52 protein-coding genes (2 of these 52 running past the window's edge) are annotated in these 57,671 nt (G+C 57.3%); 31 read left to right on the forward strand and 21 right to left on the reverse strand.

The window, feature by feature from the left end; genetic code table 11:
* Both pdxR and AC0L8N_RS11145 read right to left on the reverse strand, forming a co-directional pair.
* A protein-coding gene (gene pdxR, locus AC0L8N_RS11140; RefSeq protein ID WP_473667726.1) for a MocR-like pyridoxine biosynthesis transcription factor PdxR crosses the window boundary here: on the reverse strand, positions 1-532 show its 5' end (the start). Its footprint begins 932 nt before the window's first position; only the first 532 of its 1,464 coding nucleotides appear in the window; its start codon is at positions 530-532; the stop codon falls past the left edge of the window.
* Between the two features lie 260 nt (positions 533-792).
* Positions 793-1,383, reverse strand: a complete 591-nt coding sequence (locus AC0L8N_RS11145) for a hypothetical protein (RefSeq protein ID WP_473667727.1) — start codon at positions 1,381-1,383, stop codon at positions 793-795.
* 225 nt (positions 1,384-1,608) lie between these two features.
* Between AC0L8N_RS11145 and AC0L8N_RS11150 the strand changes: the two genes are divergently transcribed.
* From AC0L8N_RS11150 to AC0L8N_RS11165, 4 genes are read left to right on the forward strand one after another with little or no spacing between them, the layout of a single operon-like run.
* Positions 1,609-2,271, forward strand: a complete 663-nt coding sequence (locus AC0L8N_RS11150) for a hypothetical protein (protein ID WP_473667728.1) — start codon at positions 1,609-1,611, stop codon at positions 2,269-2,271.
* A 35-nt stretch (positions 2,272-2,306) separates the two neighbouring features.
* Entirely contained in the window at positions 2,307-3,239 is a 933-nt protein-coding gene (locus tag AC0L8N_RS11155) for an ABC transporter ATP-binding protein (protein ID WP_473667729.1), read from the forward strand.
* Positions 3,236-4,009 carry an ABC transporter permease gene (locus tag AC0L8N_RS11160; RefSeq protein WP_473667730.1) on the forward strand — a complete coding sequence of 258 codons (774 nt, stop codon included), beginning with the start codon at positions 3,236-3,238 and terminating at the stop codon, positions 4,007-4,009. The genes AC0L8N_RS11155 and AC0L8N_RS11160 overlap by 4 nt, the downstream gene beginning before the upstream one ends.
* Positions 4,010-4,012: 3 nt before the next feature.
* Positions 4,013-4,687: an SOS response-associated peptidase gene (locus AC0L8N_RS11165; protein WP_473667731.1), complete on the forward strand. Its 675-nt coding sequence runs from the start codon at positions 4,013-4,015 to the stop codon at positions 4,685-4,687.
* Here the strand turns inward: AC0L8N_RS11165 and AC0L8N_RS11170 are convergent.
* Genes AC0L8N_RS11170 through AC0L8N_RS11190 form a run of 5 tightly spaced genes read right to left on the reverse strand, consistent with a single transcriptional unit; the run spans position 4,653 to position 11,032 of the window.
* The gene (locus AC0L8N_RS11170; protein ID WP_473667732.1) at positions 4,653-6,527 is read right to left on the reverse strand and encodes a DegV family protein; all 1,875 of its coding nucleotides are present in this window, start codon (positions 6,525-6,527) and stop codon (positions 4,653-4,655) included. The genes AC0L8N_RS11165 and AC0L8N_RS11170 overlap by 35 nt on opposite strands.
* 24 nt (positions 6,528-6,551) lie before the next feature.
* The gene (locus AC0L8N_RS11175; protein WP_473667733.1) at positions 6,552-7,220 is read right to left on the reverse strand and encodes a general secretion pathway protein GspB; all 669 of its coding nucleotides are present in this window, start codon (positions 7,218-7,220) and stop codon (positions 6,552-6,554) included.
* A 34-nt stretch (positions 7,221-7,254) separates the two neighbouring features.
* Complete coding sequence (locus AC0L8N_RS11180; RefSeq protein WP_473667734.1) at positions 7,255-8,922, reverse strand: ExeA family protein; 1,668 nt, start codon at positions 8,920-8,922, stop codon at positions 7,255-7,257.
* A gap of 41 nt (positions 8,923-8,963) precedes the next feature.
* Complete coding sequence (gene dinB / locus AC0L8N_RS11185) at positions 8,964-10,145, reverse strand: DNA polymerase IV (RefSeq protein ID WP_473667735.1); 1,182 nt, start codon at positions 10,143-10,145, stop codon at positions 8,964-8,966.
* On the reverse strand, positions 10,142-11,032 hold the full coding sequence (locus AC0L8N_RS11190; RefSeq protein ID WP_473667736.1) for a polyprenyl synthetase family protein: 891 nt from the start codon (positions 11,030-11,032) through the stop codon (positions 10,142-10,144). Before AC0L8N_RS11190 ends, dinB begins: the two co-directional genes overlap by 4 nt.
* 158 nt (positions 11,033-11,190) lie before the next feature.
* Here AC0L8N_RS11190 and mvaD point away from each other — a divergent pair, with 158 nt between their 5' ends.
* The 4 genes from mvaD to idi are packed head-to-tail and all read left to right on the forward strand — an operon-like array spanning position 11,191 to position 16,012.
* The gene (gene mvaD, locus AC0L8N_RS11195; protein WP_473667737.1) at positions 11,191-12,144 is read left to right on the forward strand and encodes a diphosphomevalonate decarboxylase; all 954 of its coding nucleotides are present in this window, start codon (positions 11,191-11,193) and stop codon (positions 12,142-12,144) included.
* Positions 12,144-13,154: a mevalonate kinase family protein gene (locus AC0L8N_RS11200; RefSeq protein ID WP_473667738.1), complete on the forward strand. Its 1,011-nt coding sequence runs from the start codon at positions 12,144-12,146 to the stop codon at positions 13,152-13,154. Before mvaD ends, AC0L8N_RS11200 begins: the two co-directional genes overlap by 1 nt.
* 5 nt (positions 13,155-13,159) lie before the next feature.
* The gene (locus AC0L8N_RS11205) at positions 13,160-15,406 is read left to right on the forward strand and encodes a hydroxymethylglutaryl-CoA reductase, degradative (protein WP_473667739.1); all 2,247 of its coding nucleotides are present in this window, start codon (positions 13,160-13,162) and stop codon (positions 15,404-15,406) included.
* A gap of 24 nt (positions 15,407-15,430) precedes the next feature.
* Positions 15,431-16,012: an isopentenyl-diphosphate Delta-isomerase gene (idi, locus tag AC0L8N_RS11210; protein WP_473667740.1), complete on the forward strand. Its 582-nt coding sequence runs from the start codon at positions 15,431-15,433 to the stop codon at positions 16,010-16,012.
* A gap of 15 nt (positions 16,013-16,027) precedes the next feature.
* On the opposite strand, the gene AC0L8N_RS11215 is transcribed toward idi, so the two are convergent.
* The 6 genes from AC0L8N_RS11215 to AC0L8N_RS11240 form a co-directional block, all read right to left on the reverse strand.
* Positions 16,028-17,500, reverse strand: coding sequence for a hydroxymethylglutaryl-CoA synthase (locus tag AC0L8N_RS11215; RefSeq protein ID WP_473667741.1), 1,473 nt, complete (start codon positions 17,498-17,500; stop codon positions 16,028-16,030).
* Between the two features lie 88 nt (positions 17,501-17,588).
* Complete coding sequence (locus AC0L8N_RS11220) at positions 17,589-18,128, reverse strand: DUF4399 domain-containing protein (protein WP_473667742.1); 540 nt, start codon at positions 18,126-18,128, stop codon at positions 17,589-17,591.
* A gap of 102 nt (positions 18,129-18,230) precedes the next feature.
* Positions 18,231-20,762 carry an acyl-CoA dehydrogenase gene (locus AC0L8N_RS11225; RefSeq protein WP_473670127.1) on the reverse strand — a complete coding sequence of 844 codons (2,532 nt, stop codon included), beginning with the start codon at positions 20,760-20,762 and terminating at the stop codon, positions 18,231-18,233.
* A gap of 257 nt (positions 20,763-21,019) precedes the next feature.
* Complete coding sequence (locus AC0L8N_RS11230) at positions 21,020-22,000, reverse strand: malate dehydrogenase (protein WP_473667743.1); 981 nt, start codon at positions 21,998-22,000, stop codon at positions 21,020-21,022.
* Between the two features lie 149 nt (positions 22,001-22,149).
* Complete coding sequence (locus AC0L8N_RS11235) at positions 22,150-22,899, reverse strand: hypothetical protein (protein WP_473667744.1); 750 nt, start codon at positions 22,897-22,899, stop codon at positions 22,150-22,152.
* Positions 22,900-22,923: 24 nt separating this feature from the next.
* Entirely contained in the window at positions 22,924-23,493 is a 570-nt protein-coding gene (locus AC0L8N_RS11240) for an RNA polymerase sigma factor (RefSeq protein WP_473667745.1), read from the reverse strand.
* 306 nt (positions 23,494-23,799) lie between these two features.
* Here AC0L8N_RS11240 and AC0L8N_RS11245 point away from each other — a divergent pair, with 306 nt between their 5' ends.
* The 4 genes from AC0L8N_RS11245 to AC0L8N_RS11260 all read left to right on the forward strand — a co-directional run bounded on the left by AC0L8N_RS11245 (position 23,800) and on the right by AC0L8N_RS11260 (position 26,365).
* Positions 23,800-24,048, forward strand: a complete 249-nt coding sequence (locus tag AC0L8N_RS11245) for a hypothetical protein (RefSeq protein WP_473667746.1) — start codon at positions 23,800-23,802, stop codon at positions 24,046-24,048.
* A gap of 157 nt (positions 24,049-24,205) precedes the next feature.
* Complete coding sequence (locus tag AC0L8N_RS11250; protein ID WP_473667747.1) at positions 24,206-24,595, forward strand: GntR family transcriptional regulator; 390 nt, start codon at positions 24,206-24,208, stop codon at positions 24,593-24,595.
* The gene (locus AC0L8N_RS11255; protein ID WP_473667748.1) at positions 24,588-25,445 is read left to right on the forward strand and encodes an ABC transporter ATP-binding protein; all 858 of its coding nucleotides are present in this window, start codon (positions 24,588-24,590) and stop codon (positions 25,443-25,445) included. The genes AC0L8N_RS11250 and AC0L8N_RS11255 overlap by 8 nt, the downstream gene beginning before the upstream one ends.
* On the forward strand, positions 25,442-26,365 hold the full coding sequence (locus tag AC0L8N_RS11260; protein WP_473667749.1) for a hypothetical protein: 924 nt from the start codon (positions 25,442-25,444) through the stop codon (positions 26,363-26,365). The genes AC0L8N_RS11255 and AC0L8N_RS11260 overlap by 4 nt, the downstream gene beginning before the upstream one ends.
* Positions 26,366-26,375: 10 nt before the next feature.
* Here AC0L8N_RS11260 and pspF read toward each other — a convergent pair whose 3' ends face one another.
* Positions 26,376-27,398 carry a phage shock protein operon transcriptional activator gene (pspF, locus tag AC0L8N_RS11265; RefSeq protein ID WP_473667750.1) on the reverse strand — a complete coding sequence of 341 codons (1,023 nt, stop codon included), beginning with the start codon at positions 27,396-27,398 and terminating at the stop codon, positions 26,376-26,378.
* 187 nt (positions 27,399-27,585) lie between these two features.
* On the opposite strand from pspF, the gene pspA reads away from it, so the two are divergent.
* From pspA to AC0L8N_RS11295, 6 genes are read left to right on the forward strand one after another with little or no spacing between them, the layout of a single operon-like run.
* Positions 27,586-28,266, forward strand: coding sequence for a phage shock protein PspA (pspA, locus tag AC0L8N_RS11270; protein WP_473667751.1), 681 nt, complete (start codon positions 27,586-27,588; stop codon positions 28,264-28,266).
* Positions 28,266-28,505, forward strand: a complete 240-nt coding sequence (gene pspB, locus AC0L8N_RS11275; protein ID WP_473667752.1) for an envelope stress response membrane protein PspB — start codon at positions 28,266-28,268, stop codon at positions 28,503-28,505. The genes pspA and pspB overlap by 1 nt, the downstream gene beginning before the upstream one ends.
* The gene (locus tag AC0L8N_RS11280) at positions 28,502-28,807 is read left to right on the forward strand and encodes a PspC domain-containing protein (protein WP_473667753.1); all 306 of its coding nucleotides are present in this window, start codon (positions 28,502-28,504) and stop codon (positions 28,805-28,807) included. Before pspB ends, AC0L8N_RS11280 begins: the two co-directional genes overlap by 4 nt.
* Positions 28,765-29,190 (forward strand): envelope stress response membrane protein PspC, encoded by a 426-nt coding sequence (gene pspC / locus AC0L8N_RS11285; protein ID WP_473667754.1) that lies wholly within the window; start codon positions 28,765-28,767, stop codon positions 29,188-29,190. Before AC0L8N_RS11280 ends, pspC begins: the two co-directional genes overlap by 43 nt.
* A 42-nt stretch (positions 29,191-29,232) precedes the next feature.
* Positions 29,233-29,457, forward strand: coding sequence for a hypothetical protein (locus AC0L8N_RS11290; RefSeq protein WP_473667755.1), 225 nt, complete (start codon positions 29,233-29,235; stop codon positions 29,455-29,457).
* 23 nt (positions 29,458-29,480) lie between these two features.
* Positions 29,481-29,945 (forward strand): DUF6231 family protein, encoded by a 465-nt coding sequence (locus tag AC0L8N_RS11295; protein WP_473667756.1) that lies wholly within the window; start codon positions 29,481-29,483, stop codon positions 29,943-29,945.
* Between the two features lie 2 nt (positions 29,946-29,947).
* Here AC0L8N_RS11295 and AC0L8N_RS11300 read toward each other — a convergent pair whose 3' ends face one another.
* From AC0L8N_RS11300 to AC0L8N_RS11310, 3 genes are all read right to left on the reverse strand, one after another.
* On the reverse strand, positions 29,948-30,304 hold the full coding sequence (locus tag AC0L8N_RS11300; protein ID WP_473667757.1) for a hypothetical protein: 357 nt from the start codon (positions 30,302-30,304) through the stop codon (positions 29,948-29,950).
* A 178-nt stretch (positions 30,305-30,482) separates the two neighbouring features.
* Complete coding sequence (locus AC0L8N_RS11305; RefSeq protein ID WP_473667758.1) at positions 30,483-32,933, reverse strand: putative bifunctional diguanylate cyclase/phosphodiesterase; 2,451 nt, start codon at positions 32,931-32,933, stop codon at positions 30,483-30,485.
* Positions 32,934-33,193: 260 nt separating this feature from the next.
* Positions 33,194-33,592 carry a bactofilin family protein gene (locus AC0L8N_RS11310; RefSeq protein WP_473667759.1) on the reverse strand — a complete coding sequence of 133 codons (399 nt, stop codon included), beginning with the start codon at positions 33,590-33,592 and terminating at the stop codon, positions 33,194-33,196.
* 152 nt (positions 33,593-33,744) lie between these two features.
* On the opposite strand from AC0L8N_RS11310, the gene gshA reads away from it, so the two are divergent.
* The 3 genes from gshA (at position 33,745) to AC0L8N_RS11325 (ending at position 36,766) form a co-directional block, all read left to right on the forward strand.
* Complete coding sequence (gene gshA / locus AC0L8N_RS11315) at positions 33,745-35,328, forward strand: glutamate--cysteine ligase (RefSeq protein ID WP_473667760.1); 1,584 nt, start codon at positions 33,745-33,747, stop codon at positions 35,326-35,328.
* Between the two features lie 185 nt (positions 35,329-35,513).
* Positions 35,514-36,089 carry a hypothetical protein gene (locus AC0L8N_RS11320; RefSeq protein WP_473667761.1) on the forward strand — a complete coding sequence of 192 codons (576 nt, stop codon included), beginning with the start codon at positions 35,514-35,516 and terminating at the stop codon, positions 36,087-36,089.
* A complete protein-coding gene (locus tag AC0L8N_RS11325) occupies positions 36,086-36,766 on the forward strand; it encodes a hypothetical protein (protein WP_473667762.1) in 681 nt (226 codons plus the stop codon). Before AC0L8N_RS11320 ends, AC0L8N_RS11325 begins: the two co-directional genes overlap by 4 nt.
* A gap of 41 nt (positions 36,767-36,807) precedes the next feature.
* Here the strand turns inward: AC0L8N_RS11325 and AC0L8N_RS11330 are convergent, their stop codons facing one another.
* Positions 36,808-37,587 (reverse strand): glucose 1-dehydrogenase, encoded by a 780-nt coding sequence (locus tag AC0L8N_RS11330; protein ID WP_473667763.1) that lies wholly within the window; start codon positions 37,585-37,587, stop codon positions 36,808-36,810.
* A 127-nt stretch (positions 37,588-37,714) separates the two neighbouring features.
* Between AC0L8N_RS11330 and AC0L8N_RS11335 the strand changes: the two genes are divergently transcribed.
* Positions 37,715-38,689, forward strand: coding sequence for a quinone oxidoreductase family protein (locus AC0L8N_RS11335; protein WP_473667764.1), 975 nt, complete (start codon positions 37,715-37,717; stop codon positions 38,687-38,689).
* Positions 38,690-38,741: 52 nt separating this feature from the next.
* Here the strand turns inward: AC0L8N_RS11335 and AC0L8N_RS11340 are convergent, their stop codons facing one another.
* Positions 38,742-41,099 (reverse strand): SLC13 family permease, encoded by a 2,358-nt coding sequence (locus tag AC0L8N_RS11340; RefSeq protein WP_473667765.1) that lies wholly within the window; start codon positions 41,097-41,099, stop codon positions 38,742-38,744.
* A 151-nt stretch (positions 41,100-41,250) separates the two neighbouring features.
* Between AC0L8N_RS11340 and AC0L8N_RS11345 the strand changes: the two genes are divergently transcribed.
* From AC0L8N_RS11345 to AC0L8N_RS11365, 5 genes are all read left to right on the forward strand, one after another.
* On the forward strand, positions 41,251-42,141 hold the full coding sequence (locus AC0L8N_RS11345; protein WP_473667766.1) for an alpha/beta fold hydrolase: 891 nt from the start codon (positions 41,251-41,253) through the stop codon (positions 42,139-42,141).
* 58 nt (positions 42,142-42,199) lie between these two features.
* Positions 42,200-44,302 carry an ATP-dependent helicase gene (locus AC0L8N_RS11350; protein ID WP_473667767.1) on the forward strand — a complete coding sequence of 701 codons (2,103 nt, stop codon included), beginning with the start codon at positions 42,200-42,202 and terminating at the stop codon, positions 44,300-44,302.
* A gap of 292 nt (positions 44,303-44,594) precedes the next feature.
* Complete coding sequence (locus tag AC0L8N_RS11355; protein WP_473667768.1) at positions 44,595-45,233, forward strand: hypothetical protein; 639 nt, start codon at positions 44,595-44,597, stop codon at positions 45,231-45,233.
* A gap of 6 nt (positions 45,234-45,239) precedes the next feature.
* A complete protein-coding gene (locus AC0L8N_RS11360; RefSeq protein ID WP_473667769.1) occupies positions 45,240-45,896 on the forward strand; it encodes a hypothetical protein in 657 nt (218 codons plus the stop codon).
* A 514-nt stretch (positions 45,897-46,410) separates the two neighbouring features.
* On the forward strand, positions 46,411-47,178 hold the full coding sequence (locus AC0L8N_RS11365) for a class II aldolase/adducin family protein (protein WP_473667770.1): 768 nt from the start codon (positions 46,411-46,413) through the stop codon (positions 47,176-47,178).
* A gap of 13 nt (positions 47,179-47,191) precedes the next feature.
* Here AC0L8N_RS11365 and ilvA read toward each other — a convergent pair whose 3' ends face one another.
* On the reverse strand, positions 47,192-48,709 hold the full coding sequence (ilvA, locus tag AC0L8N_RS11370; protein WP_473667771.1) for a threonine ammonia-lyase, biosynthetic: 1,518 nt from the start codon (positions 48,707-48,709) through the stop codon (positions 47,192-47,194).
* Positions 48,710-48,866: 157 nt separating this feature from the next.
* On the reverse strand, positions 48,867-51,605 hold the full coding sequence (locus AC0L8N_RS11375) for a M16 family metallopeptidase (RefSeq protein WP_473667772.1): 2,739 nt from the start codon (positions 51,603-51,605) through the stop codon (positions 48,867-48,869).
* Between the two features lie 143 nt (positions 51,606-51,748).
* Between AC0L8N_RS11375 and pip the strand changes: the two genes are divergently transcribed.
* The 4 genes from pip to AC0L8N_RS11395 form a co-directional block, all read left to right on the forward strand.
* Entirely contained in the window at positions 51,749-52,720 is a 972-nt protein-coding gene (gene pip / locus AC0L8N_RS11380; RefSeq protein WP_473667773.1) for a prolyl aminopeptidase, read from the forward strand.
* 9 nt (positions 52,721-52,729) lie between these two features.
* Complete coding sequence (locus AC0L8N_RS11385; protein ID WP_473667774.1) at positions 52,730-54,070, forward strand: dihydroorotase; 1,341 nt, start codon at positions 52,730-52,732, stop codon at positions 54,068-54,070.
* 139 nt (positions 54,071-54,209) lie between these two features.
* Positions 54,210-56,018, forward strand: coding sequence for an FAD-dependent oxidoreductase (locus AC0L8N_RS11390; protein WP_473667775.1), 1,809 nt, complete (start codon positions 54,210-54,212; stop codon positions 56,016-56,018).
* Positions 56,019-56,092: 74 nt separating this feature from the next.
* Positions 56,093-57,671: the 5' portion of a 2-oxoacid:acceptor oxidoreductase subunit alpha gene (locus tag AC0L8N_RS11395; protein ID WP_473667776.1), read on the forward strand. The gene runs 224 nt beyond the window's last position; 1,579 of the gene's 1,803 nt are visible here — the first part of the coding sequence; its start codon is at positions 56,093-56,095; its stop codon lies beyond the right edge, outside the window.

A 57,671-nucleotide genomic window follows, 5' to 3' on the forward strand; every position in this document is an offset into this window, starting at 1 on the left:
GCAGTATCTGCTTGTGAATCTGGTCTATAAGTACTGAGTCATCGCTGTCGACGTGATCGTTGGCCCAATCGCGTATTGCACCGACGCTGACAGCATCGCGACAACACTCTCGCCAGTGATTGGTCGGAAACAGGCTGTGGTCCACCTGACCGTAAATAAATGGGTACTTGTAATGCTGCCAATCCCGCGGCTTTCTGATGTTGCGCTGTTCGGAAAGGCTGATCTTCAGGCGGCCGTCCCAGTCCGGAGTCTGGGCGGTCTCGGTCAGTTCTGCGACTGACCGGTTCACGGGGATCTGATTCAGGAACTCAGGGTTGACGAAATAACCGCTGCGTTCCCGTGACAACAGGTAGCCGTCTTCCTTCAGGCGCTGGTAGGCCAGTGTCACCGTATTGCGGGCAACGCCGAGTTGGCTGGCAAGAATGCGGCTGGGCGGTAGCGGTGTATCGGCCGTGATGTGACCCTGCGCGATAGCGGCGACGATCTGTTCAACAATCTGTTTCTGCAGACTAGCGCCGCTCTTGGCCTTCAAATGAAAAAGTTGATAAATACGTACAACTCCGCAGCGGGCAGATCAGACTGGTCGCATTGTAACTACAAGTCGATGCGCCACTGCAATGCCATGTTGGTCTGGCATCTGCATCTACAAGCAATTGCGCCGCCGTTGCATGCCGTATTGGCAAGTAACATGGTGTATTCGTTCCCATGGCCGACAACCACGGGATGGTGTTGGTACAAACGGTATCGCGAGCATTGGTTCGGCCGCGTTTGAATTGCGCCCGATTGTTCGAGTTACACCGATATTGCTGTCGCGTGTTTCCTGCAACGGCGCTGCCGGGTGATCTCACAGCTGGGACAAGTGTGGTGATCAAGTGCGTAAGCGTCCTGCACGTAGCGGCTGTTGCAGTCTGTACAGGTTGATAGCACAAGCTCGTCGTTCTTGGAGATGTTCTGCAGAAGGTTCCAGGTCCATTCGAAACTCAGTTGCGGGCGGCGGTGCAGCAGCTGGTAGGTCTCGAACGCCCGGCACAAGCGGTGGCCGTACTCTACGTCAGGGCGGGGCCAGCAGGGGTGTATTGCATTTTCTTGGTCGATGCGCAGCAGCAGATTTGCGCAAAACAGTGCGACAAGGGTGCTTGCTTCCAGTTGATAGAACGGGTTCTTGACGAACAACGTGACCTGTTGCGGCGATTTGCCGCGACGCCGGCGAATCTCCGTGCCGTGTTGATCGCGGAAGTAGGTCGCGTATACCTTGCGAATCCGGTCGTCACTCAGACCGGTGCAGTCACGTATGGTCCGGGTGCGGGCCTCATGACGAATCATGCGCAGGGCCAGCTCGAAACGGCAGCGCTCTGAAGCGTAACGGTCATCAGTCAGTCGCATTTCTCTCCCCTTATGCTAGTTATAGCCCATATACAGTGATATAAAACCCTATACGATCTATACATGGTCGTACAAGACAAATTAGAGTAACTGCAAAAAATGACCGTAAAGGCTCGCCAGGCCCGCTGAGAGCCCGTTACCAGCCGTCAAAGAACGGTGTCGACGGGCTCGGAAGGGGGGAGCGCTGGCGCAAATCGGCGCACCGCCGGCATGAGGGAGTAGGGGATGGACTATCTGGGGCCGCAGCACGCGGATTACACCAATGTCAGGGCCCTCAATCGGGCTTTTCTGGACCTGCTTGCGGATTCGCAGCGAGCGCAGGTGCTTTGCCATGGCCTGACAGCGGACTTGTTCGATCGCCTCCAGGCACAGCGCAGCCTGCAGCGGGAGCGGCTGGCAAGTGCGCCGTTCCTGTTGTTCTCGCTGCGGGAAGCCGATGGAGAATTCTGGGACGGCTTGATCGTCGCGTGTCGCGAGCGCGATTTGTTTGCCAGTGCGCCGTCCGATCAGGCGGTGAACCGCCTGGTCATGGCCAGCGTTGCCTACCTCTGGCAGCTCGCCCGGCAAAACGCCTACGCCGCGAGAGTAATCTGTGGCGCGAGCCTGCATTGGTGTGAGCAGGTAGCTGAGCAGCCACTGATGGACATTGTGCACGCCGCCGCCTGCGCTGATGTCCTGCGCTTACGCTCACCGGCGGATAGTACGATGTGGCACAAACTCCTGGATGACGCTACAAGCGCTGAACGTGCCGTCCGTGATGCGGCCTGCATAACCGCCCTGCAACGGGTGCTGACCGATGGTGCCGGGCAACGAGTGCAGCGGCCTGCACTCGCAGCGCGTTCTTTCCATACGCAGGCATTCAAGGTTGCCGACAACAGTGATCGCTGACCGCGAGGTGCGGGACGTATACAATACGCGGCGCCATGCATGCACTATCAATAAAGAACCTCCAAAAAACCTACCCTAACGGCAACCAGGCGCTTAAAGGCATCGACTTTGACGTGGAGTCGGGTGACTTCTACGCGCTGCTTGGGCCCAACGGCGCCGGCAAAACGACGGCCATCGGCATTATTTGTTCGTTGGTGCAAAAGTCGGCCGGCAGCGTCGAGATCTTTGGCCACAGCATTGACCGCGATCTCGAAGCCGCGAAAGCCTGCCTCGGCCTGGTGCCACAGGAAGTGAACCTCAATCTGTTCGACACTGTGCAGAACATCGTTATGAATCAGGCCGGTTACTACGGGCTGAACCGCAAGCTTGCGCACGAGCGGGCGGAAAAATACCTGACGGAACTGCGGCTGTGGGATCGGCGGAACGACGCTGCACGCAGTCTGTCAGGCGGCATGAAGCGCCGATTGATGATTGCACGCGCCTTGATCCATGAACCGAAGCTGCTGATCCTCGATGAACCGACCGCCGGCGTCGATATCGAGATACGACGCTCGATGTGGGAGTTTTTGCGAAAGATTAATGAGGCTGGAACGACCATCATCCTGACGACGCATTACCTCGAGGAAGCCGAAAGCTTGTGCCGGCATGTCGCCATTATTGATGGCGGGCAGATCATCGAGAACGCCCGAATGAGCACGATCCTGCGCAAATTGCAGCGCGAAGTGTTTGTGCTGAGTCTGCGTGATCCGCTGTCAACGGTTCCCCGGTTGGACGGCTTCGAGGTAACGCGCCTGGGCGATACTGAGATTGAAGTCGCAATCGAAGCGGGTCGGGATCTGAATGCATTGTTTGCTGCGCTGAGTGCCCAGGGCCTGTCAGTGCAGAGTCTGCGCAACAAGGCAAATCGACTGGAGGAACTGTTTCTTGGTCTGGTCGATAACAAGAAACAGGCTGGTACAGGACCATGAATATCGCGCTGAACTGGGTGGGCCTGAAGACCATCGTTACCAAGGAAGTGATCCGGGTATTGCGTATATGGATCCAGACGATTGTTCCGCCCGCGATAACGATGACGCTGTACTTCGTGATTTTTGGCAACCTGATAGGCAGCCGGATCGGTCTGATCGAAGGCGTTCCTTACATGCAGTACATCGCGCCCGGTCTGATCATGATGGCTGTTATTACCAATTCTTACGGCAATGTTGTGTCGTCGTTTTTTGGCGCGAAGTTTGGACGGCATATCGAGGAGATGCTGGTTTCACCGATGTCGAATGCCACGATAATCCTCGGGCATGTCGCGGGCGGCGTCATCCGCGGCCTTTTGGTCGGTGGCCTTGTGACGCTGATCGCGCTGGGTTTCACGCGCCTGAACGTTGAGCATCCTTTCATTACCCTGTCCATGGTCGTGCTCTCGTCGGTTGTGTTTGCTCTGGCAGGGTTCATCAATGCCATGTTTGCCCGCAAATTCGATGACATTGCCATAGTGCCGACGTTCGTTTTGACGCCGCTGACCTATCTCGGCGGTGTTTTCTATTCAATCTCGATGTTGCCGGAGTTTTGGCAATCTGTTTCAAAGCTGAATCCGATTTTGTACATGGTCAATGCGTTCAGATACGGAATTCTGGGCACTTCGGATATCGGAATCGTCTACGCCTACGTGATCGTTTGTACCTTCGTTGTCGTCTTGTTTAGCGTCTGCCTCGTACTGATGAATCGTGGCGTTGGGATTCGCGAGTAGGCTGTGTGCGGGCGCTTCGCTTTCTATTCACCCAGTGAAGCCACCGCGGCGCTGTTCGCTGTCAATGATGCGCTACCGGTAGAAGCCCGCTACAACATAGCCCCGACGCAATACGTCGCCGCGATCCGCAATGACGGCGAAACCGGCAGGCAACTGCTCATGTTGCGTTGGGGTCTCGTCCCTTTCTGGGCAAAAGACCCCTCGATCGGCAACCGGATGATCAACGCACGGGCCGAAACTGTCGCGGAGAAGCCCTCGTTTCGCGCGGCATACAAACAACGACGCAGTCTCATCCTCGCCGATGGCTTTTACGAATGGCGGAAGGAGGGCGACGGCAAGACCCCCTACTTCATATCGAAAGCGAACGCCGAGCCGCTCGCGTTTGCCGGCTTGTGGGAGTCGTGGCACAACAAAGAAACCGACGAAACCCTGCAATCGACAACCATCGTGACCACCGCTGCCAATGATTTCATGCAGCGGCTGCATGCGCGTATGCCGGTTATCGTTGAGCCGCAGCTCGCCGATGCCTGGCTACAGTGTGACGAGCAAGCCTTACCCGCCGCAATTGCGGCAATGCCACGGATGCAGGCCTGGCCGGTGTCGCGGGCGGTGAACAACGCACGCAATGAAGGCGAGCAGCTGCTCAGCCCCGCGGGTGAGGCACTTCGACAGGAGTAAGGTCGCGATCGACAAACTCGTCCGCTTGCCGGTGCCGTTGCACGGCGATAACGATCGCCCCGGGACCGCCATGTGCGCCGAGCGCAGAACCGAGATCAGTAATGCATGAACGACTGACGTTCGGTAGCTGTTCGCGTACGAGTCGGTCAAGGTCCTGAGCTTCCTGCAGACACATCGCATGCCCTATTGCGACACGCCAACCGGCTTTTCGGTCCAGGCGTTTTGCGATGAAACGCGCGAATTTTGGCAGCAGGTTTTGGCGACCCAGCAACAGGCCGCTTGCGGATATCCGGCCATCCGGTTCGGAACGCAATACCGGAGTGATGTGCAGCAAGTCGGCGAGCAATTTTCGCGACGCGGGCACCCGGCCGCCCCGGACGGCGTAGCGCAAATCCTTCACCAGCGCGAACGTAAACGTTTCGTTAATCGCCGTGTCCACGGCGCGCAGTGCTTCGTCGATACTAAGCCCCGCATCGGCGCATTCGGCCGCAAAAACCGCAATCAGTCCCTGGCCCAGCGACGCGTTCAATGAGTTGACCACGTGTACACGACCACTTGCATTGGTGCGTTCGGCCGCTGCCTGGGCAGCCTGCAAGGTTCCGCTGACCCGGCCTGTCAGGTTAATCGAAAGTACGTCCTGATAGTGGCTGGCAAGAAACTGAAACTGACGTCGAAAGTCACCCGGTGATGGTTGCGACGTGGTCGGGTGGATCGGATTCGACTGCAGCTCGCGATAAAACTCTTCCGCCGAAATGCTGACCTTGTCGAGATAGCCACGTTTACCAAACTGCACTCGCAGTGGCACTGTATGAATGTCGAGACGTTCCATATCTTTGTCATCGATGTCTGCGGCAGAGTCAGTGATAACAGCAAATTTGGCCTTGTTATCATGCGAGCTCTTTTGTTGCTGGTGCATGTCATCGGCCTTCTCGCCACTCAGCGTGCCGCACGACCGGGCAAGCTCGAAGACTTTCTCAGGCTCGTTGACATGAATATGTATCTTCGCTTTGCGTTTGGTACCGGCAAGAACGAGCGAATCTCCAAGTGCGGAGAGCGCCTCACGCAATCGGCGGCGGTCGATATCGGTTCCTGTAACTATGCACTCGGTGCAGTAACGCTGCTCTGGCATTTCATCCGAGAGTTGCGGCATTTCGGCGACCAGGCGCTCAACGCTGGTGTGTTCCGGCAGTGGTGTGGGTTTGCCGTGCGCAATGTGGTCACACATGCCTTCGATCAACGCAACAAACCCCTTGGCACCCGCATCCACGACGCCTGCCTTTCTTAGCTCGTCCAGTTGCGATTGCGTGCGGGACAGTGCTTTGCGGCACTCAGGCAACGCAGTGCTCAGCAGCGTGGCGAAATCCTGTACCGTTTCAGTGGCTGTTTGGCGTTGCAGGCTCGATGAAAAAACTGCGATAACAGATAGAATTGTGCCTTCTTGCGGGTTGGACAACGCGTCGCGTGCGTATTCATTGCCACGCTCGACAGCCTTGGCAAACGTATGGGTCGTGAAGCGGGTCAGTTGTTCTGCGGTATCACTGATACCCTGAAAAAACTGCGCAACGATTGCGCCCGAATTGCCGCGAGCGCTGTCGAGCAGCACATCGGCAATTGTGGCAAGTAAGGTGCTGACGTGCTTTCCGGGTGGCTTCTGCAGGGTATGCAGTGCGGCGCTCAACGACAGGCTGAGATTGGTGCCGGTATCGCCGTCCGCCACCGGAAATACATTGATTGAATTCAGGTTGTCCTGTTCTGAGATGACCCGGTGAATGCCCGAGCGCAGTGCCTGCGCAAAGCGGTCAGTGCTCAGGAATTGGCTACTGGAAGTGTGTTCAGTCACAGCAACATACCGGCAGGCATGGTGCTATTCCCGGGGCAACAAGAACTCGCGACCGCGATGTTCAAGAACGACACCGTCGGTACGAATTTCTTTGACCAGTGGGCCTTCTGCCAGTCGGGCCTGCTCGCGGTACTTACTCATGTTGATGAAGACGAAACGCTCGTCCGCCGCCTGGCTGTAAACGTGAATATCCAGATGCAGCTCGGGCAGTTGCAGGTCGCCATTGATCTGCAATTCCATCATTGTTGGTATTGACGATGATGCTGTCGTGGCGCTGCTTGCGCGCGTGGACGCAATGCTCGGCGGTACTTCGGCAAGAGGTCGGACATTCGTTGTCGTGCTGTTTGCTGCAGGCGGTGTGCTGCTCGTGGACGCAGTACTGCGAGGCGGTGTGACCGGCTCCGGCGGCACCTGCTCGCGTGCTTCGTTGACCAGATCCCTGAAAGCGGGTTGTGCGTCGCTGGCGGCTGTCGGTACCTGAAATTCGAGCTGTTGCACGCCCGCCCTGGGTTCGCGATCCACCAGCAAGAATGCCAGCACCACGATGTTGACTAGCAGCAAGGCTAACAGCAGCCAAATCCACACCGGTGTTGATCGGCTTTGGGTTGCACGCGGAATATCGGCAAACCCGGGCAGGTGTTGTTGTTGCCGCTCGGATTCTGATTTTTTCAGTGCATCGAGGATGTACGACATTAGTGGTCTCGCCCGTTGCTCGCGCCACAGATTATCATTGTCGACCGCTGATTAGCTGCGGGGTATTCTCGTCGGCAAGCAGAGAATTGATCAGAATCTGGGTTTGTTGCCCGGCCAGCCCGTCCACCCTGAGTCGATTCCGGCGCTGGAACTCCATCAGTGCTTGCTCAAGGCTGGCGTCGAAGACGTTCGAGGGAGTGGCGCTGGTGGCAAGGTCCTTGTCGATCGCGGCCAGACTCTCACGTAACCACAGTACATTCGGGCCACTGGAGCCAGGTCGCAACGCTGCCGTATCCCCATTGGGCGGGCGCCACAGCAGCATGAACTCGCCAAACCAATATTCGCCAAGCTCGGTGACCGGCACCCATACACGTTCCTCGCCGAGAGCCAGCTCGGCATTGTCGCCGTCAATCGCCGTCAGTACCGGCTGGTGGGCAGCGCCCGTTGAATCCATGAGCGTCAGCATCGCCGGACGATTGAGTTGCTGAACCACGTTCCATGAGCCGCGCTGAAACAGGCAGCTCAGCCCGTGCGCTTCTGCTTGCGCGCAACCGGTACCAGCACCCGTTGCGAAGTTCAGCCCCCACAAATCGAACAAGGTGCGCATGGCAGTATCGACATTGCCGGAATAATTGCGCAGCCGTTCATCGAGTACCGGCGCTGGTGGCGCATCCACAGTGACCGGCTGTTCGATGTTGCCTGTTGCCTGCTGTGCCAGTGGCTCTGGCATTGTGACGTTGCTGTCAGGGCTTGCGGCGGCCGGTGTCCGGGCAACTACGGCGTCGGCAATGCTGTTATCGGAATTTGCAAGCATGGGCGGGACAAACAGGACCGCGGCCACTATCGCTGCAGCGCCCAGCACCGGGAGCAGCCATCGCCAGTGGCCAGTGGCTGCAATACCGGATACTTCAGTCGCTGCTCGTCTAACGATTGAACGATTGACCGTACGTGTTTCAGCGCTGTAGGCGCCCAGCAAAGCGCGGTCACAAATAACGTTCATGATCCGCGGTATACCGCCCGACAATCGGTACACGGCTTTCTTTGCGCCCGCATCAAACACCTCACCAAGAGCGCCAGCTACTTTCAGACGATGATCGATGTACTGACTCGCTTCGTCCTGCGACAGGGGTTCGAGGTGATAACGACCAGTCACTCGTTGTGCCAGCTGGCGGAGACTGTTCTTCGCGAGCAGATCGCGCAATTCGGGTTGGCCAATCAAAATGATCTGCAACAGTTTCTGTTTGGCAGTTTCGAGATTGGTCAGCAGTCGCACTTGTTCGAGCACGTCTTCGGAAAGGTTCTGGGCTTCGTCGACCAACAGAATAATCCGTCTGCCACGTGCATGCGCTTGCAGCAAGTGGCGGTTCAAGGCGTCAACCAGGGCTTTGGTGCTGTCCGTGTTGCCGGGCAGGTCAACACCCAGTTCTTCACAAATCGATAGTAGAAACTCGAGCGCCGTCACTTGCGGGTTCAGGATCAGTGCGAGATCGACCTCGGTCGGCAGTTGGCCCAGCAAGCTGCGCACCAGTGTGGTCTTGCCGGTGCCGACTTCACCGGTTAACTGAATGAAGCCACCGCCTTCCGTTACCCCGTAAATGAGGTGGGCAAGCCCCTCACCATGCCGCTCGCTCATAAACAAATAGCGTGGGTCCGGTGTAATCGCGAACGGCTTTTCGTTGAGTCCGAAGAATCTTGTGTACATGGTTCAGGAGTGAATCCGGTACAGGCGCGAGATCGCCGATTCTACCCGATTTGGTCGTTGTTAAAGGTGCGGGCTCTGCCGAGCGGCACAGAATCGAATTTTTGCCGGATTTCATCCACCGTTCTATCAAGTTTGGAGGCGTTTACCGCCGGCTGCTCGTCGAACAGATCGCCCTGTGTTGCACGGGCCAGCTCGCTGCCGCCGACCCCCAGCAGCCGGATATGCGCGCCGGGGTGTTCCCGCAGCCAGATTTGCAGCAGTTTCAGTGCCGCCTCGTAGAGGGCGGCCGTGCCGTTGGTAGGTGGGTGCAGGGCGTGTTGTCGAGTAAAGGTGGTGAAATCCGCCTGACGAACTTTGATCTGCAGGGTACCGGCCAGCACCTCTTTGGCCCGCAATCGCGTGCCGGTTCGTTCGCACAGGCGCAGCAATTCGCGCTGCATTTCTTTGAGGGATTGCAGGTCCTTATCGAAGGTTTCTTCTGCGCTGATCGACTTTTCCGCGCGTGAACTGACAACCGGACGATCATCTATCCCGCTGGCACGGTCGCGCGTGCGTGCAGCGTAACGACCGAACAAGGCTTCCAGTTCCCGCGTCGGCGCGCAGCGCAGGTCCTGAATGGTCTTGATGTGAATTGCATGCAGGCGCGTCAGCATTTGTCGACCGATGCCGGGGATCACGCCCACTGGCAACGGATCGAGTATGTCGCGCAGGTTGCTGTCGGTAACGACAACCAGGCCATCCGGTTTGTCGAGGTCTGACGCTATTTTGGCGACGAGCTTGTTCGGTGCTACGCCAACCGATGCCGTCAGTTCTGTGGTTTCGTGAATGCGGCGCTTAATTTCTGCAGCGATTTTCTCAGCACTGCCGAACAGCGTCAGGCTGTCAGTAACATCCAGGAAGGCTTCGTCGAGCGACAGTCCCTCGACCAGCGGCGTGAACTCCTGAAACACCTCGAAGATCTGCGTGGACACCGACTTATAGAGTGCCATGCGCGGCGCGACCCGTAGTAATTGGGGACAGCGGCGCATGGCTTCCCGGATCGGCATAGCCGAACGCACTCCAAAAGTACGCGCTTCGTAGCTTGCCGCAGCGACCACGCCGCGATTGCTGCCGCCGCCTACGACCAGTGGTTTGCCACGCAGCTCGGGGTTGTCACGTTGTTCAACGGATGCGTAGAACGCATCCATATCAACGTGCAAGACCTGGCGCGTGGCCGGGTTCATTGCGTCCGGTCGACGATATAGTGCGCAAGCCAGCGCAATGGCTCAGCGCGCTCACCGAAACATTCCAGCCCGTCGATACTGTGCTGCAGTAGTTCGTCGCAACGTTCGCGCGCGGGCTCAAGTCCGAATAACGCGGGCCAGGTCGCCTTGTCCTGCCGTATGTCAGAGCCTGCCGGTTTGCCGATAACAACGGTTTCGCCCTCGATATCGAGGATGTCGTCCCGAATCTGGAATGCAATACCGATGGAATCGGCGTACTGCTGCAGTCCGCGGCGGTCCGTATCCGTAAGTTCGTCCGCGACACAGGCAGCGCTCATTATGGCGGCGTGAATCAATGCGCCGGTTTTAAGCGCGTACATCTGTTCCAGCTCTGCCGCGCTGAGCAATTTGCCCTCGGACGAGAGGTCGATGGACTGCCCGCCGGTCATGCCACGTGAACCGCAGGCGTGAGCGATCAGGCGAATAAGACAAGCGGACTGTTCGGGCGTGGTTGCCGGGCATTCCGCTACGGCGGCAAATGCCAGTGGTTGCAGAGCATCGGCCGCCAATATCGCCGTTGCTTCGTCGAACTTGCGGTGCACGGTCGGTTTGCCGCGGCGCAGGTCGTCGTCATCCATTGCCGGCAGGTCGTCGTGTACCAGGGAGAAGGCGTGAATCAGCTCGATCGCCGTTGCTGCACTGTCGATGCGTTGCGGGTTGATGTTCAGGCATTCCGCGCTGGCGTAAGCAAGCAATGGCCGGATGCGCTTGCCGCCATTGAGAACTGAATAGCGCATGGCGGCATGGAGTCTTGCGGGTAGCACGTCCTCTGCGGGCAATATGCGTTCCAGACAATCACTGATGCGAGCGGTGTATTCCTGTAGTCGAGCGGCGAACGGTGTGGGCAAAATCGGGCTCCCGGGCTGGGTTTGGCTGGAACTGGGCGCTAAAGACTACACGGAATTTTGCGTCAATGCGCCGGACTCCGGTACGGGGAATCCGGGCGGCACTGGGCTATAATCGCCGACCCCACCCGGTAGCAAGCAAGCCATTTCGGACCACGATCATGCGGGCAATCAGCCAGGCGCAACCCAACATCGCCCTCGTAAAGTACTGGGGCAAGCGGGATGTTGAAAACAACCTGCCGGCAACCGGTTCATTGTCGATTACGCTCGAGGCGTTGTGGACCAGGATGAGCGTGGAGTTCGATGATCAACCTGGCCCCGACACACTGCTGGTTAACGGCATGGAGCAGCCGCAGATGTTGCCACGTGTACGGCGCTGCCTCGACGACATCGCGGGTTCCGAGCGCCCAGCGGCGCGCGTCGAAAGTGAATGCAATTTCCCGATTGCCGCCGGACTTGCATCATCGGCGTCCGCTTTTGCCGCGTTGGCGACAGCGGCGAGCAAAGCCAATGGGCGTCGCAGTGATCGCCTGAACCTGGCTCGTGCAGCGGGTCGGGCCTCGGGTTCGGCGGCACGCTCGCTGTACCCCGGCTTCGTTGAGCTGAAAGTCGGGTCGGACAATATAGACCTCGCTACTCTCGCCATGCCTGAGCAATGGCCGTTAACGGTGACCGTCGCGGTAACGGAAGCGGGTTCCAAGCCGGTCAGCTCAAGTGCGGCGATGATCATCAGCCGGCAAACATCGCCGTTCTATGACGCCTGGGTTGAACGCCAGCCCGAGGACCTGACCGCAGCGCGTGTAGCCGTCGCGGCACGCGATTTCGCCGCACTGGCGGCGGTCGCCGAGCACAATTGCCTGAAAATGCACTCGGTAATGTGGACATCGCGGCCATCAGTTGTCTACTGGAACAGCGCGACATTGGCGGCGCTGGAAACGGTGCGGCGCTTGCAGGACCGAGGTGAAGCGGTGTTCTTCACTATCGATGCGGGGCCCCAGGTAAAAGTGGTTTCGCTGCCGGAGATTGCGGCGGAGGTTGCGGACGAATTGCGCAAGACCGAAGGGGTTATTGATGTCCTGCAGAGCGGTCTTGGCGACGGCGCACGGGTTCTGTAATGCAGTCAGGCAGCTACGTGGCAACAGCGCCTGGCAAAGTGGTTTTGGGCGGCGAGTACGCTGTCCTGCACGGGGCGCCTGCGATTGCGGCAAGCGTCAACAGACGTGCCCGGGTGAGTGCCGAGAAGATCGACGCGGTCTGTAACGAACTCAGCATGCCGGGCTTTATCGACGGGTCATGGCGATTTGTCGGCACGGCCAATGGTGCACCGGACTGGCTGGATTCCCCGCCTGAGTCCGCTGCATTTTCACTGTTCGAACGTATTCTGCAAGCCGTCGGCGGGATGGCCGACAGCGGTATTCGGCTGACGCTCGATACACGGGCATTTGTTGATGAGGCCAGTGGTCGCAAGCTCGGGCTAGGCTCAAGCGCCGCGTTAAGTGTGGCGCTGACAGCGTTTCTTACCCGGCAGCGCGGTTCGCAGCTGTTGCCAGCGGCGATGGCGGCGCACACGGCTTTTCAGGGTGGCGAAGGCAGTGGTGTCGATATCGCTTGTGCTATCCATGGTGGGGTCATCGGCTACTCGCGCGATTCGGCAGAAGTGGAAGTGCTGAGCTGGCCGGACGGTTTGCACGTGGCGTTGCTGTGGAGCGGCACACCGGCGGGTACCACGGCAAAAATTCAGCAATTGAAGGCGGGCTTGCGGGATCCGGCGAGACTCGCGAGCCTGACGTCGTTGTGCGATGAAGCGCGCGCGTTGCTGGCCTGCTGGCAGCAAAACAACGTGCAGGAACTGCTCGCACAGTTCGACATTTACACCAGAGCGCTACACGATTTTGATCGCGACCAGTCGCTGGGTATTTTTTCCGCCGGTCATGCCGGCGTTTACGCCGCTGCGAGGGAGTCGGGTCTCGTCTACAAACCGTGCGGCGCCGGTGGCGGTGACATTGGTGCGGCCATGTCGATGGACAAGACAGCGCTTAATGCATTTACGCAAAGGGTACGGCAGCTCGGTTTTATCGCGCTGGACACGACGCTCGGGGATTCCGGCGTGCAACTCGACGGATGAGAACATTGAAGACTGATTCGGCTATTCCAGGGTTCTACCGGCTCACTGTCGCGGAACGAATCGACAGGCTGGTCGAGCATGGCGTGCTGGGGCGCGACGATGCCGATCGCCTGCGGCGCGGCGACTTTACGCTGACCGGGAAGACGGCGGACCGGATGATCGAGAACGTGGTTGGCGTCTTCGGCATGCCGTTGGCCATAGCGCCGAACTTTCAGATAAACGGCCGGGATTGCCTGATTCCGATGGTGGTTGAGGAGCCGTCGATCGTCGCCGGACTTAGTGGCGCGGCGAAACTGGCTCGGCAGGCCGGGGGCTTCGATGTGCAAACTCCCGAGTCGTTGCTGATAGGCCAGATGCAACTGATCGACGTGGAGGATCCGGATCAGGCTATTCTCGCTTTACGTCAGCGCAGCGCAGAGTTAATGCGCATGGCCAATGTCATTCAGCCCAACCTGCTGGCGCGCGGCGGCGGCGTTCGGGATATCGAGTACTTCAAGTACCGCTTGCCGGATGGCCGCTGGACGGTGGTGCTGCATTTGCTCGTGGACACCTGCGATGCGATGGGCGCCAACCTCGTCAATACGATTTGTGAGGGCATCGCGCCAAGGGTTGAGGTGCTTACCGGTGGTCAGGTGGCGATGAAAATTCTCTCGAATCTCGCCGATCGATCAGTGGTGACCGCGCGTGTCCGTATCCCGCTGGCCAGTTTGGCGGACGGGACATTCCCGGCCGAATTCGTGCGCGACCGCATTATTCTGGCGACTGCCTTTGCGAACACTGATCCCTACCGCGCAACAACACATAACAAGGGCATCATGAACGGCGTCGACGCGGTTGCAATTGCGACTGGCAATGACTGGCGCGCGATTGAGGCCGGCGCGCACGCGTATGCAGTGCGCAATGGCAATTACCGTTCGCTCAGCGAGTGGCGGCCTGGTGACAATGGCGATTTGCTTGGCGAGCTAAAAATACCGTTGAAAGTCGGCATCGTTGGCGGTTCGTTGCAGACCAACCCCGCGGTCGCAGTGGCGCTGAAAATCGCCGGCGTAGAGCAGGCTGCGGATCTTGCCGGAATGATGGCTGCGGTCGGTCTCGCACAGAATTTTGCGGCGCTGCGTGCGCTGGTTACTCACGGCATTCAGAAGGGGCACATGAGTTTGCACGCACGCAGCGTTGCCGCTGGGGCGGGTGCTGATACTGGCATTTTCGAGCAGGTTGTTGCGGGCTTGATAGCCAGCGGCGAGATTAAATCCTGGAAAGCCGATGAACTGATCGCTGAAATTCATGCGGGCGGTGGGCCTGCGGCCGAGGTCGAAGCCGAGATGCACAGTGAGCCGGCAGGTCGTGCCTGCGGCAAGGTTATCTTGCTGGGTGAGCACGCAGCGGTGTACGACAAACACGTGCTGGCCGTGCCGTTGCCAGAGGCTATCGAGGCAAGAGTCCGGCCAGCAGACAGTCGTAGTAGATTGCGTATACCGGCGTGGGGAGTTGACGAGATTGTCAATCCAAAGCGCCGCGGGAGCAGTGCTGCAGCGGCCACGGTCGCGTTGATCATGCGGGAATTGCACGTTGCCGAACGGCACTACGACATCGAAGTCGATGCCCGGATTCCTGCGGCAATGGGGCTGGGCGCATCGGCGGCAATCGCCGTTGCGATCATTCGTGCATTCGATCTGCAGCTAGGCTTCGGACTCGATAATCGTGCCATTGATGCGCTTGCTTTCGAGTGCGAAAAGCTCGCCCATGGAACGCCATCTGGTATCGACAACAACCTCGCCACCTATGGTGAGCCGGTGTTGTATACGCGCTCAACGGCGTCGCGAACCAAGCCGATTCAGTTGTGTGAGGTGCCACCACTGGTTGTGGCATCCAGTGGCAAACGCGGTGTGACCAAAGACATGATTGCGGGCGTTGCGAAGCGTTACGCGTCCAATCAAACGCTGTACGACACGATATTCAATGAGATTGACGAGTTGAGTGTTGCAGGCTCCGTTGCATTGCGCGACGCGGACTACGATTCCCTGGGATCCATGATGAACGTCTGTCATGGATTCCTGAACGCCATTGAGGTGTCCACGCCGGAGCTTGAGAAAATGGTGCACATCGCGCGGGTCAATGGCGCAGTTGGGGCGAAGCTGACGGGCGCAGGTGGCGGCGGTTCGATAGTGGCATTGTGTCCCGGTCGTAGTCACGATGTTGCAGCGGCACTCAAGAAAGCGGGTTATGCAATAATTCGCTTCAGCGATTCGTAAACCTATTGATTACCGGGAGCAGTAATGTCATCGGCTAACGCGCATGCAATCGTGTCCTCGGACAGTGAAGAACTGATCCTGGTCAATGAGAATGACGAGGAAACGGGCAGTCTTAGCAAATTAATGTGCCATGACGGTGACGGACTCTTGCACCGGGCGTTCTCTGTGTTCCTGTTCAACAGCAAAGGCGAACTCCTCGTGCAGCAACGCGCTGCGGGCAAACGCCTGTGGCCCGGTTACTGGGCTAACAGTTGTTGCAGCCATCCGCGCAAAGGTGAAAGCATGGAGGTCGCTACGCAGCGCCGCGTGCAGCAGGAACTGGGGGTCAGCGCGCAGCTTGAGTTTGTATTCAAGTTTACCTACCAGGCGACTTACCGGGACCTGGGCGCTGAGCATGAATTATGCTGGGTGTATCTCGGCCGTAGTGAACATCCGCCGCAGCCAAACAGCACCGAAATAGCTGCTGTGCGTTATTTGAGTCCGGCGTCGATCGAGGCCGAACTGGCGAACAATGCGGATACTCTGACGCCCTGGTTCAAACTGGAGTGGGAGCGATTAAGCACTGAATTTGCAGAGCAGCTCGGACGTTACACGAGCGTGCTGTAGGCAGGGCGTGGCGGCCTAACTGACGTAACGGTAATACTCGATACCGAGATCCTGAAATTGCCGCTCCTCCGAACACCCCACTTTGTCGATGACAAATTCTTCTCTTGGCAGGAAGTCCAGTCCTGGTGCTTTGTGGCCGGCATGCAAGGCGGCGTACTGATCTGAGTTGATGTCAATGGCGTAATCCATGGCGCTGGCAAAGCCGATTTTGCTGCTGGCTGCCCGCCATTCAGGTGCCATGAAAAACGGGATGACTTCCGCAGCATCGCCACTGCCGTAACCCAATGTGAGAATTTCTTCTCCGACCTCAAATCGATCTTCATCGAGAGCCTGTTCAAAACCTGCTGCCATCCACGCTGGCAAAGCGGCGGTGTACAGGTTGCCGAGGTCGAGCATGGTGTCACTGCCGAGTGCCATTTTGTCGAGTATCTCCCGGCGGTAATGACGCGATGCACGAAATATTCTGAACACAGCCATGGCCAGCGGATACGCCTCGTAATGCAGTCGTTCCGGTGAGGCCAGTTTGGCAACTTCAGGTTTGCTGCTCATTTCGTCGAGCAGCGCATTCGGTTCAATACCTGCTTCGTAACAATACGCTGCGAGCTCAGCCCGGTCGGCGGCATCACCGCCGCTCAGTGCGAACAGGTAGGCGAGCGCCCAACCGGTTTCCGGCATGCGTCGGTAAGGGCGATGCATGAAGACAGTCCGCAATGAGTGCATGTAGGCGATCGCGTTGAGATCACGCTTTTCGTACATGTCATTCAGTGCGTGCAGAGTTTCATCAATGTAGCAGGTGGTCGAGTACTTGCCATTGAACACCGGGAAGTCCTGTACCTGGTGCGACTCGTTCCGGTCCTGGCCGCAGAAGCGCAACATCGGTTTGCGAAAATCCATGACCCGGTAATCGGATGCCGAGCCTGAGCGAATCAGATCAACTTCCGCCAGCTTGGGGTCTTCTTCAAGCAGCATGGCCACGGCACCTGCGCCCTGAGTGGGTTCGCCACTGCTACCGCGCGCGTACTCCGCGATATCCGCGCAGACGACAATGGCTTGTCCGCCGGCGCCGTCAAGTGCCAGATGCCGTATCGCGCCTTTCATGCCGTATACGCCACCAAGACAGGCGTGTTTGAATTCAGGGACTTCGCAGCTGCGAGCGATAGGCGGTTTGCCGGCCGCGATCAGGGCCCGGTCGACCATGCCCTTGACGATGATCGCGCCCGCTGAATTATCGGTGCTGGACTCGGTACCCAGCCCCAGAAACTTAACTCGGGACGGGTCAATGTCGTATTGGGTGATGAGCCGCATGACCGCCGTTGCAGCCATCGTGTAGACACTCTGATTCGGCCCGCGTACCCGGAAACTGCGCCCGATAACCTCGCGAGTCTTCGGCCATTGGTTGCCTGTCCAGGCGCACCAATCCTCCAGCCAGACCCGGTAAGGTGGCAAATAAGCGGCTAAGCCACTAATTCCTATGCTCTTTCTATTCATGGGTAGCGATTACCACGGTGTCGGACGGTGACTGCTAAAGCCTGCAGCCCGGAAATTCTAGTTGCCCGGGCTACGCGGCTCAAGCGGCTCATTCCACCGTGATAGTGATGACTTCCGAGGACACCGGTGGCTGATGCGGAATATGCAGGTGGTCTCCGAGCAAAAGCTGCAGGGTGTGCTCGCCAGGAGGGAGCGGCAGATCGGTAACGGTTCGGCCGTCACCAAAGTGCACGTGATGGTCGTCGGCCGGGATAGGTTGGTCGAACGGCGGTAGTTCGGCGTCAATAATGACGTGGTGATGGCCGCTCATCGGCGCGTCGGTACCCGCAGGCCGGACATCCATGCCATCAAGTCCGAACTCGATACGAACCGGGCTGGTAACGGTAGCGCCGTCAGCCGGTTCGATGAAATAAAGCCGTGCCGCTTGTGGCGCTGTGGAGCGCGGCAGAGCAGCTGGCGCGGTTGTGTTTGCGGCTGGCGCCGCCTTCTGGGTCTGACTCTGATCATCGTTGTTGCCGCAGGCGCCGAGGGCCGTTAGCAAACACAACGCAGTTGCAAGTTTCGGTGTGGAACGCACTTCGCTCTCCTTATCGAGTGAACGTGCACCAATGGTACGGTGCCACGGCACAGATTGCTGCACATTTGCGGCAATAACGTCAGGCTCCCGACTGCACGAACAACCCCACCCAACATTGGTAGGTGGTGCATGCAGCCGTCGAGACAGGCGCGGTCAGTCCGCTTGTGTCTTGCCGGCCGTTTTCTTTCGTGCCGGAGATTTTTTTCGCGCCGCTCGTTTTTTCGCAGGCTTTGCGGACGAATCACCGGCCGCGGGATGCCGGAACAATTCTTCCGGTGCGAAGTCGTCGACGCCCATCAGGTGTTCCACTTTTTCATGGAAGTTGCGCATAGCATCGGCTTCATCGGTGGTGATGATCTCCGCTTTTGCCGCTTCCTCAATCTGGTAGCCCACGTATTCGGAATTGATAAGCCCTTCTTTGAAGGCCTGCCGTAGTTTTTGTTGCAGCGGTGCCAGTTCTTCGGAAAGCACGAGCGCTTCCTGCAATTGGCCCAGCGGATTGCCGGCTTCCAGCGTTGTGTAGGCCTGCGCGCACAGCCGGTCGCGAGATTCGCTGCTATGGGTAATCAAGTCCACCACCTTCATGCTCAGCTCGTCAGAAGGTGCGGAGTACGTGCGTCCGCGCGGGAAAATGAAGCAGCGTAAAAAGAACGCAACCGGTCGGTTCGGGAAATTGCGCAAGAAACTGTGCAGCTGTTCCTGCGCCTCGTACATGAGTGTACGCACTGACCATTCGACGAGCGGCAGGTCGGCCGAGCGTCGACCCTGATTCTCGAAGTGCTTTAACACGGTGGAAGCGAGGTACATGGAGCTTAGTACGTCGCCGAGGCGCGCTGACAACAGTTCCTTGATCTTGAGTTTGCCGCCGAGTGTCAGCATGGCGAAGTCAGAGGCGAGTGCGAACGCCGCACTGTAGCGATTGATGTTCTGGTAGTAGCGTGCAGTCGGTGTGTTTAACGGCACCTTGCTGAACTTGGCGTGCGTCAGGGCCAGGAAAAATGAACGGGCCAGATTGCTGATGGCATAACCGATATGTGAGAACAGCGCCTGATCGAATTCAAAGAGGCCGCGCTGCTCATCATCATTCTGGGCCGCCTGCAGTTCGCGCAGGACGAACGGATGGCAGCGAATGGCACCCTGGCCGAAGATAATCAGACTTCGGGTCAGGATGTTGGCACCTTCAACGGTAATCGCAATGGGTGTCGCCATGTAGCCGCGACCGAGGTAATTACGCGGTCCCATCATGATGGCTTTGCCGCCGTGAATGTCCATCGCATCGTTACCCACTTTGCGACCCAGTTCGGTGCAGTGGTACTTCAGAATGGCAGAAGGTACAGCGGGCTTTTCGCCCTGCTGTATGGCGCCGGAGGTAACGGATACCGCCGCATTCATTACGTACGAGTAACCGGCTACACGACTGAGCGCCTCGCCAACGCCATCGAATTTGGCAATGGGTAAGCCGAATTGCTTGCGCAGCTGCGCATAAGCACCGCTGGCCCAGGCGGCAGCTTGTCCACCGCCTGCTGCGCTGGATGGCAAGGTGATTGCGCGACCGACGGACAGCAACTCGACCAGCATTTTCCAGCCCTTGCCAGCCATTTCCTTGCCGCCGATGATGTAGTCAAGCGGGACGAAAACGTCTTTGCCCGAGGTCGGGCCGTTTTGAAACGGGATGGTCAGTGGGTAGTGCCGACGGCCAATCTCGATGCCTGGCATGTCGGTCGGAATCAGGGCTGCAGTGATGCCGTACTCGTCTTCGTCGCCGATCAGGTGATCAGGATCGTACAGCTTGAAGGCGAGGCCGAGCACGGTCGCAATGGGCGCCAGCGTAATGTAGCGCTTGTTCCAGTTCAGCCGTATGCCAACGATCTCTTCGCCCTCGAAGGTGCCGCGACAAACGACGCCGCTGTCGATCAACGCCGCGGCGTCGGAACCCGCCTGCGGTGACGTCAGCGCGAAGCACGGTACTTCGTCACCGGACGCGAGGCCTGGCAGCCAGCGTTGCTTTTGATCTTCGGTGCCGTAGTGCAGCAACAACTCGGCCGGGCCCAACGAGTTTGGAACACCCACCGTTGACGACACGGTTGCACTGCGGCTCGCCAGCTTTGAGATGACCATTGCGTTTGCGTAGGCGGAAAACTCAAGTCCGCCGTACTCCTTGGGGATGATCATGGCAAAAAACTTGTGCTTCTTGATGAACGCCCAGACTTCCTCTGGCATGTCGGCCCGGTTGTGAGCGATATCCCAGTCGTCGATCATCCGACACAGTTCTTCGCAAGGACCATCCATGAACGCCTGCTCTTCGTCGGACAGCGTTGGGGCAGGGAAGGACATGAGGCGTTCCCAGTCGGGCATCCCGGAGAACAACTCTCCGTCCCACCATACGTTGCCGGCTTCCAGTGCTTCGCGTTCGGTGTCGGACATCGAAGGGAGCATCGTGCGATAAACAGCCAGAGCGGGTTTGGTCAGTTTTTCGCGGCGGAACTCTTCAAAGTTGAGAGCGACCATCACTGCCACCGGCAGCCACAGGAAGATGACCCACAAAGGATGGCCGGAACCAAACAGCGTATAGGCAAGAACGGCCGCCGCAACAGCAACGGTCGAACTGAACAGATTTACCCGGTTGTAGGCGAGGTAAATGCCGCCACCAAAGAACAACAGGAACCAAAACAGGCCGACTAACATATGTGACACCTTGTCTTCCTCACTCAAGAAGACTTCGCAGTTTCAGTGTCCGTTCCCATGGGGTTCAGCACGCTGTTCCACTAAGGGACGGTTGCGAAGTCTCGCAGGCGACGGTCGCCGCTTATTCGGGCCTGCCGTGACAGGACCGGCTCAGTTCGGATGTGCCCCCGGCGACACATCGCGTAAGTGTGCCGGCATCCAGCCGGCACACTCGATTACCCTAGCACCCGCCAAACGGGCGCGCCACTGGCAATTGATCAGGCCAGCAGCTCTTCGATAGCCGCTCTTTCTTCCCGCAATTCCTGCTCCGTGGCTTGCATACGCTCACGGCTGAAGTCATTGACCTCCAGTCCCTGCACGATTTCGTAGTTGCCGTTCTTGCAGCGGACCGGGTAGGAATAAACGATGCCTGCCTCAATGCCGTAACTGCCGTCAGCCGGTATGCCCATGCTGACCCAGTCGCCATCGGCGGTACCCAGCGCCCAGTCGTGCATGTGATCGATCGCCGCGGAGGCAGCCGATGCCGCCGACGATGCGCCGCGCGCCTTGATGATCGCTGCACCGCGCTGTTGCACGGTTGGTATGAAGTCGCCGCTCAGCCAGCTCTGGTCAACCAGGTCTGTGGCGGCCTTGCCTTTCACGGTTGAATGATGAACGTCCGGGTACTGCGTAGCGGAATGGTTTCCCCAGATGGTTAATTGGCGGATATCGGTAACGTGGCTGTCCGTCTTGGCGGCCAGCTGTGCAGCGGCGCGATTGTGGTCCAGTCGCGTCATCGCCGTGAAATTGCGTGGATCTATGTCCGGGGCATTGCTACTCGCGATCAAGGCATTGGTATTCGCCGGGTTACCGACGACCAGCACTTTAATGTCGCGACTGGCGTGGTCGTTCATGGCCTTGCCCTGTACCGAGAAAATCTGCGCATTCGCCTGCAGCAGGTCTTTTCGCTCCATGCCGGGTCCGCGCGGCCGTGCGCCAACCAGTAACGCATAGTCACTGTCGCGGAAGGCTTCGTTCACGTCGTCGGTCGCGACGACGCCAACCAGGCCGGGGAATGCGCAGTCGTCCAGTTCCATCACTACGCCTTTCAGCGCATCCAGGGCCTGCGGTATTTCAAGCAGTTGCAAGATGATCGGCTGGTTCGAGCCAAGCATCTGGCCGGAAGCGATACGAAAGGCGAGTTGATAGCCAATCTGTCCGGCGGCACCCGTGATAGTTACGCGAACTGGTTTTTTCATGTTAGTCCCTGATTTTTATGCTGAATATTCGGTTGGCCAGCGGGCGGCCGAGCCAGCGGCGCCTGCCAAATGGTTACCACGTGACCGCAAGGTGGGTGGCGGGCGGCGATTCTAGCATTGCCGTGCCGCTACGGCACATCGCAGGGCGCTTACTCGGGCGCCCTAAAGTCCGGATAGGTGCTGTTAAACAGCGTCAGTTCTTTGCCTGCGCCTTCGTCATTGCCGGCATCGCGCAATTCCACGATGCACTGCCACCACTCAGCGACGCCCTGCATCTCGGCCGTCCGGCACAGGCGGTCACTGTCAGGACTGTCGGTGTTAGCCATGTCTGCCCGGGCCGCCACGGCGGACGGCGCCAGAGCGTCCTGCATGGTTCGGGTCTCGGCTGGCGACTGAGTTGCTTCATTCTGCGCCTGACCCGCCTTCGCGTTCGATGGCCTTGTCGACCGCCGAGTGTTGCCGAATTTATTGAGCTGAAACAGGTTAGCGCTGGTATCGCCTGCGCGCTGCTCCGGTGATGGTGCCGACTGGTGTAATTCGGTCGCCGCGCGTTTTTCCTCTCGCATCTGACGCATAACGCGGCTCGCCGGTGCCTCGTCGTCGCTGGCAACATCGCTGGCGGACGACAAGGGGGCCGCAAATTCGCTGCTGGTTTCATTGGCAGGTAGCGGAGTTACGCCTTGCATGTCATAGACCAAAGCAATGCCAAGTACGAAGGTTGCAGCGAAGGCCAGGGGACGGCCCCAAACTGAAAGGTATTTCGCAATGCCCGGTTTGACCGCTGCCGCCGCCTCATCCAGTACAGCTCGATTCAAGCGCTCAGGCGCACGGACGTTCTGGCTGGCGAGGTACGTTTCCCGCAAGCGCTTTTCCGCGTCGTTGTGGTTCTCGGTGTTCACTTTGTGCTACTCATTCCCATAGCCTCATGCAGACAATGCGTTTGATTCCCTGGGTTCTGCCAACACGGCGGTCAATTTGCTCATGGCGTAGCGAAGTCGACTCTTCGCTGTTTCATGGGCTACCCCGGTGACGTGGGCGATTTCTTCAACGCTCAGGCCGGCTTCTTCGCGCAACAGAAAAGCGTCACGCTGCTCCATTGGCAGTTGTTCCAGCGCAATCAGCAATCGCTGCCGAGCCATCGATTTTTCAACGAGCAGCTCCGGACTGTCAGTATCGGCGGCGAGCTGATCTGGGTCGTGGCTCGGCCCGGCACTGTAGCGCTTGTTGCGTCGCACGTAGTCGATAAAGGAGTTATGCGCGACGCGGTACATCCAGGTCGTGAATCTGGCGGTTGGCCGGTAGCTGCTCCGCGCCTTTATGATCTTGCCCCAAACATCCTGGAAAACATCCGCGGCGGCATCGGGGTTGCCGGACAAACGCAGCAAATACCGATACAGGGCATCGTTGTGTCGTGAATAGAGCGTTTCGAATGCTGAAACGTCACCATCGCGGTAACGCAGCATCAACGCTGAATCTTCTGGCAAAACACTCATTGGTCGAGCATAGGGCACCGGCAGTGGCGACGGAAGCGGTTGGCTGCCGAGGGTTGTTTCGTGGCCAAGACAGTTCATGGGCGGGATGCACAGATTGACTCAAGCCGGAGGCTGTTCGGTCTCTGAATGTTCAAGCGTTGTCTCCGGTATTCATTGCGACGTTATAACTGGTAACGCACCGTTGTCGCGGAAGGGGTTAAACGCCAGCAGGCTTGCAATCTAAATCGGCGGTGTTATAGTTGACTATAACACTAGTTCACCGGCCAGCAGGACTGGCCATGCCACTAACATTACGAGGAACAGGCGATGCGCCGTCAAGCGAGCAGGGGATTACCGATGCGGGTCACTTTGGCCGTATTCATGCTGTTGTTGGTTGCTGTTGTGGCGGCACAGGCGCGGCCCAACGGTAGTCAGCGCGCGTCGTTCGCAACGAGCACGGAATCGGTCAGGGATGGTGGCGGCATGCTGACAGCCCGGCTGGCCAGACTCGCCTTTGCGCGGGATGCAACTGCGGCAGGATCGGCGCCAAGAGCGCGCCTGCTGAAACGCCGCTAACCACCGCCGCGCTTAAGCTGGGGAGCGTAAACGACGCAATGACGGATGCTGCCTTTGACCCGTTCTGTCCTGATACCATCGGGACGCCTGTAGCAAAGCACGAAACGAGTCCGGCCTATAACCTGGCGGGCAATTAATGACGATGGCTGGAGTGTCAATGGACCCAAAATGGAATGACGATCTGCCGATCTACCGTCAGTTGCGGGATCGGGTGGTCGCAATGATCCTTGAGGGCGTACTGGCCGATGGTGACGCGCTGCCTTCCGTCCGAAACGTCGCTGCAGAGTACCGGCTTAATCCGCTGACCGTATTGAAGGGTTACCAGGAACTGGTCGACGAGGGGCTGGTTGAGAAGAAGCGTGGGCGGGGCATGTTCGTCACCGATGGCGCCAACAAGCAGCTATTGAAAGATGAGCGCCGCCGTTTTCTTGAAAAGGAGTGGCCCGCGGTCATCGCTACGATCGAACGGCTTGGACTGGATCGTGCAGACCTTCTCGCTGAGGTGCCGATTCCCAACAATAAAAACGATGGAGCCGGAAATGACTAGTCTGGTTGATGCTAGGAATGTATCGAAGTCCTTTGGTAGTTTGCGAGCTGTCGATGACATCAGTTTCACTATAGAAAAGGGCCGAATTACCGGCTTGATCGGACCGAATGGCGCGGGCAAGACCACTTTGCTGAAGGCGATTCTGGGCTTAACCGACTGCCAGGGCAGCCTTTCTGTGCTGGGGCTGGATCCGTTCAGGCAGCGACGCGAACTCATGCAGAATATCTGCTTTATCGCGGACGTCGCGGTATTGCCTCGCTGGATACGCGTGTCGCAACTACTCGACTTCACAGAAAAAGTGCACCCCAAATTCTCCCGTAAACGAGCCAATGAATTGCTGGCGGCGACTCGCATCAAGCATTCGTCGAAAGTGCGGGAATTGTCGAAGGGCATGATCACGCAGCTGCACCTTTCCATCATCTCAGCGGTCGACGCTCGGCTTCTGATTCTTGACGAGCCGACCCTGGGTCTCGACATCATTTTCCGGAAGGACTTCTACGGAAATTTGCTGGATGGTTACTTCGATGACGAGCGCACCATTCTGATCACGACGCACCAGGTGGAAGAGATCGAAAACCTGCTGACGCACGTAATGTTCATCAATGATGGCCGCCTTGTGCTCGACTCCGCGATGGAGGATCTGCCGCAGAGGTTCGTTGAGTTACAAACCTCCGGCAGTCAGGCGGAAGCGGCACGCGCGTTGAGACCGCTGTACGAGCGCGAAAGTTTCGGCAAGAAGGTCATGCTGTTCGAGGGCGTCACGCGCGAGAGCTTAAACAAGTTCGGTGAGACCCGGACTCCTGCGATCGCCGATCTGTTCGTTGCGAAAGTAAAGGGAGCCGCCGCATGATTCACACCCAATTGGCATTGCTGCAGCGCGAACTGTGGGAGCACAGGTCAATCTACGTTGCGCCGCTCGTGGTCGCGCTGCTGATTGCGCTCATGTCGATCACCGGTCAGGTCGCCGTTTCTGCTTTCGATACACAGGTCGATTTGTCGATCCTTGGCGCCAGCAATCTGGGCGAGACCGAGCGGGCGGCAGCAATCACGGTCGTGACGTCGGCAATTTCTGCCATGCTGATGATGACCATGGCGATACTTGGTGTGTTCTATTTGCTGGATGCGCTGTACACCGAGCGAAGGGACAAAAGTATTCTGTTTTGGCGCTCGCTGCCGGTTACGGATGCGGAAACGGTCATATCGAAGTTGCTGACGGCGATTATTGTTATTCCATTGGTGACGTTTGCAATCGTGATTGTGACTCAGGTTTTCGTGGTGGCGATATCGTCCATGTGGGTGAGTGGTCGTGGCGGCGATGGTTGGACCTTGATCTGGAGTGCGGCACCGTTTCTGGATACCTGGTTCGCAACCTTGTTATTTTTCCTGGCCACGCCACTCTGGTACATACCGTTCGCCGGTTGGTTCCTGTTCGTTTCCGCGTGGACGCGTCGATCTCCTTTCCTGATTGCCATACTGCCGTTGTTCGTTGTGCCGATGCTGGAGCGGATTCTGATCGGCACCTCATTCTTCAGGGATGCGATATTCGGTCGTTTCGCATCCATGCCACTCTTCGGCGGCTTCGACAGTGCCGGTATATCGATCGTTGAGGACGGCCCGCCGACGTTTGACGCCGATGCGACAGCCAGTCTGATGGCCATGATCGATCTGCCCGCATTCCTGAGTGACCCTGCTCTGTGGGTGGGGCTAATGGTCGGCGGTTTATTAACGGCGGCGGCAATTTACGTGCGGCGTTACCGGGACGATAGCTAATTTTGTTGAGTCAATCCGCCTGCAATTGCAGCTGATGCTTGCGGATTTTCCCCCGGAACTGGTCGTAGCTGAGTTCCAGTAGTTCTGCCGCCACTTTCTGATTAAAGCGTGCTTTCCGCAGTGCTTCCTGTAGGTACTTCTTTTCCGTTTCCAGGAGCGTCGCCTTCAGATTGGCCGGTAGTAGCGGTCTCTTTTTTGGTGGCTGAGGCGAATCCGTGGTCTCTTCCCTGGCAGGTTCTTTGCGTAGCCTGAAAGGTGAGTCGAAGGGGTCAAACGCGATTTCCTTGATGGGCTGTTCAGGCTCTTCTGTACGGTAAACAGAACGTTCGACCGCATTCTTGAGTTCGCGCACATTGCCGGACCAGTCGTGACGCAGTAGTGACGAGGATGCTTTGGGGCTGAACCCCGGAAAGTAAGCCAGCTTCAACTCACTCGCCATGTTGATCGCGAACGCGTACGCCAGCGGCAGTATATCTTCGAGCCTCTCGCGCAAGGGTGGCAGCGTGATGACGTCGAACGCCAGGCGATCCAGCAAATCATCCCGAAACAAGCCGCTTCTGACCCGCTCCTGCAGATCCGCGTTGGTTGACCCGACTATTCTGACATTGACCCGCAGGGTATCGGAGCCACCGACTCTCTGCAGTTCGCCATACTCGATCACGCGCAGTATCTTTTCCTGCATGCGCAAGGAGATCGTGGCCAGCTCATCGAGCACCAGCGTGCCACCATCCGCTCGCTCGAAGTGCCCGATGTGGCCCTTAACGGCCCCCGTGAACGCACCTGCTTCGTGACCGAACAGTTCGGATTCCAGAATGGACTCGGTCAAAGCCGCGCAGTTGACCTTGATCAGCGGCTGTTCCCAGCGCTGGGACAGGAAATGCAGGCGAGCGGAGATCAGTTCCTTGCCGGTGCCTCTTTCGCCGACCACAAGTACAGGCTTGTCGAGCGGCGCCGCTCGCGAGACATGCTCGAGCATGGCGAGAAACGCGGGTGCTTCACCAATAATGGGCTGAACACGGCCGTCAATAGACATTGGTCAAAAATACTACACGTCTGTGAAAAAAACCAATAGATAGTGAAATATACCAACTCGCTGCTTTGGCCGATCCTGAGAAAATATTCATTATATATTGCAAAATCAACTAGTTATGTATTCTCGACCGGTTTGGCACAGAAGCTGCAAGTCTAGGCATGACCACGAACTTTAAGAGGAAGACATCATGGGCATATTCACGAGATTCAGCGACATCGTGAACTCAAACATCAACGCCATTCTGGATAAGGCGGAAGACCCTGAAAAAATCGTCCGGTTGATGATTCAGGAGATGGAGGACACGCTGGTTGAGGTTCGCTCAGCGGCGGCACGGTCCATCGCGGACAAGAAAGACCTGAATCGGAAGTTGGAGACATTCGATCGGGATTTAGCGGAGTGGGACAACAAAGCCGAACTGGCCCTGCGTAAAGGGCGCGAGGATCTGGCGAAGGCCGCATTGATCGAGAAATCCAAAGTCGCGGTTGCGACGGACTCCATTCGCGCAGATTACGCTGCTGTTGACGATGGTCTGGCCAAGCTCAACGACGACATTGCCAGGCTTGAATCTAAGTTAAATGATGCCAAGACCCGACAAAAATCATTGCTCGCAAGGCATAAGACAGCAAATAGTCGGCTGCAAGCCCGCAAGAAAATTCACGACTACCAGATAGACGACGCGCTTGTCCGGTTCGAGCAATACACCCGACGTATCGATGATGTCGAGGGGCGCATCGAGGCCTATGACCTGGGATTGCCAAAAGATCTTAATCATCAATTCGAAAGTCTGGAGGCAGAAGAGTCCGTCGCCCAGGATCTTGCCGATCTGAAGCGTCGGGTTGCAGGGAATGTAACTGAAGAGGCGAAATAGTGGGCGGAGGATTCGGTGAGCTGGTCGCCGTCGCAATTATTGTCTTTGTTGCGATTCCCGCCCCGCTCTTCATTGTTTTGCATTTCATAACGAAGTGGAAACAGTCACGAGAGTTATCGGGTGGTGACGAGAAAATGATGGAGGACCTCTGGTTGTTGTCGGAAAAACTGAACGACCGTCTGGAGGCTCTGGAGACGATATTGGACAACGAATTACCGGGCTGGAGGAAAAATCGATGAGCAGATCGGGCAGATCGAGAGAGGAATGCGGTGGCCCCACGTTGCGCGGGCTGTACAGGGACCGCGAAAACGGCTGGATTTTCGGCGTTTGCGCCGGCTTGTCAGAGTTCGCAAATTTTCGCACCTCGACTGTGAGAATCATTGCGGTGTTGTGCCTGGTTTTTTTCTTTGTCCCGACGGCATTGACTTACGTTGCGGCCACGTTGCTGATACGTCAGCGTCCGCTTACTTATTCGGGAACACGAGCAGAGCATGAGTTTTGGAAGAACCACCACTGCAACGATCACTGGAGAGCGTCATGAGCCCGCTGGACGGCCTGTCTGACCGCCGCTTTTATCGGGACTCCCGTCGCGGAATGATCGGAGGCGTTTGCGCCGGAATTGCGGATTATTTCGCCTTTAATTTGACGGCGACCCGAATCTTGAGTGTCGTGATGTTGATAAGTTTTATGCCGGTAACACTCCTGGCCTATTTTGGCTGTGTGATGTTGGTGCCGTCTGATCGCGGTATGGCACGGCAAGAGCCTTACGATCCCGGGTTCAGGAAAGCAATGCGCTCAAATCCGGCCAATACGCTTGCCGATGTAAAACGAAAATTTCAGAAACTCGACTCACGATTGGCGCGCCTGGAGCGCTACGTAACGTCATCTCGGTTCAATCTGGATCAAGAATTTCGAAATTTATGAAGCAGTAAAGTTAAGCTGACGAGAAAGCAAAGGGGAGAGTGAATGAACGGAGTATTTACATTTGTATTACTGCTTGTTGCTGTGGTTATGTTCACGCGGCTTGTTGAAGCGTGGATGAAGCAACGAGCGGGCAAGGCCGAGTCTGATGAGAGTGTTGGCGAAGCGCTGGCCAAGATCGATCTGCTGGAAGAGCGCATCCGCGTACTCGAACGAATAATTACCGAGAACAAGGTTGATCTGAAGCAACAAATCGACGATCTCCAGTAATCCCAAGGACACCCTTAGACCTCATGTCGACGCCAATCCGGTTCATCGAGGATTTTCTGCCTACGCTGTCAGTCAGCAGTGGCGAGCCCTCAGTGATAGTCGTTAGCAAAGAACCGCACTTGTTGCGGCATTTGAACTGGCCGGCAAACACCCTTTGGCTTAACGAAATCAGTGCAGCTGATGGCGTTGATATGTCTGTACGCGGCGATCTGGGCGTAATCGTCAATCAGTTGGAACACATGTCGGTTGAGTTAGCGGTGGCGTTGCTCGCCCGACTGCGTGATTGTCATTGTGACCAATTGCTGGTGCACAACAGTAGCGAGAATCTGACGACCCAGGAAATGCTCGCGTTGGGCTTTACGCGAGTCAGTTCCGTTGGGTCAGATGGCTGGTTTCATTACCAGCGCGATGAATTCTACGAAGAGCGTTCGTGGAACTCGCCCGAACAGTGGGCTAATCCGCAGAACTACAAACGGTTTCGCTGGTAGAGCTATTCGCCCCGAGCCTTGAACGCTTGCACTTGTTCATTGAAGCGTGCCGCGACTGTTTCCATCTCATCTACAGCAGCGTTGTACTTCTTGTTTACCATGTCTTCACGTTGTTGCTCATCTTCCGCGCTCAATTCAGCATTTGCGCGAGCGGCTTTTTCTTCTTCCAGCAAGCAATCCAGGTATGTTTCCATGTTGGCGACGAATGCTTTGACATCGCGCTGCCCCGCAATCATTTCTTCTTTGCTGGCCGAATCGCCGTTCGGAATATCAACGCGCGTCGGGTAGTCGCAGGCAAGGCTGGTCTGTGCAAAAAGCAGAAGAGATGCAGCGCCGATAATTTTAGTGATTCTGTTCATCAGGTCGATTTAATCCATGCAAGCGGCGGGTGCGCGGCACCGGCGCCGGTTAGAGAAGTGAGTGCCGCGCTATTTAAGCATTTTGCCCGGACTGAGTGAAGCGCGGCTGAAACTCATTGATTAACTTGAATTTTGTACGCCCTCCATAAGGCGGGAGTGCGTCGCGCAGGCCTGTTGGTCAAGCGAAAAGCGCGCGGTATTTGTCCGTTCCGTCTGCTTGTGCCAGTAACAGGTCGAGGTAGTTGTCGGAGCTCATCGGGTCGCCAAACAACATGCCCTGGACGTAGTTGCAGTCCAGCGTTTGCAGGAACGCCAGCTGTTCTTCAGTCTCAACACCTTCGGCAACAACGTCCATTTTCAGACTGCGGCCCATGTGAATTATCGTACCTACGATCGTCGCGTCGTCCGGGTTAACTGCGATGTCTCGCACAAATGACTTGTCGATCTTCAGGGTGCTGATTGGGAACTGCTGAAGAGCGCTCAGCGACGAATAGCCAGTGCCAAAATCATCGATAGCAAGATGTAATCCCAGCGCGTACAGCTCGTCCAGCAATTTAATGGTTCGTGCTGGATTTTCCATCAAGGTTGTTTCGGTAATCTCGAGTTCCAGCGATGTGGGTGACACTTCGTAGCCGCGCATGATGCCGGCGATTCTGTTGATAAAGTTGGACTGTCTGAGTTGTTTCAGTGACAGATTGACCGAAACCCTGCCTGGAGAGGGCACAGATCGCTGCCAGTAGCGGAAATCTGCACAAACCCGGTCGAGAACCCACTCGCCAATCTCCACGATCAGATTGGTTTCTTCGGCGATCGGTATGAAGTCCGAAGGGAGAATGATGCCACGCTCCGGCAGTTCCCAACGGACCAGTGCCTCGGCGCCGATAACTTCGCCGGTTGCGAGGTTGTACTTCGGCTGGTAGTGAACAAGCAGCTCGTCCCTTTCGAATGCGCGTTTGAGCTTGCTCTTGGTCATCAGCCGCTCAACCGCTGCTTCATTCATCTCGGGGCTGTAATAGGCGAAAACATTGCCGCCAGACTTTTTAGCATGATAAAGGGCAGCGTCCGCATTGCGGATTAAATCAATGACGTCGGCAGCGTCAGTAGGGTAGCTGGCTATGCCCATGCTCGCGGTCATGAAAACTTCGTGGCCTTGCACGTAGAACGGGTCAGCCAGGCGATCGAGAATGCTACGTGCCAGTTTGTCGAGCATAGGCAGCGTGTCCGGATCGTTGTCCAGCCTATCGACGATGACGGCAAACTCATCGCCCGCCAGTCGGCCAACAACCGTGCCTTCAGGCAGTGCGTCACCGAGCCGGTTGGCGACGGTCTCCAGCGTTGTATCGCCGGCGAGATGCCCGAATGTATCGTTGATCTCCTTGAATTGATCGACATCGATATACAGGAGACAGAGAGATTTTCGTGATCGTTTGGCACGCGCAATAGCTCGTTGCAGCAGGTGTTGAAACTGCATGCGATTGGGGACTTTTGTCAGAGCATCTATGCGCGCCAGATAACGGATTCTCTGTTCCGTCTTGCGCCGTTCGGTGACGTTTTGCGCGGCATAAATTCTGTCTGCCGTTTCCTCATCGTCACCAATAATCGAGCCTGTGTATGAAACCGGGACCTGTTCGCCGTCTTTGGTTACAAACATGGCCTCCATCGGAATGCCGGTGGGCGCATCTGTATTGAGCAATGCGCCTCTGTCGCTGTCGAGAATGCAACTGAGTGGCTGGCCAACGAGTTCATTGTCGCCGTAATTCAACATACGGGCGGTGGCATGATTGACCTTGGTTATCACGTTATCGGGCGAAGTAACGATGATGGCTTCGTTCATGCCGCCCAGAATGTTGTCGACATAGTCGCGGGAGATGGTTGTTCGTTTCAGGCGGTCGCGCATGTTGTTGAAGACGTCGACAAGGTCGCCCAGTTCGTCGCCGCGAGGTCCGTGCAGGTCTTCGCCAAAATTGGATTCGCTTAGTTTCTCGGCCTGCGTTTTGATTTCGCGTATGCGCTGACTTTGTGCGCGAATAATCAACCAGACTACGACACCACAAAGCAGCAGCATGATAGCCATTGATGCGCCGATCCAAAGGAAACTGCTGCGGCGATGCTGTTGCTCGGCGCTCAGCATACTGTTTCTGAATTCTGCGGTCGCTTCTTGCAGCCCGATGAGACCGAAGTTGCCGAACAGCGTGCCGAGACGTTCGCCGCGCTGTACGACCGGGTATTGCAACTGGAGCCGTTGGTTTTCCCAGTTCGCCACCGTCTGGCTGTTGCTGACAGGGAGTTCGCCTGCCTCAAGCATCGTTTGGCCGTCGGCAGATACAAACCGAAGGCCGATGAAGTCGTCCTGCCCTTCCACCGCGTGCCTGAGCAGTTCCTGGTTCGACATCACGGCCGGTTCGCCACCTGACAAGTCCAGACTATCCGCGATTCGGTGCAAACGAGCTCTTGAGCGACGCTCGAAACTGGCCGCAAGGCTGCGTTCGTGCTCGAGCATGCCGGTTTCCACCAGACCGCCCGCCATCGACTGGTACTGAGCATAAAAATTGCTCAGCAACAGAATGCAGACCACGGCCGCTAGCGCGACAGCGAGTATCAGGTATCTGGGTAGGATTTTGCCGGTCATGCTGGGTAAGACCTGGGGCGAGGCTCCGTGTTTGCCAGACTGCCTGAAAATCTCAGCAGCCGGTTACATTCTAGTTATTATCGGTTTCGGCCCCGAAGCGGAGACTTGGCGAGAAATTGCCGCTTCCAAAGCTCCGGTGACGGCCCAAGTCTACCATCCGATACGATCCGGATAGAAACATAAGTCCATGCTTGTTATGGAAAGTACCGCCGGAGTGCCCGGCCGACCCAGCAGCCAGACGCCTCAAAACCAGGCCCAGGCTAGTTCTTGTTGCGTTTCTCGACGAATTCAATGGGTCCGGGGGCGGTCGTGGTCTGCATGGTGCCCTCAACAACGGCTCCTTCTGCAACCGCAATTGCCTCGCCGGTTACAGTACCGACAATTCGCGCCGTATTGCTGATCTCAATACGTCCGTCGGAGACAACATCGCCCTCGACACGGCCCGCAATAATCACTGCTCCCGCCTTGATCCGGCCCTTCCAGAAGCCTTTCTGAGTCAATGTGACGGTACCGTTGAGGTCGCAGTCGCCCTCAACCTCGCCACTGATCATAAAGTCGCCGCTACCGGATAATGCGCCGGAAATCTTGCAGCCTTCACTGATCAGAGAGGCAGGTCCCCTGCTGGCATCGCGCAGCCGTCGCAGTTTTGGATCGTTCATAAAGTAAGCTCAAAGAAATCGGCATTGGGAATGGCCAATGATAGTACGCTGATCGCTGAGTGCTGTGAAACAGTTGGCATTGCTGTATCTGTCGTTGGCAGTCCCGGAGACCGTCTGTATAGTCGCTGCTTCAGCTGCGGGAGACCTGTGCGTTGAGCAAATTATTTCAGCAGAGAATAAGCCTGCTGGCGAACAGCAATTCTGCACATACCATGTGGGGTGGCTACAAAGGTATCGAGAAAGAGTCTCTGCGGGTTTCCGCCGACGGCTACCTCGCACAAACACCGCATCCTGTCGGGCTGGGTTCAGCGCTTAGTAATCGATTCATTACCACGGATTTCTCCGAGGCGTTATTGGAGTTCGTGACGCCGGCTGTGCCACACACCTGGGAGGCACTGCGGGATCTTTGTGACATCCACCAGTTCAGTTACCCGCGAATGGACGATGAGCTCCTTTGGGTGGCCAGCATGCCGTGCAAGATTCCTCAGGATAAAGACATCCCGCTGGCGCAGTACGGCAGTTCAAATGTTGGGCGTATGAAGACGATCTACCGCAATGGTCTGGGGCACCGTTACGGTCGGACGATGCAAACGATCGCGGGTCTGCATTTCAACTATTCGTTGCCCCAACAGTTCTGGCCAGTCTGGCAGGAGCTTGAGAAGAACAGCGCTGACCCGGGCGAGTTCCGCTCCGCGGCGTATCTCGGATTGATTCGAAACTTCCGCCGGCTCGGCTGGCTGACACTCTATTTGTTCGGGTCGTCACCAGCATTGTGCCGATCGTTCTCCGGGGCAGCCCCGGCAAACATGCCGGAGCTCGATAGCATGACGCTCTATGAGCCGTTCGCAACGTCACTACGCATGAGTGATCTGGGTTATAGCAACAAGACTCAAGCGCGGTTGAATATCTCGCTGAACAGCCTTGATGAATACATTACCGACCTAAGCCGTGCTATCCGGACGCCGGACGCCGTATACGAGAAAATCGGCGTGAAAGTCGATGGTGAATACCGCCAACTCAATGCGAACCAATTGCAGATCGAGAACGAGTACTACAGTCCCATCAGGCCCAAGCGAGTGGCCAACACCGGCGAGCGACCAACGGCCGCACTGCGCCGCGGTGGCATTGAGTACGTCGAAGTTCGTTCGCTGGACCTGAACGTGTTTGATCCGGTGGGTATCAATCAGAACGTAATGCGATTTACGGAAGCATTTCTGATTTATTGCTTGCTGGAAGAAAGCCCGCTGCTCGATGACGACGGCTGGGATGAGTTTGCTGCCAACCATACCGCCACCGCCAAACACGGTAGAGATCCCGAGTTGCGTTTGCGTCGCAATGGCGAGGAAATTGCTCTGGCTGATTGGGCCAACGAAATTCTTCCAAAGGTGCAGGAAATCGCCGCGTTACTCGACCAAAGTGGCGGCAGCGATGACTACTCCCAGTCAGTCGCGGCGCAACAAGCCCTGGTGGATGACCCGGATCGAACGCCTTCGGCGCGGTTACTGTACGAGCTCACCTCATCGGGCAGCAGCTTTTTCGAGTACGCGATGGAAGCCGCGAAGGGGCACAGGGACTATTTCGCTGCGCTGGCGCCGCTTGCAGAAGATCGTGAAAAATTGTTCGCCACCGAAGCGGCCGAGTCGCTCAAGCGGCAGCTCGAAATTGAAGCCAGCAGCACCGAAAGCCTCGATGACTACCTTGCTGCGTATTTTGCGCCAAGCAACGCCGAGAACTGAATCGCGGCGTACTGAAGCGGGCCAAAAGTGACCCTGTCGACCGGGTTTCAAGCTTATCTGTGGACCAGCTCACAGTTCGCGCAAAGCGCAGGTGAGGCGTACTGTCAGTTTGACTAAACTGCGGCCTGAACTTTGACGGCGTTGGCCTACATGGGGCGCGCAACCCAAACACTCAGGACGGCAGCTTGTTTAAGACTTTTATCGTTGGAATTTTCCTGGGCCTGGCAGCCGCAGCCACAGCATCCTGGGTAATGCCGGTCGCCAATCCGCACCGGGAGCCTTCACTTATCACCGTGCAACCTAACGGCGGTAACAGCGAGCTGTTCCAGATTCGAATTCCTGACGACCGTGTCGTTGCCGGTGGCAGTAGCGGCAATGCGCCGACGCCGTCCTCGCTGGTCTGGCCAGAACTCGGCATCCCCGCAGGTCTGGAACTTGAACTGTTCAAAATACGCAATCGCGATGACGTTGTGATTGGTCTTGCGAGCCGCATTTCTGTCTCCGGTCAGGTTGAACCCGCAGCTGTTGAGTGGGCGTTACACTTGCCGGCGCGAGGCGCACTCTATTTTCCGATGACGACCAACGGCGGTGATTTTCGCAGTGGTGAACTGCGTGCAGGCACGCGCGAATTTTTGGATCGTTCGGGCCGGTTGGAGGAGCGCTACGTTCCTGATCCGGCGAATACGGGGCAGGGGCGCATCGAATTGCGTTCGTCGTTGATCGGCAAGCCGACGAATCGTCCTGAAGGAGAGCAACCGTGAAGTACCTGATTGCTCTTGTTGGCGGAATTCTGGCTGGCGTCGCTTTGTTCGGGTTGCTGTTGTACGTGAACCCGTTGGCGAAATCGTCGGGTGTTTCGCCGTTGGCTGTGTCGCAATCCAGCATGCTTGAATTGACCTTCTCGGCGGTGCCCGGTGATACCGTGGCCAGCATCTACAGCAGCAAGGCACGGCCGGATTCTCACCCGGACAGGGTGCAAGATCTGTGGGATCCCGCACTTACTGACACCAAGGTTACGATCACAGCGCTGCGCAGCAGTCGCGGTCAGCCAAGGGCGGTCGGCGTCAAGTTCTCTTCTCTGGCTAAAGAAGCAGGCCTTCTGAAAGCAAGCGTGCCAGTCAACAGCAACTGGCACCTATGGATGTTGAATGACGGTGGCTTGTTCATCGACCAAACGGAAAATCTGTGGTTCTTGTTGCACGACGTGATTGTACCGGCCTATCTGGGTTCCGACAGGGCCTGGCGTGGCGCGTGGTACGGCATCACGACGATCGGTCCCGGTGCGCTGGGTACGGGTCGAGTGACCGGCGGTAGTGGCAGGCTTGATGGCGTGCGGGGCGAAGCAGTGGAATCAGCGGTCGCCCGCGCCTACCAGGCAGACCAGGGGCCGGTGGCTATGGACGTCAATCTGACATTGTCGTTGCCGCCAGCGGAGTAGCCGTCGTAGCAACCGCATGTAGTGGCTCTGGTACTGTCTTTTCACCTCGCACTGATGCCACCGTCAATACGCAACTCGCTGCCGGTAACGAACCCTGATTCGTCGGACGCGAGGTACAACACGGCGTAGGCCACATCGTCCGTCTTGCCAATTTTCCCCAGCGGTATCTGCCGCGCCAGTTTGTCCAGCGCGCGCTCGCGGTCTGCACCGCGCGCCAGGTCGTCAAGGATCGGTGTATCCACGAATACGGGATGCACGGAATTACAGCGAATATTGCTTTCTGTGTGTGCACAATGAAGGGCGACCGACTTGCTGAGGTGACCGACAGCAGCCTTTGCCGAGTTGTATGCCGCAAGATTATGGCCGGCAATGATCCCGGAAATCGACGATATGTTGACGATGGAGCCTCCGCCACTACGCCGCATGAGCGGGATGGCAAGTTTGCATCCTAGGAAAACGCTGTCGAGATCGACTGCATGCACGTGGTGCCAGTTCTCCAGCGTTTCGTCTTCAATATTTGCCAGCGCACCGATGCCGGCATTGTTGACCAGTATGTGCAATCCACCCCAGGTTTCTTCGACTGTGGCAATCGCCTGTTGCCATTCAGCCGGTGAACTTACGTCGTGTCGGCAGGCGGCAGCACGTCCCGGAAACTGTTGATTAATGCCGGCAGCCTGGTGCTCGGCGCCAGCCGCATTGATATCGGTTAACAGAACCCGGGCGCCTTCGGCGGCCAGCTTCCCGGCGCAGGCGGCACCGATGCCCTGTGCGGCGCCGGTTATCAGCGCGATTTTGTTTTCGACTCGTCCCACAGCCTGCATCCCGAATCAGTGACAACCGCAATCATTCTACGTTGGCCTGCCTGTTCCCGACAGCTTGCGAGCGTACTTAATATTTGCCGGCTGCTTCGCTATGCTTGACGCCCTCCCGAGATGAAGGCAGAACAGCATGAAATCGCACGCGATAAGGATTAACGAGTACGGCGGACCGGATGTTCTGCAGTTCATCGAGATCGAGGTCCCGGATCCCGCTCCTGGCGAGGCCCGGGTCCGGCACACGGCAATCGGACTCAATTTTATCGATACCTATCATCGCAGCGGACTGTATCCCGGTTCGTTGCCAGGCGGATTGGGTAGCGAAGCGGCGGGCATAGTCGACGCGGTCGGCGATGGCGTTACTGACGTCAAAGTCGGTGATCGCGTTGTCTACACGGGAATGCCGGCGGACAGTTATTCTGAAATGAGGAATTTTCCGGCAGCGCGGCTGGTGCAAATACCGGACAGCGTTACCGATGAGCAAGCGGCAGCAACCTTGTTGAAAGGGCTGACGGCCTGGTACTTGCTGCACCACAGTTACCCCGTGAAATCCGGCGACAACGTCTTGCTGTACGCCGCTGCGGGTGGCGTGGGCTTGTTAGCGGCGCAGTGGGCCAAGCACCTCGGCGCCCGGGTCATTGGTGTCGTCAGCACCGAAGAAAAAGCGGCGCTCGCCCGTGCGAACGGCTGCGCGGATATTGTAATGGCCGATGACGATGTGCCAGCCCGGGTTCGCGAGTTGACTGACGGGGAGGGCGTGGCTGCCGTGTACGACTCGGTTGGTAAAGACACGTTCATCGCATCGCTCGATTGCCTGCGACCGCACGGAGTCATGGTTACGTTCGGCAATGCGTCCGGGCCAGTGGCACCGTTTGCGCCAGCCGAACTCGCCAAGCGCCATTCACTGTACGTTACGCGTCCGGTGCTGTTCGATTTCGTCACCACGCGTCCCCAATTGCTGGCAGCATGCAGCGAATTGTTTGCGGTTCTCGGTAATGGCACGGTCAAGGTCACGGTCAATCAGCGTTACCCATTGCGGGATGCAGCGACCGCGCACAGCGATCTCGAAGCACGCAAGACCAGCGGTTCAACCATCCTGGTGCCTTGAGAGCAACAATCTGCACGGCCGGGACTATAAAGCAGTAGTCCCGGCGATGGCTTCAGAGCGGCTGCAATGGCCACAGCCAGGGAAGCAGTAACATCGTTGCGGCGAAGACAACCAGGGTCATCGGTATGCCGACTTTGAGGTAGTCCACAAAGCGATAGCCGCCGGGACCCATGACCAGCGTGTTCGACGGGTGAGAAATCGGGCTCATAAAGCTGGCCGCAGCCATGGCAATCGCCATCATGGCCGTGTGCGGTTGCAAGCCCAGTTCCGCCATTGACGAAAGAACAATGGGCGACATCAGTACGACGAGTGCGACGGTCGGTATGGCCAATGTTGCGACGGCCGTCAGCAGGTAAAGCCCGGCAATCACCGCCCACGGACCCTTGTCACCCAACAGCTCCATGACCTGGCCAGCCAGCCAGGTAGCGGCGCCACTGTCCTGCATCGCGACGCCCAGCGGTAACATGCCGGCAATCAGAAATATCGCGCGCCAGTCGATGGCCCGGTAGGCCTGTTCCATGGTCAGGCAGCCGGTCAGGATCATGAAGCTGCCACCCGCCACAGCCGCTACTGCGATCGGCAGGTAGTCGACCAGGACCAGGCCGACGACAGCGATCATGACTGCGGCGGCCAGCGGTGCACGCCGTGTGTCCGGCGGTTGCTGTCCCAGCGGTGTCAGGATCAGAAAGTCGGAATCATTACTCAGCAATTGCAGGCGATCGCGTGGTCCCAGCAGCAGCAGGGCATCGCCGACCTTCAGTCGCTCCTCCGCAAGATCGACGCTGAGCGTCGTGCCGTCCCGCCAGATGCCCGCAAGCTCAAGTCCGTAACGTTCGCGAAAATTGAGTTCACCCACCGTCTTGCCGGCCAGTGAGCTGCGCGGGTCGAGTGTGGCGTCCATCAATGTCAGGCGTTCAGACTCGAGTTTGCCGAGGTGCGGTGCGACGCGCGATTCAACTTCGAGTTCCTGCAGGCCGCGCAGAACTTCCAGGTCCTCTGGCTGACCTTCAATTAACAGCAGATCGCCGCCCGCCAGAATTTCGTCGCCATCCGGCATAAGGCTTAGTTTGCCTTCACGGAAAATCGCCAGGACGCGAAAATCGAAAACGTCGGCGATGCGGCTCTTGTGCAGGGTTGCGTCGGATAACTCGCTATGTTTCGGCAATCTGACGACAAACATGCGTTCATCGGCCTGATATTGCTCGCGCAATTGTTCGTTGGTCAGGACTTCGGTGTGGCTGAAGTCGGCAAATTTGTGCAGTTCCTCAATGATCTCGATCTCGCCCTGCACGAGTATGTGATCGCCAGCGCGTAGTGGCACATAGGCCAGATTCGTCAGTCGGTAAGTGTTACGTCGCTTGATGCCCACGACAACGACGTTGAATCGGCTGCGAAACCCGGCGAGTCGCACGAGTTCGCCAACCAGCGGTGAGTTTTCTTCCAGTTTTACTTCTGCGTAGCCGACCTTCGACGACACCATGGATTTGAGAACAGGCGCTTCGCGTTCGATGACGAGGTCACTCCAGCGCTGCAGTTCGCGAAACTGATCTTCGCGGCCTTTTACCAGGATGCCGTCGCCGGCACGCAGTACCGTTTGCCGGCTTGGCAAGGTTTCGCTGCGGCCAAAGCGGACCAGCGCGAGAATGATAAGTCCGGTCGAGACGCCTATACGGCTGTCGGCGAGTGTCTTGCCTACCAGCACCGAATTGACCGGCACCCGCAGCATGAAGGTCTGTTCCTGCAATTTGTAACGGGAGCGCAGGCTGCGCTGGCTGAGGTGGCGACTGCGTTCGGCGCGGGTTTTGGGCAGCAACAACCGTCCGATCAGCGCCATGAACAGAATGCCGGCGAGCACTATGCCGCTGCCGATGGGCGTGAAGTCGAAAAGTTCAAAAGGCTGGTGACCGCTGATGAACAACGCTTCGCTGACCAGCAGGTTCGGCGGAGTACCAATCAATGTCACGAGACCGCCCAGCAAGGTCGCATTCGCCAGTGGCATGAGCAAGCGTGAAACCGGCAAGCGTGTGCGGCGTGCGAGATCGACGACGACCGGAAGCATGAGTGCGGCGACACCGATATTGTTCATGAATGCCGACAGCGTGGCCGCCGTAATCATGATGACCATGATCATCGGTACTTCGCGGGGGCCGGCAATCCGGACGATGCGGCGGCCGATAACGTCGGCGATGCCGGTGCGGGTCAATCCTTCGCTGAGGATGAACATCGCCCAAACGGTGATTACCGCGTTGCTGCTGAATCCGGCGAAGGCCTGATCGGTAGGCACCAGTCCGGTAATGGTCAACGTGCAAAGGACCAGCAGAGCCACAAGGTCCATGCGGATGACTTCGCTGACGAACAGAACCAATGCGGCAGCGAGTATGCCGAGAACTAATGCGATCTCAAAGGTCATGCCTGGCGCAACGACAACTATTGTTTGGTTAGTGAGTGAGTTCAACACGTTATACACGAGGCCTGCTGCAGAACGTAGTGCTTATGTCGTATTTCGTTGTTCGTTATGATTCCGGTCCTTTAGTTTGCAGCAGCATGAGAAGATTCGGCCGGTGAACGACGAACTCTACAAACCACGCGTAACGAAGCGCGAACAGCGATTAACGATTCGCGGAATGGATTGCCGGGTACATGAATGGGGCGATCCGCTCGCACCAGCGCTGCTGTACCTGCACGGTTGGGGCGATTGCGCAGCCACTTTCCAGTTCGTGGTTGATCATCTGCACGGTCAACGACGAGTCATTGCGCCGGACTGGCGCGGTTTCGGTGATTCCGCTCACAACCCCGAAGCATATTGGTTCCCTGACTACCTGGCGGACGTGGACGCTTTACTGTCCGCGTTGCAGTTACCGCCATCGTTACCGGTCGTTGGTCACAGCATGGGTGCAAATGTCGCCGCACTGTTCGCTGGCGTGTTTCCGGAGCGAGTGTCAGCGTTGATCAACATTGAAGGTTTCGGCTTGCCGGACAGCAATCCCGACGATGCGCCAAAGAACTATCGACGCTGGGTCGAGGCGGCGCGCAGTCGTCGCGAGCATCCCGGGTTTGCCAGTCCGGGCAAGTTGATCGAGCGCATTCGCGAACGCAGTCCTGCTATCGACGACGAACGCGCCCGATTCGTCGCGGCCTGCTGGACCCGTCAGGATGCGGACGGTCGCCTGCACCTGAAGGCCGACATGGCTCATCGCTGGCCAAACGCCGTGCTGTACCGGCGCGCTGAAGTACTCGCCTGCTGGCAGCGAATCAGCGCACCGACCTTGCTGGTGTGTGGCGCCGAATCTGACTTCAAAGATGGGGCAAAAGAGTGGCAGGATCCGGCCCGCTGCCCCTTCCCCAATGCGCGTTGCATTACGGTTCCGGCCGCGGGTCATATGCTGCAGTTCGAGCAACCTGGCCTGCTGGCCACGCATATCGAGGATTTTCTCGACGAGCACGATTGCTGAGCCCGTACTTGTAAATCCATACAGTACTGTATAAGAATACAGTCTTTTGGGGGCGCTTATGGCGGACGTGGTCGAGCAAACGACGGACTACCTGGCCGCACTGAATCCGGCGCAGCGTCAGGCCGCTGTCTTCGGCGACGTTGATACGCAAAGCCGCTTCCGGTCGGGGCCCCTGCTGGTTATCGCTGGCGCAGGTACCGGCAAGACCATGACGCTCGCGCACCGGGTTGCACACCTGATTGTCAGCGGGGTGGACCCGGAACGGCTGCTGTTACTGACCTTTACCCGCCGCGCTGCCCAGGAAATGACCCGTCGGGTTGAGGCAATCGTGCGCCGGGCATTGGCTGACCGGGGCAAACCCATGCCGGCCGCTGGCCTGTTGCCGTGGTCGGGTACATTTCATGCGGTGGCCAATCGCTTGTTACGACGCTACGCCCGGGTGGTCGGGCTGGATCCGGCCTTCTCCGTGCTCGATCGTGGTGACTCGGCAGATTTGCTCGATGTCGTCCGGCACGACAAGAAGCTGACGAGCAAGTCCCGTCGCTTTCCGAAAAAGGACACTTGCCTCGCCATTTATTCGCGCTGCGTCAACTCACGGCAGTCGCTTGCCGCTGTTCTCGAGAGCACCTTTCCCTGGTGCAGCGACTGGGAAGCCGAACTGGCTGATCTGTTTCGCGGCTACGTCTTGCGCAAACAACAAAATCAGGCGCTCGATTACGATGACCTGCTTTTGTATTGGAGTCACCTTGTTGCCGAGCCGGAATTTGCCGCGGATATCGGTTCCTGGTTCGATCATGTGCTGGTTGATGAATATCAGGACACCAATATTCTGCAGTCGGAAATTCTGCAGGCGCTGAAACCGGATGGAAACGGGCTCACGGTCGTCGGCGACGACGCGCAATCCATCTATTCGTTTCGGGCAGCAGAGGTCGAGAACATCCTTGGCTTTGCCGATCAATATCTGCCATCAGCGCGCATCGTGACGTTGGAAGAAAACTACCGTTCGACTCAGCCTATCCTCGATTCAGCGAACTGCCTGATTGCCGAGAGCGAGCGTCAATACAAAAAGAACCTGTTCAGCCGCCGAAAAGACGGTGCCAAGCCTGTGTACGCGAGCGTGGAAGACACGGATGCGGAGGCCGAGTTTGTCGTCAATGGCGTGTTGGAGAACCGCGAGCAGGGGATCGAGCTGAAACAGCAGGCCGTGTTGTTTCGCAGTGCGCATCACAGTGACAGGCTTGAGTTGGAACTGGTACGCCGGAATATTCCTTACGTGAAATATGGCGGACTCAAGTTTCTGGAGGCCAGTCATGTCAAAGACATGTTGTCGATACTCAAGTGGGCTGAGAATGCCCGCAATGAAGTGGCGGCCTTCAGGGTTTTGAAATTGCTGCCCGGGATGGGCCCTGCCAGCGCATCCAAATGTTTTGACCTGCTGGCTCAGGCGGGGAACGACTGGCGAGCGTTGGCTGAGTTCAAGCCGCCTGCGGCTGCCCGTGAAGAATGGTCGGGGTTCTGCGATTTGCTGCAGACCTTGGGGGAAGCGGAATTCAGCGCCAATGACTGGCATTGGCAAATAGGCATGCTGCGCAAGTGGTATCAGCCGCAGCTTGAACGCATTTATGACAGCGTCGAAACCCGCGAGGCTGATCTCGAACAGCTCGAATCGATCGCTACTCGCTATGCAACGCGCGAACGTTTTCTTACCGAGCTGACGCTGGATCCACCGGCTGCTGCCGGGGATCAGGCCGGTGACCCTTTACTGGATGAGGATTACCTGGTGTTGTCGACGGTCCACAGCGCGAAGGGCCAGGAATGGGAGTCGGTTTTCGTCTTGAATTTTTCAGACGGTAACTTTCCGTCCGAGTTTGCAACCGGTAAGCCTGAAGCAATCGAAGAGGAGCGACGCCTGGTATACGTTGCTATGACCCGGGCCAAGCGTTCGTTGCACCTGGTCGCGCCATTGCGTTACCACGTTACTCAGCAGCGACGCGACGGTGACAAGCACGTGTACGGCGCACGCAGCCGGTTTATGACGAAGCCACTTATGGCCACGATGCAGCAACGTTGGTTTGGCCGTCCTGATGCTGATGAGCCGCGATTGCAGCCGCGCACCGACATTAAAATTGATGTTGCCGGTAAGCTTCGACAAATGTGGTAGCACTCCCTGTACGGTGCTGCTTGTAGGTACGCAGTGCTGTTTTTTGTGCACCGTTTTTGCTTGCGAGTGGTCAGCGCAATTCTGATTGCACACGCTTCGTGAACCTTGTCACAATGTCCATGGTCAAATTCCTATATAGATAAGACTGCGTCGGCAGATAATTGCGACGCACAGTGCGCGGTTAACTGCGGGTTATGATTTGCAGTCACCGACAATCCGGCGGAAACCGGATGAGACTGCAGTTCGACCGAAGTGGCCGTGACGATTTCCAGTAGCAAGGAGAACGTGGCCTATGACTAAGCTCTCTGGACGGGCATCAGCTCACGGTGTAATGGCCGTCACGGACTTACGGGATTTTTTTCGTGAGTCAATCGACGACGCGATTGCAAACCAACGAGTGACTGTGGATGCGCACACTACTCACTACGTTGTAAACGTACTCACCCTTTTTTCTCGATCCGAAGAATTTTACGATGACAGCGGCGAGGTCTATGGCCTCAAGCCATTGGCAATGATGTTGCTTGATGCAACGGAGGCCAATAGTGTCGCTGAACGCAGCGCAGTGCTGCAGCGTCTCGGCGACGTCGCGCTGTTCGTTTCCGGCTTCTTTGCCGATAGTCTGGCGCACAAGCTGGTAGACCTTGATTACTACATAAAAATGGGTGGCACGGCCTACGGCTCCCTATCCGACGAAATCCGCGGCACAGCGCGAGGACGTGCATTGGCCGATGTTTACGATGAGCTTGCACGCAAATTTCAGATCGTTGTCGATGTGCTGAATGAAGTGCGTGACGGCGTGCAACAAGGATCAGATACAGACCTGTTGCGAACCTACGAAGTCTGGCTGAAAACCGGCAGCAAGCGGGCGGCTGCATTGTTACGACAGAACGGCATTGTGCCAATGGCGCAGCCGGGTCTGCGGCAGCACTGACCGGCCATGCTCAACGACCTTCAGCAACAGCTTACGAGTCTGTATCAGATTGATACGGGCTACCACATCGATGATTTCCTCATCACCGATCCGGAGCTGGCGAAGTTGCTTGGCGCAAACGTGATGTTGGCGGACACGGATGAGACGGTACTCGTCACTGAAGACGATAGCGGCATGGCGCTCAGTGTTTATCTGGACCAGGAAGTTCTGCAACGCCTGATGGATCAGAAGCCGCTCGAGTGCCTGCAGGCAGGGTTCCTTAACGATTTCTGGACTGTTCTTGAGGGTGTCAGTCATTTCACCTGTCTCGCACATCGTGCGCAGAATGAAAAACCCGTTACTTTGCTTGAGCTGGAATTGCAGGCCGAGGTCGACAAGTTTGTTGCAACCTGGTTGCTTGCTGCGCAGCAGGACGACATGGCTCTTCTGGAGCGATTGCACGGCTGGTTGTTTGACGACGTGAGCTTTCGCCCCGACCTGAATCAAGATCAGCAAGAACGCTACCGGGCCGCCAATGACTACGCAGGCCGGTTTTGTCACGGGCTGCAGCGGCGGCTACAGACGGGGGCCGCGACCAGCGTATCGGAGCTGCGTCATTTCTACCGGCTGACGCAGACGGACAAGATTAGTCACATTCATGCTCAGGCGTGGGCGACCCACTGAGCGGCAGTAAACCCGCCAAACTCCCGGAAATCAGCGGCGTCGCCGGATTGGGTGTTTGCTGTCGCAATCAGCCTGCGGTGCGCCTGCTTCATTCGGCGGCTACCCCGGTCATTGCTGCACGTATTCGGCAATGACGGCGCAAAAAAAAGACGGTGGCAGAGCCACCGTCAAGAGTACGAAACAAACTGCATAAGGGAATAAAGTTTGTCACACGTACCTGGTTGCGGATAAACGGAATAGAACGCCCTGATCTGTTGATCGCTCACGCGTATACATGCATTTGCTGTGCAGCATCAGCAATTCGTCACCTCTGACGGCCAGGGCTAATTCGGTTACCCGGAAGTTTCGTCTTTCGTTAATATTCTGATGCACCAACGCAAAGATTGGTTGCAAACAAAATGGCATAAGAGAATATTTTGCTGGCGCCCGCTGATCAGACAGGTGGCTGGGCACAGTCACTCTATTGGTGGACAGCGTGTCCGGGGTAGTACGCGCAGGCGTGGGAGCCTAGGTTATGAATGAAACCGCAGCGAAAAGTGTCAGAACCAGTGTCAGCGATGAGGAGTGGCAGACTCGGGTCGATCTAGCGGCCTGTTATCGACTGATAGCGATGCACGGCTGGGACGATCTCGTGTTCACACACATCTCAGCGCGAGTCCCTGGGCCTGATGAACACTTTCTCATCAATGCCTACGGTTTGTTGTTCGAGGAAATGACGGCCAGTAGCCTCGTGAAAGTTGACCTTAACGGCCGCAAGGTCCTGGACTCGCCGTATCCGGTCAACCCGGCGGGTTTCACTATTCACAGCGCTGTCCATGAGGCACGGGCCGATGTCGGTTGTGTACTGCATACGCATACCCGTGCGGGTATTGCTGTGTCAGCGCAGGCGGATGGGTTGCGGCCGTTGTCGCAGAACTCCTTGTTCCCGCTGATCTCGATCGGCTATCACGACTATGAAGGTGTTGCGCTCAATGAGGATGAGAAGCCGCGGCTGGTGGCCGATCTTGGCAGCAACAACTTCCTGATTCTGCGCAATCACGGCTTGTTAGCCGTGGGGCGCAGTATCCCGGATGCGTTTCTCGGTATGTATCTGCTGGAATCGGCGTGCCAGATCCAGCTGATGGCGCAATCGTCCGGAGCGACATTAATAGAAGTCGACGAACGGATACTGAATGGCATTGCCGCTCAAGCTGAGCAAGTCACCAAGGGTCTGGGTGGGCAGCTCGCGTGGCCGGGCCTACTGAGAAAACTCGATCGTCGCGACAGCACGTTTCGCGACTGATTGCCGCTGACCTCTAATTGAGGAACATGCGGTAGGCCGGGTTATCACTCTCATCCCAGTGCGCATAGCCCAGTGCACTGAGGTGTTCTTCTAGCTCATCGAGGTCTGCTGCGGCTACCTGGATGCCGGTGAGGATGCGGCCATAGTCGGAACCGTGGTTGCGATAGTGGAACAGGCTGATATTCCAGCGCTCACCGACGGCGTTGAGGAACGCGGCTAACGCGCCCGGTCGTTCCGGAAACTCGAAGCGAAACAGCCGTTCGTCGCCCAATCCCGGACTGCGGCCGCCCACCATGTGGCGTACGTGCACCTTTGCCATTTCGTTGTCGCTCATATCCACAACGGCATAGCCGAGTTGTTCCATGCTGGTGATTACTTCGAAGCGTTCTTCACGTCCGCGCCGTAGTTCGACGCCGACGAACACCCGCGCCTGAGCAGCGTCACTGTATCGATAATTGAACTCGGTGACGCTGCGCTTGCCGAGCGCGCTACAGAATCGTCGAAAACTTCCCGGTTGCTCGGGAATTTCCACCGCCATCAGCATTTCGCGCTGCTCGCCCAACGCCGCTCGTTCAGCGATGTGTCGCAATCGGTCAAAATTCACGTTTGCGCCGCAGTTGATCGCGACGAATGTCTTGCCCTGATCGCCGCTTGTTGCGACGTATTGCTTGAGGCCAGCGACCGCCAGTGCACCTGCCGGCTCTACGATCGAGCGTGTGTCTTCGTAGATATCCTGTACCGCGGCGCAGATCTGGTCAGTGTCGACAGTGACTATTTCGTCAATCAATTGCTGGCAAAGCCGGAAGGTTTCGTCGCCAACGCGACGAACAGCAACGCCATCGGCGAAAATACCAACGTGTGCCAGCGTTACCGGGTGGCCGGCGGCCAGCGATGCTTTCATGCCGGCAGAATCTTCGGGTTCGACACCGATGATTTTCGTTGTCGGCGAATGGGCTTTCAGCCAGGACGCGATACCGGAAATCAGCCCGCCGCCACCGATAGGAATGAACACGGCATCGGGGTTGGTTGCGCACTGCTCAAGTAGTTCTTTGCCGATAGTGCCCTGGCCGGCGATGACATCAGGATCGTCAAACGGATGCACGAACGTGAGCCCGCGCTCCTGCTCGAGTTCTTTTGCATGTGCGAACGCGGCGTCGTAGTTGTCGCCATGCAGTATCGCTTCACCGCCCAGCATGCGCACTGCCTCAACTTTGATGCTGGGTGTGGTTATCGGCATCACGATGACGGCTTTCACGCCCTTTTCGCGTGCGGCGAGCGCTACGCCCTGGGCGTGATTGCCCGCCGAGCTGCAAATAACGCCCTTGGCGAGCAGGGCCTCCGGCAACTGGTTCAGCTTGTTCACGGCGCCGCGGAGTTTGAAGGAGAAGATCGGCTGCAGATCTTCCCGCTTCAGCAATACCTGGTTGCCCAGACGCGTTGACAGCAGCCGGGCGGTATCGAGCGGAGTTCGTTCAGCAATGCCGTAGACGTCGGCGGCCGCTATTTTTTGGGTGTAATCGTGCGGCTTCATCCGGCGATCATTCGTTTGCTGTATTCAGGAGGGGCGAAGGGTAGCGCATCGTGCCCGGCAGCAACAGAACGGCGGCACGGATTATGCCGTGGCAACAGGCCGGCGACGCTGCAGGAGTGATTCCACTACCGCAGCGTCGCAGGACCGTCAGGCCGGATTACAAGGTGTTGCCATCCGTATCAAGCTGGGTGATTTCGCCGAGCTCGAGTTCCCGGATGCGCTCTTCAACTTTGGCGCGATCACCAACTACGACCCAAACCAGATTGCCGGGCTTGATGATAGTCTTGGCCGCTTCATTAACTTCGGATAGCGACAAATTGCGGACACGGTCTGCATAGGTGTCCCAGTAATCATCGTCCAGACCGAACGTAACAATCTCGTTGATGTCCCGCAGGACAGCGGAGGCTGTTTCCCAGCGACCCGGAAGGCTCAGCGTATTGTTGGCTTTGACCTTGTCCAGCTCGTCTGCTTCCGCCGGACGTTCGCCGAGGAACGTGCTCAGTTCGCCCTGAATCTCGGCCATCGATTCCATGGTCTTGTCCGTCTGCACCTGGGCGTAAGCGATGAACGGCCGTTGCCCGCGCGTATCGTATAAGAAAGAGTACGCGCCGTAGGCCCAGTGCTTGTCCTCACGAAGGTTCATGTTCAGTCGGGCAGTGAATTGACCGCCGACGATATCGTTCATCGCCTCAATCGCAATTTCATTGCCGCTGCCTGCGCCCGGGGCAATATTGCCGGCGAAGATGATGGACTGGTCCGCACCCGGCCGGTCAATCAGGAAAACCTGGGGCTTGTCACGTAGTGCAACGTTGGCAATGTTCTTGCGCGGAACGTCACCCGGCTGCCAGCGAGAAAACAGCCGCTCAAGTTTCGGCTTGATCTCGGCCATTGTTGTATCGCCTACAACGATTAACGTGCCGTTGTTGGGTTTGAACCACGTCTTGTGCCAGTTCACCAGGGTGTCGCGTTGGATACGCGCGACCGACTCTTCTGTGCCGGAACCCGTCAGAGGCAAGGAGTACGCGTGATCGTCGCCGTACAGTAGTGAAGGGAAGACCCGCAGCGCGAGGGTAACGGGCCGGGTCTTTTCCTGCTGAATCTGTGCCAGTCTCAGTTTGCGCAGGCGCTCCAGCTCGGCCTCGGGAAATGCCGGATTGAGGATGATGTCCGCATAAAGATCCAGCGAGTCGTCGAGATTTTCCTTCAATGAGCTCAGGCTGACGCTCGCTGAGTCGATTCCCGATCCTGCGCCTATTCTGGCGCCGAGCTTGGCGGTTTCTTCGCTGATCTGCAGCGCGTTGCGCCGTCGGGTGCCTTCATCAAGCATCGCCATTGCGAGGCTGGCTGTACCGGGTTCAGCGAACTGGTCGGATGCGTAGCCAGCGTCGAACTGCAGTGCGAAGTTAACCACCGGTACCGCGTCCCGGCGTGCGACGATCAGTTCGAGGCCATTGCTCAGATTGCCGCGTTCGAAATCGGTAAACGTGACATCCGGGAACGAGTCCGGTTGTGGAACCGCTGAGCGGTCAGCGCCGACACTGTTCGCCGAAAGTTCCGGGAACGGGTGGACTTCCAGCGTGTACGTGCCGGCCTGTAGCCAGCGGCGTGCTGCATCGCGAACGCTGGCGGGCGTAGCGCTGTCCAGGCGCGCCAATGACGTTGCGTAAAAGCCGGGGTCGCCAGCGTAGACAGCATTCTCCGCCAGAATATCCGATTTGCCGCCGAATCCGCCCACGCGCTCGAGGCCGCGTACGAGGCCCGATTTAATCTGCGTGGTTACCCGTTCCAGTTCGTCGCGAGTCGGTCCGTCTTCCAGAAACTTCGCAATTTCTTCGTTTACGGCAAGTTCGACTGCGTCGAGATCGCCACCGGGCTGTGCCGATGCCTGGATGTAATAGAATCCGCCTATGTCACCGGCGAACTGGTAAGAGCCCACATCCGTCGCGATCTGGTCGTCGTACACCAGGCGCTGGTACAGCCGCGAGGTCTTTCCTGAGGTCAGTACCGCATCGGCAAGTTGCAACAGATCGGCGTCCTCCGAGCGGAATTCCGGCGCGCCCCAGGCCTTGTAGATCCGCGCCTGCGGTACCCGGTCCTGAATTTCCTCGCGCTTGTTTTCCTGCAACTGAACGGTCCAGCGCTGGAAGCGAGTCAGCGGTGGTCCTGGCGGAATGTCACCGAAGTAGGTTTCGACTTTTTGCCGAACGTCGTCAGGATTGACGTCTCCTGCAATGACAAGAACGGCGTTGTTGGGCCCGTAATAAGTCTTGAACCATTCGTGGACGTCTTCAACCGTGGCCGCATTCAGGTCTTCCATCGAGCCGATCGTGCTCCAGGAATAGGGGTGGTCTGACGGGAATATGCCGCTCAGCAATCGGTACTGCGTGCCGCCATACGGCTGATTGTCGCCCTGGCGTTTCTCGTTCTGAACGACGCCGCGCTGCTCATCCAGCCGTTCCTGGGTGATGACGCCCAGCAAGTGGCCCATCCGGTCGGACTCCATCCACAAGGCCATGTCCAGCGCAGTGGTTGGCACGTTTTGGAAGTAATTGGTGCGGTCGAAGTAGGTGGTGCCGTTCATGCTCGTGGCACCCACCTGTTCAAACGGTTTGAAATACTCGTCGTTGTAGTTCTCGCTGCCATTGAACATGAGGTGTTCAAACAGATGGGCGAAGCCGGTCTTGCCGCGTTTCTCGTTCTTGGAGCCAACGTGGTACCAAAGGTTGACGGCAACGATCGGTGCCTTGTGGTCCTCGTGCACGATCAGGCGCAGGCCGTTGTCGAGCGTATACTCTGTATAGTCGATTTCCACGTTGTCGGCAGCGGCGGCGGTCCCGCTCAGGGTGGCGATGAGCAGTGTCAACAAAACGGGTCGGGTGACTTTGGCAAATTTCATATCTGGGCCTTTAAACAACTGTTAGGGCAAAACGTCCAGCACTGTCCGGGATGCCTGCTACTGACTTTTCGTGGTCACCAAGGTTCCATTCCGTGGCGAATCCAGTTATGCCGAGTCGCCTGTGGCAACATTGGGAGTCAGAAATGCAAAAACCGAATGTGAGCAGTATGGACGAAAGGCGGACACTGTATCCTGAGATCGAGCCTTACCAAAGCGGTCGGCTCAACGTTGGCGACGGCCACGAACTCTACTACGAGGAGTGTGGCAATCCGAGGGGCAAGCCAGTGGTCTACCTGCATGGCGGCCCCGGGAGTGGTTGCAATGCCCGGATGCGACGCTTTTTTAATCCCGATGTCTACCGTGTCATTCTATTCGACCAGCGCGGCTGCGGACGCAGTACGCCGCATGCGAGCTTGCAGGACAACACAACCTGGGATCTGGTCAACGATATCGAGGTGTTGCGCGCCGCCCTGCAAATCAAGCGCTGGCAGGTCTTCGGCGGATCCTGGGGCAGCACGCTGGCATTGGCGTACGCCGAACGGCACCCTGAGCACGTCAGCGAGCTCGTGCTGCGCGGCATCTTTCTGGGACGTGCACACGAAATAAGCTGGTTGTACCAGCAGGGTACCAGTCGCTTGTTTCCCGAAGCATGGCAGCAGTATCTTGCGCCGATTCCGCCGGGCGAGCGAAATGACCTGCTTAACGCCTATCACCGTCGCCTCACCAGCGATGACGCCAATGAACAGCTCCGCGCCGCGCAAGCGTGGTCGACATGGGAAGCATCTACTGTCCAGCTGTTGCCGACGGCCGACGTAGTCGCTTCGTTCTCGGCTGAACGTATGGCTCTGGCCATTGCCCGTATAGAGTGTCACTACTTCGTTAATGCATGCTTTCTGAGTGAGAACCAACTACTGAACGATATCGGTCGGATCCGGGGAATTCCTGCGGTCATCGTGCACGGGCGTTACGATGTGTTGTGTCCGGCCGAAACGGCCTTCGAGTTGTCACAAGCCTGGCCGGAAGCCCGACTCCATATCGTGCCGGACGCCGGCCACTCGGCTTTCGAGCCGGGCAATGCCCACGAACTCATCGTTGCAACTGACACCTTTGCCTGAAATAAAATTATGAAAAAACTACTGATAAAAAACGCGAAGCTGGTGAATGAAGGCCAGACCACCGAGGGTGATTTGCTGGTCGTCGGCGAACGCATCGAGAAAATCGCCAAAGAGATCGCTGCGCCGGAAAACTGCAAGGTGCTGGACGCAGCGGGTCGCTACCTTATTCCGGGGATGATTGACGATCAGGTTCACTTTCGGGAGCCGGGCCTGACGGCCAAGGGTGATCTGGCCACGGAGTCCGCGGCGGCAATCGCGGGCGGCATAACCAGCTTCATGGATATGCCCAACGTCAATCCGCTGACGACCACCCGGCCTGTGCTGGAAGACAAATACCGACTGGCCGCAAATCGTTGCAGCGCTAACTACGGTTTCTATTTCGGCGCGACCAACCGCAATATCGAAGAGATCAAGGCGCTGCAGATCAACGAAGCGTGTGGCATTAAGGTGTTCATGGGCGCGTCAACTGGCGACATGCTGGTTGACGACAGTGATGCGCTGGAACTCATTTTCGAGCACGCACCGGTGATGGTGGTCACTCATTGCGAGCATTCACCCACCATCTGGGACAACGAAGCCCGCGCGCGTACGCAGTACGGAGAGGATGTTCCCATGTCGGAACATCCCAACATACGCTCGGCGGCGGCCTGTCTGGCTTCATCCACTTTGGCGACTGGTCTCGCGAAGCGCTACGACGCATTGCTGCATGTCTTGCATCTGACGACGGCTATCGAGATGGGCTTGTTTTCGCGCGGACATCGCAGTGAAAAACGAATCACGGCTGAAGTCTGTGTGCATCACCTGTGGTTCGACGAGAGCCGTTACGCTGAGCTTGGTTCCCGCATAAAGTGCAACCCAGCCATCAAGCGCGCCGAAGACCGGCAGGCACTGCTCACCGCACTCGCTGAAGATCGCCTCGATATAATTGCGACCGATCATGCGCCACACACGGCTGCTGAGAAGGATAATCTGTATTTCAAAGCACCCGCTGGCCTGCCGTTGGTTCAGCATGCCCTGCAAACTTTGTTCGAGCTGTCGAAACAGGGGCATTTCAGTGTTGAGAAACTGGTCGACAAGACGTCGCATGCCGTCGCCGATATATTCGGCGTTCAGGAACGCGGTTATTTGCGCGAAGGGTATTTCGCGGATCTGGCGTTAGTGAACACCGAGAAACCTTACACGGTGAGCCCGGCAAACGTATTGTGCAAAGTTCAATGGTCGCCTTTTGAAGGGCAACGATTTAGCAGCAGCATAGACGCGACCATCGTCAATGGCGCGGTCGTTTGGCAGGATGGCAAGCTCTCCGGAGAGGTCGTCGGTCAACGCCTGCAATTTGATCGCCATCGCTGACTTTTTCGTAGTCTCGCGCGCAAAGTGTGACTGGTTGTTTACTTTCCGCTTTATACCGTTATGCTAGCGACAAATCGTATTAGCAACGGCGGCGCAGTCCGCAGCCCGGCGTTCACACTTATTGCTGGGCAGTATGTCGATGAAACCAACAGACACCTCCAAGCCTGATTATTTCCACAAGGTGGTTGATTGTCAGTGGGCGTGCCCGGCACACACTGACGTTCCGGCCTACATCCGGCTGATTGCCCAGGGCCGTTTTTCTGACGCTTACATGCTGAACCGGGAATCCAATGTCTTTCCCGGCATTCTCGGCCGTGTTTGTGACCGGCCGTGCGAGCCGGCCTGTCGGCGCGGGCGCGTTGAAGACAAGCCGGTTGCGATTTGTCGCCTTAAGCGGGTTGCGGCCGACCATCGTGATGACATCACCGGGCGATTGCCGAAGCCGCAGGGCAAGACCAATGGCAAGAAAGTTGCACTGATTGGCGCTGGCTGCGCTTCGCTGACCGTTGCCAACGACCTGTTGCCGCTGGGCTATGACGTTACTATCTTTGAGGCGCTGGGCAGTACCGGCGGTCTCATGCGCACCAATATTCCGCGGTTCCGTTTGCCACCAAAGACGCTCGATGAGGAAATTGGCTACATCATCGACATGGGCGCGGAGCTCAAACTTAATCACCGCATAGACAGTCTCAAGACCCTGATAGAGGACGACGGCTTTGACGCCGTGTTCGTCGGCACTGGCGCGCCGCGGGGTAAAGAGCTGGATCTGCCGGGTCGTCATGACACCAATAATATTCATATTGGTATCGACTGGCTGGAATCGGTGGCCTTTGAACACACTGAATCCATTGGCGAGAACGTGCTCATTATCGGCGTTGGCAACACGGCGATGGATTGTTGCCGGACGTCGCTGCGTATCGGCGCAAAAAATGTGAAGGTCATGGCACGCAAGCCGCGCGGCTTTTTCAAAGCGTCCGACTGGGAACTGGAAGACGCCGAAGAAGAGAATGTCGAGATCGTCATCAACCACTCGCCAAAAGAATTCGTGGTCGAGAACGGCAAGCTCGTAGGTATGAAATTCGAGCAGATGGAATACAAGGTCGACGACAAGGGTGGCATCGATCGTGGCACTGTTATTGGTGAAACGATTATTCCTTGCGATGACGTGATTCTGGCTATCGGTCAGGAGAATGCTTTTCCCTGGATTGAACGCGACATTGGCATTGAATTCGACCAATGGGATTGCCCGATCGTCGACGAAACCACCATGATGTGCAGTCGTGATGGCGTGTTTTTTGGCGGCGATTCCGCGTTCGGACCGAAGAATATTATCTGGGCTGTGGCTCACGGCCATCAGGCGGCAATTTCCATACACAAGCATTGCCAGGGCGAAGACCTGCACGACCGCTTGCCACACGGCATGAATCTCAATAGCCAGAAAATGGGCATGCACGAGTGGAGTTTCTCGAACAATTACGACTCGTCCGAGCGGCGTCTGATGCCGCACGTCGATTTACGTGAGCGGTTCAAGAATATCAACGTCGAGGTTGAGCTCGGCTTTACGGTTGAGCAAACGATCAAAGAAGTTGAGCGTTGCCTGAATTGTGATATTCAGACGGTGTTCACCGAAAAACTGTGCATCGAGTGCGATGCGTGCATCGATATTTGCCCGGTCAACTGCCTGACCATTACGGAAGGCGGGGAAGAAGCCGATTTGCGTACGCGCTTGTCGGCACCGGCGGAAAATTACGAGCAGGCGCTCTATGTTTCAGACGTACTGCCGCAGACCAAGCGTGTCATGGTGAAGGACGAGGATCTGTGCGTGCACTGCAGTTTGTGTGCAGAGCGCTGCCCGACCGGCGCCTGGGACATGCAAAAATCAACCGTTTTAATTCCATATGCCGCCGATGAAGCGGCACCCGACCGGCAACGGGCCAAAGCGGGTTAATGACTTTCATTGCGACCGCAAGTGACTGTTTGCAGCACACCGGTCTCTATCAGTAGGCGCCCAGGGTATCGTTCGTGTCCACAGTTAATGATGTAGTAATCAAGGTTGCCACCGTAAATGGCACCGGTTCCGCCAGCGCCAACGGTCTGCTCATGAAAGCGATTTTTCGTATGGGCGTACCGGTCGTCGGCAAAAACTATTTTCCGTCCAATATTCAGGGTTTGCCTACCTGGTACGAGGTGCGGGTCACCGGAGACGGTTACCAGGCGCGTGCCGATCGGGTGGACGTGATGGTCGCCATGAATGCGCAAACCTATGCGAAGGACATGGCCGAGGTTGCCTCTGGCGGCTGGCTGATCTATGACTCGACGTGGCCTCGCAACCGGCAGCTTAATCGTGAAGATATTCACGTGCTGGGTATCCCGCTTTCAAAAATGTGCAATGAAAACTTTGACGGTGCGCGCTCGCGTATTCTGCTGAAGAACATTGCCTATGTCGGTGCGCTTGCCGCACTGCTCGATCTTGATCTGGACGTCATCACTGAACTGCTGAACGAGACGTTTGCGAGCAAGAAGAAGCTGGTCGATTCCAACCTGAAAGCCATTCAGCTTGGTTACGACTACGCGATGGAGCATTTCAGCTGTCCATTGTCGAAAACCGTCCAGCGGATGGATAAGACCAAGGGGCATATCATGATCGACGGCAACACGGCCGCCGGTCTGGGCTGTGTGTATGCGGGCGCAACCGTTGGTGCCTGGTACCCGATTACGCCGTCAACCTCGCTAATGGATGCTTTCAAGGCGTTTTGCAAGAAATTCCGAATAGAAGAAGAGTCCGGCGGCAAGAAATTTTGCATCGTGCAGGCGGAAGACGAGCTCGCCGCGATTGGTGTTGTACTGGGTGCAAGCTGGAACGGCGCACGCGCGTTCACCCCGACCAGCGGTCCTGGCATTTCGCTCATGAATGAGTTCATTGGCTTTGCTTATTACGCTGAAGTGCCTGCCGTCATTTTCGATGTCCAGCGTACCGGACCATCGACGGGGATGCCGACGCGTACCCAGCAATGCGATCTGATGGCCTGCGCGTACGCATCGCACGGCGATACGAAACACGTACTCCTGTTCCCGGCTAATCCGCAGGAATGCTTCTACATGTCGACGACGGCCTTTGATCTTGCCGATCGCCTGCAAACCCCTGTGATGGTGCTGTCCGATCTGGATATCGGCATGAATGACTGGATGTGCCCGGATTTCGAGTGGGACGATTCTTACACGCCAGACCGCGGCAAGGTCCTGACGGCCGAGCAGCTGGAAGGCATGGAAAAATTCTACCGCTATCTCGACAGCGACGGTGACGGCATCACTTACCGAACGCTGCCTGGCGAGCATCCCAAAGGTTCCTTCTTTACGCGTGGCTCCGGGCACAACAAGTTCGGCGGCTATACGGAAGATTGTGCTGAATATCAGGAAGTGGTCGATCGCTTGCTGGTCAAATGGGAAACGGCGCGCACGCTCGTGCCGGAACCCGAGATCGCCTATTCCAAGATGAACAAAGAAGCGATAGTCACCATTGGCAGTTGCGATGGTGCTGTCAAAGAAGCGTTAGATCGGTTGAAGGAATCCAACATCGGCTTGAACGTTTGCCGAATCAAAG

The sequence above is a fragment of the Woeseia sp. D3-10 genome, assembly GCF_055809415.1.

Excerpts from the sequence above, each read along its gene's own strand:
- AC0L8N_RS11160 (WP_473667730.1), top strand. The coding sequence starts at position 3,236 with ATGAATATCGCGCTGAACTGGGTGGGCCTGAAGACCATCGTTACCAAG.
- AC0L8N_RS11360 (WP_473667769.1), top strand. The coding sequence starts at position 45,240 with ATGCTCAACGACCTTCAGCAACAGCTTACGAGTCTGTATCAGATTGAT.
- AC0L8N_RS11250 (WP_473667747.1), top strand. The coding sequence starts at position 24,206 with ATGGACCCAAAATGGAATGACGATCTGCCGATCTACCGTCAGTTGCGG.
- AC0L8N_RS11280 (WP_473667753.1), top strand. The coding sequence starts at position 28,502 with ATGAGCAGATCGGGCAGATCGAGAGAGGAATGCGGTGGCCCCACGTTG.
- AC0L8N_RS11215 (WP_473667741.1), bottom strand. The coding sequence starts at position 17,500 with ATGAATAGAAAGAGCATAGGAATTAGTGGCTTAGCCGCTTATTTGCCA.
- AC0L8N_RS11305 (WP_473667758.1), bottom strand. The coding sequence starts at position 32,933 with ATGACCGGCAAAATCCTACCCAGATACCTGATACTCGCTGTCGCGCTA.
- AC0L8N_RS11260 (WP_473667749.1), top strand. The coding sequence starts at position 25,442 with ATGATTCACACCCAATTGGCATTGCTGCAGCGCGAACTGTGGGAGCAC.
- AC0L8N_RS11290 (WP_473667755.1), top strand. The coding sequence starts at position 29,233 with ATGAACGGAGTATTTACATTTGTATTACTGCTTGTTGCTGTGGTTATG.
- AC0L8N_RS11175 (WP_473667733.1), bottom strand. The coding sequence starts at position 7,220 with ATGTCGTACATCCTCGATGCACTGAAAAAATCAGAATCCGAGCGGCAA.
- AC0L8N_RS11330 (WP_473667763.1), bottom strand. The coding sequence starts at position 37,587 with ATGCAGGCTGTGGGACGAGTCGAAAACAAAATCGCGCTGATAACCGGC.
- pip (WP_473667773.1), top strand. The coding sequence starts at position 51,749 with ATGCAAAAACCGAATGTGAGCAGTATGGACGAAAGGCGGACACTGTAT.
- AC0L8N_RS11155 (WP_473667729.1), top strand. The coding sequence starts at position 2,307 with ATGCATGCACTATCAATAAAGAACCTCCAAAAAACCTACCCTAACGGC.
- dinB (WP_473667735.1), bottom strand. The coding sequence starts at position 10,145 with ATGAACCCGGCCACGCGCCAGGTCTTGCACGTTGATATGGATGCGTTC.
- AC0L8N_RS11145 (WP_473667727.1), bottom strand. The coding sequence starts at position 1,383 with ATGCGACTGACTGATGACCGTTACGCTTCAGAGCGCTGCCGTTTCGAG.
- AC0L8N_RS11365 (WP_473667770.1), top strand. The coding sequence starts at position 46,411 with ATGAATGAAACCGCAGCGAAAAGTGTCAGAACCAGTGTCAGCGATGAG.
- AC0L8N_RS11255 (WP_473667748.1), top strand. The coding sequence starts at position 24,588 with ATGACTAGTCTGGTTGATGCTAGGAATGTATCGAAGTCCTTTGGTAGT.
- AC0L8N_RS11230 (WP_473667743.1), bottom strand. The coding sequence starts at position 22,000 with ATGAAAAAACCAGTTCGCGTAACTATCACGGGTGCCGCCGGACAGATT.
- pspA (WP_473667751.1), top strand. The coding sequence starts at position 27,586 with ATGGGCATATTCACGAGATTCAGCGACATCGTGAACTCAAACATCAAC.
- AC0L8N_RS11240 (WP_473667745.1), bottom strand. The coding sequence starts at position 23,493 with ATGAGTGTTTTGCCAGAAGATTCAGCGTTGATGCTGCGTTACCGCGAT.
- AC0L8N_RS11390 (WP_473667775.1), top strand. The coding sequence starts at position 54,210 with ATGAAACCAACAGACACCTCCAAGCCTGATTATTTCCACAAGGTGGTT.
- AC0L8N_RS11225 (WP_473670127.1), bottom strand. The coding sequence starts at position 20,762 with ATGTTAGTCGGCCTGTTTTGGTTCCTGTTGTTCTTTGGTGGCGGCATT.
- AC0L8N_RS11200 (WP_473667738.1), top strand. The coding sequence starts at position 12,144 with ATGCAGTCAGGCAGCTACGTGGCAACAGCGCCTGGCAAAGTGGTTTTG.
- AC0L8N_RS11150 (WP_473667728.1), top strand. The coding sequence starts at position 1,609 with ATGGACTATCTGGGGCCGCAGCACGCGGATTACACCAATGTCAGGGCC.
- AC0L8N_RS11245 (WP_473667746.1), top strand. The coding sequence starts at position 23,800 with ATGCGCCGTCAAGCGAGCAGGGGATTACCGATGCGGGTCACTTTGGCC.
- AC0L8N_RS11310 (WP_473667759.1), bottom strand. The coding sequence starts at position 33,592 with ATGAACGATCCAAAACTGCGACGGCTGCGCGATGCCAGCAGGGGACCT.
- ilvA (WP_473667771.1), bottom strand. The coding sequence starts at position 48,709 with ATGAAGCCGCACGATTACACCCAAAAAATAGCGGCCGCCGACGTCTAC.
- AC0L8N_RS11385 (WP_473667774.1), top strand. The coding sequence starts at position 52,730 with ATGAAAAAACTACTGATAAAAAACGCGAAGCTGGTGAATGAAGGCCAG.
- AC0L8N_RS11355 (WP_473667768.1), top strand. The coding sequence starts at position 44,595 with ATGACTAAGCTCTCTGGACGGGCATCAGCTCACGGTGTAATGGCCGTC.
- AC0L8N_RS11350 (WP_473667767.1), top strand. The coding sequence starts at position 42,200 with ATGGCGGACGTGGTCGAGCAAACGACGGACTACCTGGCCGCACTGAAT.
- AC0L8N_RS11375 (WP_473667772.1), bottom strand. The coding sequence starts at position 51,605 with ATGAAATTTGCCAAAGTCACCCGACCCGTTTTGTTGACACTGCTCATC.
- AC0L8N_RS11340 (WP_473667765.1), bottom strand. The coding sequence starts at position 41,099 with ATGACCTTTGAGATCGCATTAGTTCTCGGCATACTCGCTGCCGCATTG.
- AC0L8N_RS11300 (WP_473667757.1), bottom strand. The coding sequence starts at position 30,304 with ATGAACAGAATCACTAAAATTATCGGCGCTGCATCTCTTCTGCTTTTT.
- pspF (WP_473667750.1), bottom strand. The coding sequence starts at position 27,398 with ATGTCTATTGACGGCCGTGTTCAGCCCATTATTGGTGAAGCACCCGCG.
- mvaD (WP_473667737.1), top strand. The coding sequence starts at position 11,191 with ATGCGGGCAATCAGCCAGGCGCAACCCAACATCGCCCTCGTAAAGTAC.
- AC0L8N_RS11180 (WP_473667734.1), bottom strand. The coding sequence starts at position 8,922 with ATGTACACAAGATTCTTCGGACTCAACGAAAAGCCGTTCGCGATTACA.
- AC0L8N_RS11295 (WP_473667756.1), top strand. The coding sequence starts at position 29,481 with ATGTCGACGCCAATCCGGTTCATCGAGGATTTTCTGCCTACGCTGTCA.
- AC0L8N_RS11335 (WP_473667764.1), top strand. The coding sequence starts at position 37,715 with ATGAAATCGCACGCGATAAGGATTAACGAGTACGGCGGACCGGATGTT.
- idi (WP_473667740.1), top strand. The coding sequence starts at position 15,431 with ATGTCATCGGCTAACGCGCATGCAATCGTGTCCTCGGACAGTGAAGAA.